The sequence below is a fragment of the Brevundimonas balnearis genome (genome assembly GCF_042434805.1).
GTDB lineage: Bacteria > Pseudomonadota > Alphaproteobacteria > Caulobacterales > Caulobacteraceae > Brevundimonas > Brevundimonas balnearis.
Genome location: NZ_JBHLSW010000015.1, coordinates 1 through 57283, shown reverse-complemented (window position 1 = coordinate 57283; position 57283 = coordinate 1). Strand labels below are relative to the sequence as shown.

The following is a 57283-nucleotide window of genomic DNA, read 5'->3' as shown; positions in this document are numbered from 1 at the left end:
CTCGCCTGCCCCGCCGGCTTGTCCAGCCGCGCCCGCACATGGCGCCCGCCGGGGGTGGTGAAGTCGAAGGGTTCGCTCTGCATCCCGGGCTCCGTCGCCGATCCAGCGGTTAAGGTAGGGAGTCTGTCCGGCCGCCGCGAGCCGTTCATCTTTTCGTTCGTCGGCCCGGAACCCGGGTCGCCCACGGGTGTTTCCTGATCGCGCGGCCGATGCCATCCCCCCGTCCGGCGGCGCGCGAAGCGGCCCGGCGCATACGCCCCCCCGACAGACCGCCGGGCCGCTTCCCCTCTCTATCGCCGCCCGCCGCGCTTGACCCCGCCCCCCATCGGCGTAGGGTCCGCCCGTTCTCCCGGGGGTCGCGCTCGAGCGGCTGAGATTGAGGTGATCCTCTGACCGGTCGAACCTGATCCGGGTCATGCCGGCGAAGGGATGAGACGCTGGTCCACGTCACCGGAGCCTCGCCCGACGTCGGCGCCCTCAACGCGAGAGGCCGCCATGAACGTCCACGTCACGCCCGAACAGCCGCATGAGCCGGAGAGCACCCTGCCGCTCGCCGAGGCTCGCAAGGCCGTGGAGAAACAGACCGGCCGCATCCCCACCGGCCCCCGCGCCGGCGGCGTCAAGGTCTATGCCTCCGGAGAGCTCTATCCCGACCTCCGCGTGCCCTTCCGCGAGGTCGCCGTCCACCCCAGCGCCAATGAGCCGCCGGTGACGATGTACGACTCCTCCGGCCCCTACACCGACCCGGCCGTCGCCATCGACATCACCAGAGGCCTGCCCAAGGTCATGTCCTCCTGGCGGCTCGACCGCGGCGACATCGCCCCCGTCGCCCATCCTCGTGAAGTGAAGCCCGAAGACAACGGCCACGCGTCCGGCAAGCACCTGGCCCCCCGCTTCGACGTCTCGAACCACCGGGTCTTCAAGGGCGTCCCCGGCCGTCCCGTGACCCAGCTGGAGTACGCCCGCGCCGGGATCATCACCCCCGAGATGGAATACGTCGCCATCCGCGAGAACCTGCGCCGTGCCGAAGCGCGCGATCTTTGGGGACGTAGCGAAGGGGCTCAAGCAGCGAGCGACCGCGTCGCGAGCGTTAGTCCCGAGCGGGATGGCGAACCCTATGGCGCCGTTATCCCCGACTATGTGACCCCGGCCTTCGTGAGAGACGAGATCGCGCGCGGCCGCGCCATCATCCCGATGAATATCAACCACCCCGAGGTCGAGCCGATGATCATCGGCCGCAACTTCCTGGTGAAGATCAACGCCAACATCGGCAACTCCGCCGTCCTGTCGACGGTGGACGACGAGGTCGACAAGCTGGTCTGGGCCACCCGCTGGGGCGCCGACACGGTCATGGACCTGTCGACGGGCCGCAACATCCACAACATCCGCGACTGGATCATCCGCAACTCGTCGGTCCCCATCGGCACCGTCCCGATCTATCAGGCGCTGGAAAAGGTCGGCGGCGTGGCCGAAGACCTGACGTTCGATGTCTTCGCCGACACCCTGATCGAACAGGCCGAGCAGGGCGTGGACTATTTCACCATCCACGCCGGCGTGCGCCTGCCCTTCGTGCCGCTGACGGCGAACCGCGTCACCGGCATCGTGTCGCGCGGCGGCTCCATCATGGCCAAGTGGTGCCTGGCCCACCACAAGGAGAACTTCCTCTACGAGCGCTTCGACGAGATCTGCGAGATCATGCGCGCCTACGACGTCTCGTTCAGCCTCGGCGACGGCCTGCGCCCCGGCTCCATCGCCGACGCCAACGACGCGGCCCAGTTCGCGGAGCTGCGCACGTTAGGGGAGCTCACCAAAATCGCCTGGGACCACGGCTGCCAGGTCATGATCGAGGGCCCCGGCCATGTGCCGATGCACAAGATCAAGGAGAACATGGACGAGCAGCTGAAGCACTGCCACGAGGCGCCCTTCTATACGCTCGGACCGCTGACCACCGACATCGCGCCGGGCTATGACCACATCACCAGCGCCATCGGCGCGGCCATGATCGGCTGGTTCGGCACGGCCATGCTCTGCTACGTCACGCCCAAGGAGCACCTGGGCCTGCCGGACCGTCAGGACGTCAAGGACGGCGTCATCACCTACAAGATCGCCGCCCACGCCGCCGACCTGGCCAAGGGCCACCCGGCCGCCCGCGCCCACGACGACGCCCTGTCGCGCGCCCGGTTCGAGTTCCGCTGGGAGGACCAGTTCAACCTCGGCCTCGACCCCGAGACGGCGCGGCAATACCACGACGAGACCCTGCCCAAGGAGGCCCACAAGACCGCCCACTTCTGCAGCATGTGCGGGCCGAAGTTCTGCTCGATGAAGATCAGCCAGGACATCCGCCGGGATGCGCAGGCGCAGAACGACGCGGGCGGCTCGCTGGCGGAGGCCGAGGCCGGGATGGCGGAGATGTCGGCGAAGTTCCGCGCGGGGGGCGGGGTGGTGGAGGTGAAGGTGTGAGGAGGAGCTGCGGAACAAATAAAGAACATGTAGATTTCTGTGGAGATCGGGGTCAGCGCGGTGCCGGGGTTTCGAGACTTTCGAGACGATAGAGACGCGGTTTCCGACCGTCTCAAAACTCCCATAACGGCCTTCTCCCCTCGGGGGAGAAGGTGGCATGCGGACCATGACGGATGAGGGGGGGGCCAAGCTCATCGTCCCGCATCGCGCGAGCTGAAACCTCCCCCTCATCCGAGCCGCGCTGCGGCCCACCTTCTCCCCCGAGGGGAGAAGGAAGGTTTCGCCGTTACCGCAGCCGGGCCGACAGGCGGGTCAGCAGGCCGTTCAGGGCCGCCTCGCGCGACCGGTCCGCCGGGCTGGTCGCCGCCGAGGCGCGGGCGGCGTTGGCCAGTCCCTCGGCCAGGGCCGCGTCGGTGCGGCCGGCGTCCAGCGCGGCCTCGGCCTGTTCCAGCGCCGCGTTCAGCGCCCGGGCCTGACCCTCGGCCATCACGCCGGAGCGGGCCAGCTGGTCCACATAGGCGCGGGCGACGACCGGGTGGTCGGGCCAGCGGACCGGGAACTGCTGCTGCGGGTTGAAGGTGCCGCCCTGGTCGGCCATCTCGGCCGCCGCGATTTCGTTCGCGGTCAGGTGCTCGCTGGGGGTCAGCTCGATGACGTCCAGCCCGCGCACGATCTCGGTGCCGTAGATGCGCCCGTCGTACCAGTAGGTCGACCAGTAGCCGCCCAGGATCGCGTGCTCCGCGTCGATCGGGCCCCGGTCGAAATAGGCGATCTCGGTCGGGTTCGCGCTGTCGGTGAAGTCGACCACCGACAGGCCGCCCTGGTACCAGGCCTGGGCGAAGATGTCCCGGCCCGGCACCGGCACGATCGAGCCGTTGTGCGCGACGCAGTTCTCCTTGTCCGACTGGGCCGCCGGGATCTTGTAGTAGCCGCGCCGCTCCAGCCGGCCGTTCTCGATGTCGTAGATGGCGTCGGCGCCCCAGGTCATGGGGTCCTGCACCCGGCAGCGCGGCCGCCCGCCGCCGCCCCACTCGTCGGTGAAGATCACCTTGGTGCCGTCGTTGTTGAACGTCGCCGAGTGCCAGTAGGCGAAGCCCGGGTCGTTGACGGCGTCGATCCGGCGCGGGGCCCTGGGGTTCGAGATGTCCAGCAGGATGCCGTTGCCCGAGCAGGCGCCCGCCGCCAGGTTCGCCGAGGGGAAGACGGTGATGTCGTGGCACTGGTCCGTGCGGCTGGTGGTCTGGGTGCCCTCGCCGTGGTCGCCGCCCTGCCACAGGCCGGCGATGCGGCCGGTCTCGTCGTCGGCGAAGACGCGGGGGCTGTCGACGATGCGGGCCGCGGCCGGGTTCGCCACCGGGATCTCGATCACGTCGATGCTGAACAGGGCCGTGCGGTCGTCGCCCAGAAGCGCGCCGACGCAGCCGGGCAGCTCCTCCTCGTCGCGCACGCCGGCGGTGCCGGAGTTGTAGACCACGATGGACCGCTCATCCGCCGACACCACCGAATGGGTGTGCGAGCCCCGGCAGGTCTGGACCTGACCCACCTGGGCCGGCGCGACCGGGTTCGAGATGTCGAAGATGCGCAGGCCCCGGAAGCGCTCGGCCGAGACCCGCTCGGCCACGCCCTGACGGCCGCAGTCGACGCGGCCGGTGTTCTGCTCCACGGACATGATCAAGAGGTCGCCGACGATCGAGACGTCGCCTTGGCCGCCGGGACAGACCACCGAGCTGATCAGCCGCGGCGCCTGGCCGTCGCTCAGCCGGTACAGGTTGAACCCGTGATAGTTGCCGACCGCCATCAGGTCGCCGGAGAAGGCGATGTCGGTGTTGGCGAAGCTGAGGAACGGCCCGCGCTGGCCGAAGCGGGCCTCGGCCTCGGGACCGCGCGCGTCCTCGCCCTCGGTCTCGGCCGGGATGGCGGGCGGCAGGCCGGCGGGATTGTTCGCGTCATAGAAGCCGACCGGCTTGGGCAGGGTGTGGACCAGCCGCAGGTTCGAGGCCGCCTCGCCCGCGTCGCGGAAGCCGGCCGCGAGCGTCGAGCGCGGGTCGTCCGACAGCTCGCGCCGGATCGCCGTCATGCGATTGATCTCGGCTTCCTGCTCGTTGGTGATGTCGTTGGCGAAGTCGTAGAGGACCGGGTCGTAGGCCGAGCCCGGCCGGCCGAAGAGGTCCGAGACCATCTCAACCGCGCCCTCGTGGTGCGCGATCATCAGATCCAGGAACATGCGGTCGAAGGCGGGGCCGGTGAGCGTCGCCAGCTCGGCCATCTGCGCCGGGGTGGCCATGCCGGGCATGGCGTGACCACCGCCGTGGCCCGCGTGGGCGCCGTGGTCCATGCCCTGATGGCCGGCGTGACCGGACATGGCGGCGGGGTCGGGCGCGTCCTCGCCGCGCTCGCGCAGCCAACCCTGCATGAAGGCGATCTCGTCCCCCTGGGAGGCGTCGATGCGCCCGGCGATCTCGATCAGCTCCTGGCGGTTGGTCCGCCCCTCGACCAGCGCCGCCATCTCCACCGCCTGGGCGTGGTGCTGTATCATGCCCTGCATGAAGGCCACGTCGTCGGCCGAGTAGCGGTTGTCGGCGATCCGCGCCGCCTCCTCGGCCGTGATCGTCCGGGCCGCCTGACCGGGCGCGCCCGGCTGGACGATCGGCGCCTCCTGGGCGACGGCGGCCCCGGCCATCAGACCGAGGAAGGAACAGCTGACGAGCAGGCGGACGGCGGTTCTGGACGACATAAGGCGCACTCCCCAAGGACTTTTCGCGGCGGGACCCTAGCACGCGAAAGCGCGGAGGCCAGACCATCGCCGGCGGGACGCGGGGCCGCGCGAAATAAGCTCACCCTATCAGCCTCATCAAAAAATAAGGATCGCCCTATTGAGCCGGCGCTGTTAGAACCGAAGCATCCAGCGTTTCGCCGACCGCCTCACCGCCTGCGACGGCGCACGCCCCAAAGCCACCGGGAGACCTCACATGGACGGAAGCGACACCAAAACCTCGGGCGGATGCCCGGTGACCGGCGCGGGCGCGCCGACGAAGCCGCCGTTCCGCCGCTCGCGGACGAACCGCGACTGGTGGCCGAACGCCCTGAACGTGAAGGTGCTTCACCAGAACGTCGAGCCGGCCAATCCGATGGGCCCCGACTTCAACTACCGCGAAGAGTTCAAGAAGCTGGACCTCGACGCGCTGAAGGCCGACCTCACCGCCCTGATGACCGACAGCCAGCCCTGGTGGCCGGCCGACTGGGGTCACTACGGCCCCTTCTTCATCCGCATGGCCTGGCACGCCGCGGGCACCTATCGCACGGCCGACGGCCGCGGCGGCGCCTCGTCGGGCACCCAGCGCTTCGCTCCGCTGAACAGCTGGCCGGACAACACCAACCTGGACAAGGCGCGCCGCCTGCTGTGGCCGATCAAGCAGAAGTACGGCAACCGCATCTCCTGGGCCGACCTGCTGGTCCTCACCGGCAACGTCGCGCTGGAGTCCATGGGCTTCAAGACCTTCGGCTTCGGCGGCGGCCGCGAGGACGTCTGGGAGCCGGAAGAGGACATCTACTGGGGTTCGGAGGACGTCTGGCTGGCCGATTCCAAGCACGCGTCGAGCCGCTACTCCGGCGAGCGTGAGCTGGAGAACCCGCTGGCGGCTGTCCAGATGGGCCTGATCTACGTCAACCCGGAAGGCCCGGACGGCGTGCCGGATCCGGCGGCGTCGGCCCGCGACATCCGCGAAACTTTCGCGCGCATGGCCATGAACGACGAGGAGACCGTCGCCCTGGTCGCCGGCGGCCACACCTTCGGCAAGTGCCACGGCGCGGGCGACGCCCGCCTGATCGGTCCGGAGCCGGAGGGCGCAGACATCGCCGCGCAGGGCCTGGGCTGGCACTCCACCCACGGGACGGGCATGGGCGGCCACACTATCACCTCGGGCATCGAGGGCGCCTGGACCCCCACGCCGACGACGTGGGACATGGGCTACTTCGACACCCTGTTCGGCCATGAGTGGGAGCTGGTGAAGAGCCCGGCCGGCGCGCACCAGTGGCAGCCGAAGGAGCCGGAGGCCCAGACGCTGGTTCCGGACGCCCATGAGCCGGGCAAGCGCAACCCGCCGATCATGACGACCGCCGACATGGCGATGCGGGTCGACCCGATCTACGAGAAGATCTCGCGCCGCTTCCATCAGAACCCGGACGAGTTCGCCGACGCCTTCGCCCGCGCCTGGTTCAAGCTGACCCACCGCGACATGGGCCCGCTGCCCCGCTACCTGGGCAAGGAGGTGCCGAGCGAGATCCTGATCTGGCAGGACCCGATCCCGGCCGCCGATTACGCCATGATCGACGCCGGCGACATCGACGTCCTGAAGAAGAAGATCCTGGGTTCGGGCCTGTCGACCGCCGAACTGGTCGGCGTCGCCTGGTCGTCGGCCTCGACCTTCCGCGGCTCGGACAAGCGCGGCGGCGCCAACGGCGCCCGAATCCGCCTGGCTCCGCAAAAGGACTGGGCGGCGCATGAGCCCCAGGTGCTGGCCAAGGTGCTGAAGGTGCTGGAAGGCATCCAGGCCGACTTCAACGCCACCGCCAACGGCGGCAAGAAGGTCTCGATCGCCGACCTGATCGTGCTGGGCGGCACCGCCGCGGTCGAAAAGGCCGCGATGGACGCCGGTCACCCGGTCGAGGTGGCGTTCACCCCGGGCCGCACCGACGCCACCCAGGACCAGACCGACGTCGACAGCTTCTCGGTGCTGGAGCCGATGGCCGACGGGTTCCGCAACTACCAGGGCAAGCGCTTCCGCCTGACCCCGGAGGAGCTGCTGGTCGACCGGGCGCAGCTGCTGACGCTGACCGCGCCGGAGATGACGGTGCTCGTGGGCGGCCTGCGGGCGCTTGGCGCGAACCACGGCGGCTCCAAGCACGGCGTGTTCACCGACCGTCCGGGCCAGCTGACCAACGACGTGTTCGTCAACCTGCTGGCCATGGATACGGTCTGGAAGGCCACCGACGAGACCGAGGAGGTCTTCGAAGGCCGCGACCGCGTCACCGGCGAGCTGAAGTGGACGGCCACCCGCGTGGACCTGATCTTCGGCTCCAACTCGCAGCTGCGGGCGATCGCCGAAGCCTACGCCGCCGCCGACGCGCAGAAGAAGTTCGCGCGCGACTTCGCCAAGGCCTGGACCAAGGTGATGAACCTGGACCGCTTCGACCTGGTCAAGTGATCCGGCCCACGACGGCCTGACACGGAACGCCGCCGCCCCGCGCCGGCGGCGTTTCCGTTTGCGCTCAGTCCGCCGGGGCCCAGCGCGACAGGACCGAGCGCACCCGCCCGTCGCGACCGACCTCGATCAACCCGGAGCGGCTGGCCTCGCCCCCGGCCCACGCCACCCGGGCGTCGAAGTCGAAGTAGCGGGTGACCACAGTGGCCTGCTCTCGTTCGGCCTGGGTCAGCGCCAGCGCCGCAAGCGCCGGACTGGCCCAGAAGGCGTCGATGTCGGCCCAGCCCCGGGCCGGCCGCGTGGCGATGGCGCTTCGCGCCGCGTCCACGCTCAGCTGGTCCGGCGCCAGCATGGCCAGCAGCGGCGCGTCGTCCGGCGTCAGGCTGTTGACGTTGAAGCGGCTGAGCTCGGCCACCGGTAAAGCGCAGACGAAGGGCCGCAGACGCCGGTAGGTCGCCTCGTCCATCGACGGCAGCGCACGAAGCTCCGAGGGCTCGACCAGCAGGGCGCCGGAGGCCGAAATCCGGTCGGCGATCGCCTGGCCCAGAGCGGCCGCAGGCACGCCGATCCCGCTGAGGAAGGCGGCGAACTGGGCCTGGCCGACCGGGTTCGGAACCCAGGCGCCGGGCGCGCCCTCGACCAGGCTGTTCAGGTTGAAACAGGACTGGCCGTCGCGGACCGTGAGGCTGAGCGCGCCGCCCTCGATCGGAAAGTCGAAGCGGCGGCCGTCCCACTGCTCGGGCGCCGGCGTGCGGGCGGCGTCGGCGTCGATCAGCTGGCGGATCCGGCGGCGGGCCAGCCGCTCGGCGCCCAGGGCGATCCACTGGCTCTGGGTTTGGACCTCGACATTCTGCGCCCGTCGGATGGAGAAGCGCACGTCGTCCAGCACCACCACCGCCACGATCGACAGGATGGCCACCAGGATCAGGACGACCAGCAGCGCCGCGCCCTCGCGGGATCTCCGCAGACGGTTCATCCGGGACCGCCCCCGACCAGGAACCACTGGGTCGTGCGGCCGAAGCGCGGCGCGGTCAGCTCCAGCGTCACCGCGTCCGGCAGGGCGCGAGGCTCCCCGGCGGGCCACGAGGGATAGGTGCGGCCGCTGGCGACGAAGGCGATCCGGACATCGCGGGCGTCCTCGAGCAGAACCTGCGCCAGAGGGGGTTCGGCCACGTCGACGCCACGCCAGACCCGCCGCTCCAGCCGTCCGTCCGTCACCACATAGGCCACCCGCTGAAGCGAGGCGCGCGGCGCGGCCTCGGGGTTCGACCAGCCGGTGCGAGTGAGCAGCAGCAGAACCTCCCCCTGGCCGCCCGCGAGCGCCGGTCCCGCGCCCGGCCCCGTGGCCACGGATCGGTCGGCGGCCTGGCCCAGGTCGGCGCGGATCAGCTGGCGCATCCGCTGGAAGTCGGCCCCCGCCTCGGTGGCCTCGCGCACCACCTCCCGGTTGCTGAGGGACAGGTTGAGCAGGGCGACGGCGGCGACGGCCAGCAGCCCGAAGATCACCAGCGCGATCAGCACCTCGACCAGGGTGAATCCGGTTCGCAGCCTCATGCGCCGCTGTCCCGGAAGACGGTCAGGCGCGCGGTCTCCTCGGCGCCCTCGTAGACGCGGACGTCGACGCGGACCATGCCTGGGTCCGGCGTGCCGGAGACGGTCTGGCGCCAGCGCCAGGCGCGGCCGCCCATCTCCGTCTCGCCCTCGGTCTCGCCGAGCGCGGGCGGGAACGGCAGGGACAGGGCCTGGACCGCGATGTTGTCGGCGACGATGCCCGACAGGACGCGCTGCTCGACCCGGGCGGCCGAACGGGTGTTCTCGCCGGCCAGATTGATCAGCGCCAGGGCCGCCAGGGCGAACACGGCGAAGGCCACCAGCGTCTCCAGCAGGCTGAAGCCAGGACGGCCTTCACGGGGACATGGGCGGAATGGGCGCAACGACGGGCGGGTCCGGGTTCAGACGGACCCGCTTACGACCTCAGTGTGACAGGACTGTCGCGATCAGCGACGCCAGCCGCCGCCCGACCACCGACGGTCGCCGTGGTAGCGGTCGTCGCGGATGTAGCGGCCGTCGCGATCGTACCAGCCGTAGCCCTGCTGGTAGCGGTCGTAGCCGTCCAGATAGTAGCCGCCGTCATCCTCGTAGCCGTAGCCGAAGTAGCCGTCCTCCTGACGCCACCAGTCCTGGGGATAGCTGTCGTAGGCGCAGCGCCAGCCCGGCCCGCCGGCCCCGAAATAGGGCTCGTAACGGTCGCGGTAGCGGGGGCGGAACTGCGCCCGACAGAGGGCGCGCGAATAGACGACGTTCTCCTCGGCGTCGACGACGGCGCGAGCCTCTTCATAATAGACCTGGCGCACCCGGGCGAAGACGTTGTTGGTGACGACGGCCCGTCCGGCCGCCGCCGCGACGCCAACGGTGTCGGCCCGGACGCGGGAGCGGTCCAGCGTCAGCTCCCCGTTGTAGAGCACAGCGCCCTTGTCGACGCGGGTGATGCGGGTGTCGCGCACCAGCACCGAGGCGCCCTCGACCGCCACACCCTCGGCGTAGTCGGAGATCAGGGTGTTCGTCACCTCGACCCGGCCGTAGTCCCGCTGGGCCCGGACGATCAGGCCGATCGCGCGCGGGCCGAAGTTGTTCGGTGCCTCGGTCCCGCGCATCGTGACGTTCTGGATCAGCGACGGCTCGCCCGGTCCCGGGGTCAGGTCGACGCCGGACAAGGCGCGCAGGATCGTCGTCTCATAGGCGGTCAGGGTCGCGCCGTCGCCGACGATGGCGGCGGTGACGGTGTCCGCCTCGATGACCGCGTTGCGAAGATCGACCAGCCCGCCGTCGCTGTAGATCGCCGCCTCGTCCCCGGCGTGGCGGAAGCCGACGCGGTTCAGGATCGCCTGGCCGCCGTAGTTGACCACGCAGGCCGCGTCGCCGGCGTTCGGCGAGGCGAACACAACATCGCGGATCTCGACCCGCACGCCCGGCGCGATGGTGAGGCAGGGCAGGCCGTCGGGCGCCTGCAGCGTCGGAGGTGGATTGCGGTTCCAGTCGCGGGGGTCGAAGCCCTGGCCGTCGCCGAGGATGGTCATCGGCTTGTCGACGTTCAGCCAGCCGACGCACGGGCCGCCGCGCGCGCGGATAATCAGGGTGCCGCCGGGTCGGACCCGATGGACCGCCGCCTCGACAGCGCCCGTCCCCGGATTGCCGCCGCAGTCGACCAGCACGACCTCTTCGAGGGTCGGGCGCGGCGGAGGGGGCGCGTAGCCGTGGCCGCGATGGGTTCCGTAGCTCCACCGGCGATGCCCGCGCGGCCGCGCCTGGACCGGCGGCTGCAGCAACAGGCCGAAGTTCGGTCGCGTTTGGCTCTCGATCTTGGCGGCGACCTGGGCCTGAGCGCCGTCATCGGCCAGCGCGAGCGCCCCGACGGCCCCGAGCACGGCGGCGGGCGCGGCCAGGGCCTTCATGGACTTCAGCAGGCGGCGGAGCGTCGGATGCGTCATCGGTCGCGCCCTCCTATCGGCGCTGCGAACGGGAGACCTGGGCGAGCACGGCCTGGAGCCGGGCGGCCGACGGGGCGAAGCCGGAGAGCGCGGATTCGATGCGGTAGACGACGGCCTGGGCCTTGTCCTGATCGGCCACGCCGGCGACGCCGAGCGCGAAATAGGTCGAGATGGCGAACTTGGCCTCGGGCGAGCCCTGGCGGTCGGCCTCCGAGTACCAGTAGAAGGCCTTGGCGTAGTCGGCCGGCACGCCGACGCCCTCGGAGTACATGACCGCCAGCACCAGCTGGGCCTCGGACGAGCCGTTGACGGCGGCGAGCTGAATGGCGCGCACCATCTCCAGGTACGACAGCCGTCCCTCCATCGCATGGCCGAGCATGGCCTCGAGCGTCTCCACCTGCCGCTTGGACAGGTCCGAGCTCCGCTGGGGTACGGCGTCGGTGACGCCCAGATAGCGCATCGCTCGCCCGACGTGGACGAACGGGAGCTCGGTCATGCGGCCGAGCGCATAGTCGAAGGCGTCGCCGCGCGGCCGGCTCTCGTCGGAGAAGGGCACGCCCGACTGCGGCGCGTCGTTGGGATAGAATTCGTAGGGGGCCACCCACTGGCGGGCCTTGGCCTCGACGAAGGCGGCGTAGCGCGCGCGGCGCGGCGAAGACCGCTCGAAGTCCTTCAGCAGAACATAGGCGCCCACGTCGCCGGTCTGGACCGCCAGATAGTTGTAGAGATAGGCGTCCACGTCGTTTCGCTGGAACAGCCCGACGGCGGCCGGGTAGCCGCCGCGGCCCGGCGCGGCCGAGCCGCGACCCCAGGCCTCGCGGGCCTCCCGGTTGTCCTGCGGCTCACCGAACGGACCGTAGAGCTGGTCGTGCAGGCGCGCCAAGGTGCGGTATCCTTCCGCGTCCTGGGTCGACAGGATGTAGATAACCCGGTCGCGCACGGCCTCCTGTTCGTCGCGGGTCATCCGCTCGAGGTGGCCGTCGAGGCGGCTGTAGGCGACGTGGCGCTCCCAAGCGCGGCAGTCGTCGTAGCGCGACAGGGGCCGCCAGCCGAACAGGCCGTCGCGCTGCACCCGGTTGATCGGCGCGTAACCCTCGCCGTTGGTCAGGGCCATGGCGTACCAGACCGCGCTCTCGATCGGGTCCTCGATGTTCTTGTCCGTCGCGCGGACCGCGGCGTAGCGCTGACCCAGCTCAAGCTGGGCGAAGAAGTCGCCCCGGAACGCCGCGCGGCGCAGGCGGCGCAGACCCGCTTCCTGGTCGTTGAACTCGCCCCCCGTCACCGAGGCCGGACGCGGGCAGGCGTTGGCCGCGGCGTCGCGGCGCCAGAAGGCCATCGGCCGGTCGCCGCAGCTGGACAGCACCAGGGCGATGACGATCAGGACGGCGACCACGGCGGCGCCGGCCGGGACGGCCAGGGCGGGCATGCGGCGCGCGCGCGTGTGGCCGTCGTGATCGGCGCTCATCCCCACTCCCTCCAGACCGATGGTCCGGCGTTCTCACCCGGCCGGATGCTCCGGTCGAGTTAACCTTCTGTCAAGGTTAACGCACATGGTTAATGAGCGTTGCTTTAGGGAGACGAAAATGTGTCGCCCTCAAGCCTCACCCGCTGGCGACCGGGTGTTTTCACCCTATATCGGCCGTCCTGAAGTCCACGGGAGAAGCTTGGCCATGGCCTACGTCGCACGCGAGCGCGCCGCCGACAAGGCGAGCCGCTACGAAGAGGTGGAGGCCGAGATCCTGGCGGTGCTCGAGGGCGAGCCCGACCGGGTCGCGCGCATGGCGACGGTCGCCTCCATGCTGGCGGACGCGTTCGACGACTACTTCTGGACCGGCTTCTATGTGGTCGATCCGGCCAAGGGCGACGAACTGGTGGTCGGCCCTTACCAGGGCACGCTGGGCTGTCTGCGGATCGCCTTCGGCCGGGGCGTGTGCGGAAGCGCGGCCGCCGAGCGACGCACCCAGATCGTCGAGGACGTCCACGCCTTCCCCGGCCACATCGCCTGCGACAGCCGCTCGCAGAGCGAGATCGTCGTCCCCGTGTTCGACGCCTCGGGCGACCTGATCGCCGTGTTCGACGTCGACGCCACAACCAGGGCCGCCTTCGACGAGACGGATCGCCTTGCGCTGGAACGCCTGATGGCCAAGGTCTTCGCGGCCTGAGGCGAGGCTGGTATGGCCGGTCCATGCGGATCGGAGTGGACTTCGGCGGGACCAAGATCGAGGCGGCGGCGATCGCCGACGACGGGCGGCTCCTGGCGCGCATCCGCGACCCCAACCCCGGCGATTACGACGCTGCGATCCAGATGGTGGCGAGGCTGATCGATCGGGTGGAGGCCGAGGCCGGCGCGACCGGGACCGTCGGCCTGGGCATCCCTGGATCGCCATCGCCGCGCACCGGCCTGATCCGCAACGCCAACTCCACCTACCTGAACGGCCGGCCGTTCGCGGCGGACCTCGAAGCGCGCCTCAACCGGCCCGTGCGGCTGGCGAACGACGCCAACTGCCTGGCCCTGTCGGAGGCGACGGACGGCGCGGGCGCCGGCGCCGACGTGGTGCTCGCGGTCATCATCGGCACCGGCTGCGGCGCGGGACTGGTGGTCGACGGGCGGTTGGTCGAGGGGGCCCATGGCGTGGCGGCCGAACTGGGGCACGTGTCCCTGCCCTGGCCGACGAAGGACGAGGCGCCCGGCCCGGCCTGCTGGTGCGGGCTGAACGGCTGCCTGGAGACCTGGGTCTCGGGCAGCGGCTTCCAGCGGGATCACCACGCCGCGACCGGCGAGACCCTCGCGGCGCCCGAAATCGTGGCCGCCGCCCGGGCCGGCGACGCCGCCGCGGCGGCGAGCCTGGACCGCTACGTCCACCGGCTGGGCCGGGCGCTGGCCTTGACCGTGAACCTCGTCGATCCGGACGTCATCGTGCTGGGCGGCGGCATGTCCAACGTGGAGGCGCTCTACACGGCGCTGCCGCCGGTGATCGGCCGTCACGTCTTCGCCGACGCCTGGGAGGGCCGGGTCGCGCGGGCGAAATGGGGCGACTCATCGGGCGTAAGAGGCGCGGCGTGGCTCTGGCCCGGTTGATCTCGCGGGCGCGAAGACTATGGTCGCGCGCCTGAACTCGCGCCCCTGACAGGAGACGGCGGATGACGGATCGGGTGGCGGCCATCACTGGCGCGCACGGCGCGCTCGGGCGCGCGGTGGTCGAGGCCGCGATGGCCCAGGGGCTGAAGGTCGCCCTGATCGACCACGCCACCGGTGAAACCGCGCCGGAAGGCGCGCTGGAGCTGTCGGGCGTGGACCTGACGGACGCCGACCAGGCCAGGGCCGCCATACAGAGGGTGGTGGATCGGTTCGGCCGCCTGGACATCGTGCTGAACATCGCCGGCGGCTTCGTCTGGAAGAAGGTCGAGGACGCCGAGCCCGCGTGGGACAAGATGTTCGCCCTGAACGTCAAGACCGCGCTGAACGCCGCACGCGCCGCCCTGCCCCATCTGAAAGCCTCGCCCGACGGTCGGATCGTCAACGTCGGCTCGGCGGCCGCTCTGAAATCCGGCGTCGGCATGGCCGCCTACGCCGCGTCCAAGTCGGGCGTGCACCGCCTGACCGAGAGCCTGGCCGAGGAGCTGAAGGACAGCTCCGTCACCGTCAACGCGGTCCTGCCCTCGATCATCGACACCCCGGCCAACCGCAAGGACATGCCCGACGCGGACCCGACGAAATGGGTGGCGCCCGCCGACCTGGCGGCGGTGATCCTGTTCATCGCCTCCCCCGCCAGCCGGGCCATGACCGGCGCCCTGGTGCCGGTGACCGGCCGGGTCTGAGGCTCTTGCCGCCCCGCGCCCGCACGGTCCTCTACCTGCCCGCGTCGAACGCGCGGGCGGTCGAGAAGGCGCGCGAGCTGGATGTCGATGCGGTCATTCTCGATCTCGAGGACGCCGTCGCGCCCGAGGCGAAGGACGCGGCGCGGCAGGCCGCGGTCGAGGCGGCGCGGACGGGCGGCTTCCTTGGGCGGCTGGGGGTCCGGGTCAACGCGCTGGACACGGAATGGGGCGAGACGGACCTCACGGCGGTCGCCGACGCGCCCTTCGCCTTCGTCGTCGTCCCCAAAATCGAGCGGCCCGACCACGTGGCCGCCGTCAGCGGGCGGCTGACGGCGAAACAGGCCCTGTGGCTGATGATCGAGACGCCGCACGCCCTGACCTGGCTGGACGGCATCGCGGCGACCGGCGGGCCGCTCGAGGCGCTGATGCTGGGCCTCAACGACCTGGCGCTGGCGCTCAGGACCGGTCCGTCGCCCGATCGGGAACCGTTCAAGCCGTGGCTGTCCGCGACCGTGGCGGCGGCGCGGGCGAACGGGCTTCTGGCCATCGACGGGGTGTTCAACCGGCTGGAGGACGAGGAAGGCCTGATCGCCGAGGCGCGCCAGGGGCGGCTGTACGGCTTCGACGGCAAGAGCCTGATCCATCCGAAGCAGATCAACCCCGTGCGCGTCGCCTTCGCCCCGACCGAGGCCGAGGCGGCGTGGGCCCGCGCCGTCGTCGCCGCCTTCGACGATCCCGCCAACGCCGGAAAGGGCGCGGTCAGGGCCGCCGGCGGCATGGTCGAGCGGCTGCACCTGGACCAGGCCCGCGCCATCCTGGCCGAGGTCGCATGACGGCGCCGATCCCGGCCTGGGTCTGCGCGCCCGGCGTGCGGCGCGTGCCCTTCCTGAAGACCTTCCTGCCCGAGTACGAGCTGCGCGCCGCCCCCGGGCCGGGGATCGGGGCGGTCATCGGCTGGGGTCTGAAGCGCACCGCCGCCATGGGCCGCTCTTGGGCGGAGACGCGCGGCCTGCCGTATGTGGCGCTGGAGGACGGCTTCCTGCGCTCCATCGGCCTGGGCGAGGCGGGGGCCGCGAGCCTCAGCCTGATCGCCGACGATCTGGGCGTCTATTACGACGCGCGCCGCCCGTCGCGGATGGAGGCGGAGATCCTCGGGGCCGACGCCTGGCTGGACGCGCCTCTGACCGCCCGCGCCGAGGCCGTGATCGCCCGACTGGTGGAGACGGGGCTGTCCAAGACCAATATGGGCGAGCCGCTGGACCGGTCGGTGCTCGACCGGGGCCGCTCACGGGTCCTGATCGTCGATCAGACGCTCGGCGACGCCGCCATCGCGTACGGGCTGGCGGGCCCGGACAGCTTCGCGCGCATGATGGCCGAGGCGCGCGCCGCGCACCCGGGGGCCCAGCTGATCGTCAAGCGCCACCCGGCGGTGGCGGCGGGGCGAAAGACGGGGTGCATCCCCGCGGCGCTGCTGGACGGCGTGACCCTGATCGACCGGGACGTCCGGCCGATCGACCTGCTGGCCGAGGTCGAGGCGGTTCACGTGGTCACCTCCGGCCTCGGGTTCGAGGCGCTGCTGCGGGGCCTGCCCGTCACCTGCCACGGCGCGCCCTTCTATGCGGGCTGGGGGCTGACCACGGACCGGCTGGAGATCGCGCGCAGGGGCGTCGCCCGTCCGCTTCAGGCGGTCGCCGCCGCGGCCCTGATCCGCCTGCCGCGCTATGTCGATCCGGTCACCGGCGAGCGATGCGAGGTCGAGCGGGCGCTCGAGCGGCTCGTCTCGTTCCGCGCGCGCGCCGAGCGGCTGAAGGGCGTGTGGCGCGGCGCCGGCTTCGCCCCGGCCAAGCGGCCGCAGGTGAAGCGGCTGCTGAACGCGCCGACCGCCTCGGTGCGCATCCACAACTTCGCCCGCAACGCCGCCACGGCCGCCGAGGCCGAGGGCGGGCGGTTGATCTATTGGGCGGGCAAGGAGACCGAGCCGATCCGCAAGGCCGTCGCGGCGACCTCGGCGCCGGTCGTGCGGATGGAGGACGGCTTCATCCGCTCGCGCGGTCTGGGCTCGGACTTCGTCGGCGCCCTGTCGGTCGCGCTGGACGACCTGGGCGTCTACTACGACCCGTCCGCCCCCTCTCGGCTGGAGACGCGGATCGAGGCGGGCGGCTTCACCGACGCCGAGCGGGCGCGCGCCGCGCGATTGCGGCGCCGGGTCGTGGAGGCGGGGCTCAGCAAGTACAATCTCGACGCCCCGACCGAGGGCCTGGACCGCTGGCCTAAAGACCGCGAACGGGTGCTGGTGGTCGGACAGGTCGAGAACGACAAGTCGATCCTGAAAGGGTGCGGCGCGCTGCGCACCAACTCCGGCCTGGTGCAGGCGGTCAGGCGCGACCGGCCCGACGCCTTCATCGTCTATCGCAACCATCCCGACGTGCTGGCGGGCAATCGGCCCGGCCGGCTGGACGTGTCCGCCCTGGTCGAGGTGGACGCCACCGCCGACGGGCTGGACATCGCCGCCTGCCTGGACGCCTGCGACCGGCTGGCGACCCTGACCTCGCTGGCGGGGTTCGAGGCCCTGATGCGCGGCAAGGCGGTCTCGACCTACGGCCGGCCCTTCTACGGCGGGTGGGGCCTGACGGAGGACGCGATGCGGTTCGAGCGGCGGACGCGGCGGGCGACGCTGGACGAGCTCGTCCATGCGGCGCTCATCGACTATCCGATCTACATCACCCCCGACGGCTGGCCCTGCGAGGCGGAGGACCTGGTCGAAGCCCTGATCGCGGCCCGCGACGCGCCGGGCGGGCCGGCGCCGCGCGGCCGCATCCTGCGCTGGTGGACCGGCGTCAGGGCCAGTCTCGACCGGACGCCGCCGCCGTCCTATTGACGCTTCAATCCGGGGGGACATCGTCCCTCAAGCAGCGAGGACCCGCGTGTCCGAGCGATAGGGACACGAAACACCTTGCCCAAAGCCGTCATCGCCGCCACCGGCCTGTTCACGCCGGACCAGTCGATCTCGAACGAAGAGCTGGTCGCCGCCTACAACGCCTACGCCGAGCGGTTCAACGCCGAGCAGGCCGAGGCGATCGCGGCCGGCGAGGTCGAGGCCCTGACCCCGTCGTCGGTCGAGTTCATCGAGAAGGCGTCCGGCATCAAGCGGCGCTTCGTGCTGGACAAGGCCGGCGTGCTGGACCCCGCCCGCATGGCCCCGAACCTTCCCGAACGCTCCAACGACGAGCTGTCGATCATGGCCGAGATGGCGGTGAAGGCGGCGCGTCAGGCCATCGAGGACTGGGGCAAGCCGGTCAGCGAGATCGGCGCGGTCCTGTGCGCCGCGTCGAACATGCCCCGCCCCTATCCGGCGCTGGCCATCGAGGTGCAGCAGGCGCTGGGAATCGAGGGCTTCGCCTTCGACATGAACGTGGCCTGCTCCTCGGCCACCTTCGGCATCAAGACGGCGGCGGACTATGTCGAGACCGGCTCGGTCAAGGCCGTGCTGATGGTCAATCCGGAGGTCTGCTCCGCCCACCTGAACTTCAAGGACCGCGACAGCCACTTCATCTTCGGCGACGTCGCCACCGCCGTGATCGTGGAGGCCGAGGACCAGGCCGGGCCCGGCGGGTGGGAGATCCTGGGCACGCGTCTGAAGACGGTGTTCTCGAACAACATCAGGAACAACTTCGGCTTCCTGAACCGATGGGCGCTGCCGACCGAGCAGGCGACGCCGCCGACCTCGGCCGCCAAGCCCGGCCCGCAGGACGACAAGCTGTTCATCCAGCAGGGCCGCAAGGTGTTCAAGGACGTGGTGCCGATGGTCTCGGAAATGATCGTCGAGCACGCCCGCGACCTCGGCCTGGATCCGACCGGGCTCAAGCGGCTGTGGCTTCACCAGGCCAACATCAACATGAACGAACTGATCGGCAAGCGCGTGCTGGGCCGCGACCCGGAGCCGCCGGAGAACGTCATCATCCTGGACGACTACGCCAACACCTCCTCGGCGGGGTCGATCATCGCATTCCACCTGCACAACCAAGGCTTCGCCGCCGGGGAGACGGGACTGATCTGCAGCTTCGGCGCCGGATACTCGGCCGGAACGGTGTTCGTGAGAAAGCGCGCCTGATCACATCTTCGCGGCAGAGCTTGCATCCGGCGCGGGAGTTTGCGACCGCTTGTCATGTCTCCAGCACGCAGGGCGCCCGCATGACCGAGACCGCCAAGGCCGTTCCCGACACCTTCCTCGAATCGCTCGCGCGCGATGTCGCCATGGTGCTCAGACGGATGGGCGGCTCGGCGCATCAGAAGGATGTCTGCGACTGGGTGGCGGCGCTGCGCCGCCAGCGTGGCGAGCAAGTCTCTCCCGAGCTGCCCGAGCTGGTCCGGGAGGTCTTCGAGCGTTACCGCGACTGGTTCTTCCGCCCGTTCGGCGAAGGCTCCAACCGCTGGGCGCTGGCTCCGGGCGCGGCCTGAGGCGCGAAAAAGGGCGGCCCCTGAGGACCGCCCTCCAGTCGTTGCGCTGACGCGAACCTTAGACCGAAATCGGTTCAGTTGGACGCACGTCCAACTGGGCTCAGATTTCGGTCCAGTTCGAGTGGGAGCCTGATTCACGCCTCAAGCGGAATCGCGAAGCGATTCCGCATAAGCCGATCAGGCTCTAGAAGCGGCGCACGTAGTTCAGCGAATAGGTGTCGACTTCCGCGTCGTCGCCGTCGAAGTCGCGACGGGTCCAGTCGGCGCGGATGCCGTTGCGCTCATCCAGGAAGAAATTCGCGCCGGCGCCGTAGTTGATGCTCTCGCCGTCCTCGGTCACCTCGAAGCCGGCCAGATCGGCGCTGACCTCGGTGGTGCCGTAGCCGAGACGGCCGAACAGCTCGACCCGCTCGCTGACCGGCACGAAGGCGACGCCATAGACCGCGGCGTCCCACTCGTGCTCGACGGAGCCGGTCACGCCGCCGAAGTCGACGTCGTCATCGCGCACGCCGATCGAGGCCTCGCCCTCGGCGCCGAACCAGGGGCTGACCTTGGCGCCGAAGCGGCCGGTGACGGCGCCGAGATCGCCGTCGCCGCCGTCCAGCTGGGTGTAGCCGATCGTGCCGTAAGTCTGGGGCGCCTGGAAGCTCTGCGCCGAGGCGGCCCCGGCGATCAGAGAAAGAGCGGCGGCGGTGAGAAGAATGTTCTTCATGTTTTTGTCCTTGCTAGTCCTGACGCCACAATCGGCGTCGCCCCACCAGCACGGAGGAAATGGGAAGCGCGGCGCGGCAGTTCCAAGGCCGACTGATTACAGCTCCGTAACTGTGGGCGAGCAGGCACATACGCCGGTCCGTCAATGACGGCGGCGATTGGACTTCAATGAGGCGGGAACGCGACTGACCTTTTTCAGCCTTCGCGCTGAGCGAGCGCGGCCTGCGCCGCCGCCAGCCGGGCGATCGGCACCCGGTACGGGCTGCAGCTCACATAGTCGAGGCCCGCCGCTTCGCAGAAGGCGATGGACGAGGGGTCGCCGCCGTGCTCGCCGCAGATGCCCAGCTTGACGTCGGCGCGCACCTTGCGCCCGCGCTCGGTCGCGATCCGGATCAGGTCGCCGACGCCGTCCTGGTCCAGGCGCACGAACGGGTCGTGCTCGAAGATGCCCTTGTCCAGATAGGCCTGCAGGAACCGACCGGAATCGTCGCGGCTGATGCCGAAGGTGGTCTGGGTCAGGTCGTTGGTGCCGAAGCTGAAGAAGGCTGCGTGCTCGGCCAGGTCGTCGGCGCGGATCGCCGCGCGCGGCAGCTCGATCATGGTGCCGACCAGATAGTCGACCCGGTCGCCGGCCGCCTCGAACACCGCCTCGGCCGTGCGGTCGGTCAGCTCGCGCAGGTATTTCATCTCCGCGCCCTTGGCGACCAGCGGATGCATGATCTCCGGCGTGGGCGCCCGTCCCGATGCGCGCTTGACCTCCAGCGCCGCCTCCAGGATCGCCCGGACCTGCATTTCGTAGATCTCGGGATAGGCCACGCCCAGGCGGCACCCCCGGTGGCCGAGCATGGGATTGGTCTCGTGCAGCTCGTTGGCGCGCCGCTTCAGCTTGGCGGCGTCCAGGCCCGAGCCGGCGGCCAGCGCGTCGATCTCCGCCTCGGAGTGCGGGATGAACTCGTGCAGCGGCGGATCGAGCAGGCGCACCGTCACCGGCAGACCGGCCATGATGGTGAACAGCTCCACGAAGTCCGCCTTCTGGAACGGCGCGATCTTGGCGAGCGCCGCGCGGCGACCGGCCTCGTCGTCGGCCAGGATCATCTCGCGCACAGCCGAGATGCGCTCGTCGTCGAAGAACATGTGCTCGGTGCGGCACAGGCCGATGCCTTCGGCGCCGAAGCCGCGGGCGGTCTTGGCGTCGAGCGGAGTCTCGGCGTTGGCGCGGACCTTCAGACGACGCGCGCCGTCGGCCCAGGCCATAAGGGTCTGGAAATCGCCGGTCAGCTCCGGCTCGATCATCTTGACCGCGCCCTCCATGACCTCGCCCTTGGAGCCGTCGATGGTGATGACGTCGCCCGCCTTGAAGGTCCGGCCGCGCACGGTGAAGGTTCCGGCCTTCTCGTCGATCCGGATCTCGCCGGCGCCGGAGACGCAGGGACGCCCCATGCCGCGGGCCACCACCGCCGCGTGGCTGGTCATGCCGCCACGCGCCGTGACGATGCCCCGCGCCGCGTGCATGCCGTGGATGTCCTCGGGGCTGGTCTCGTCGCGCACCAGGATCACCGCGTCGCCCAGCTGGTTCAGGCGCTCGGCCTCGTCGGCGTCGAACACGATCTTGCCGGTCGCCGCGCCGGGGCTGGCGGGCAACCCGTGCGCCACGACCGTCCGGGGCGCGTCCGGGTCGAGCGTGGGGTGCAGCAGTTGATCGAGTGCGGAGGGGTCGACCCTGAGCACCGCCTCGTCCCGGCTGATCACGCCGTCGGCGGCCATCTCGACCGCGATCTTCAGGGCCGCCTTGGCGGTGCGCTTGCCGTTGCGGGTCTGGAGCATCCACAGCCGGCCCTGCTCGACCGTGAACTCGATGTCCTGCATGTCGCGGTAGTGCCGCTCCAGCGTGCCGACGACATCGACGAACTGGGCGAACACCTCCGGCATCGCCTCTTCCATCGAAGGGGCCGTCTCGCCCATCTCCTCACGGCCGGCGCGAGTGAGGGACTGGGGCGTGCGGATGCCGGCGACCACGTCCTCGCCCTGGGCGTTGATCAGGAACTCGCCGTAGAGCCTGGCCTCGCCAGTCGACGGGTTGCGGGTGAAGGCCACGCCCGTGGCCGAGGTCTCGCCCATGTTGCCGAACACCATCGACTGGACGTTGACCGCCGTGCCCCAGCTCTCGGGGATGTCGTGCATGCGGCGATAGAACTTGGCCCGCTCGTTCATCCAGCTGGCGAACACGGCGCCGATCGCGCCCCACAGCTGGTCGTGCGGGTCCTGGGGGAACGGCCGGCCCAGCCGGTCCTCGACCACGGCCTTGTAGTCGGCGACGACCTTCTCCCAGTCCTCGGCCGCGAGCTCGGTGTCGACCGTGAGGCCCAGCCGGTCCTTGTGGTCGTCCAGCACCTCCTCGAAGTCGTCGTGGCTCAGGCCCAGGACGACGTTCGAGTACATGGTGATGAAGCGGCGGTAGCTGTCGAAGGCGAAGCGCCGGTCGCCGGACAGGGCCGCGAGCCCCTCGACCGTCTCGTCGTTGAGGCCGAGGTTCAGGACGGTGTCCATCATGCCCGGCATGGACGCCCTGGCCCCGGACCGGACCGAGACCAGCAGCGGGTTCGTGGGATCGCCGAAGGTCTTGCCGACCACGCCCTCGACGGCGGCGAGTCCCGCCTTCACCTGATCCGCCAGGTCGGCCGGGTAGCTCTGGCCGTTCGAATAGTAGTGGACGCAGGCCTCGGTGGTGATGGTGAAGCCCGGCGGCACCGGCAGGCCCAGCGACGACATCTCCGCCAGATTGGCGCCCTTGCCCCCCAGAAGGTTCTTCATCGACGCGTCGCCGTCGGCGGAGCCCCCGCCGAAGCCGTAGACCCACTTCGTCATCTCTACCCCTGAGTTGCCATCGGCCGCCGGCATCGTCCGGCTTGCCCCCCGCTTAGCGCGACCGGGAGGCCGACGCTATGGCGCCTGTAACATGTCGTGAGCTTGAGGGTTCCGGGCCCGCCCGAGCGGCGCGCGCGCGGTTGTGGTTAATCCGCCTTAATCTACAATATCTTGCGGTGAACAAACGGCGAATCGGACGGTGTCAGTGATTCGGTCGTGATTCGTTTCGCGCCTGTTCCGCTTGCGGCAGGATGCGCATTAACCGCCGCCCGGAGCCCGACATGGATCCCGCACGCCTTTTCGAGATCGCGAATCTGACCGCCCTCGCCGGGTGGCTGATGTTGGCGATCGCGCCGCTGCGTCGCACGCTGCTGGTCAACGCGGCGCGGGTGGTGGGCGTCGGCCTGGCCGTGACCTACACGGTGCTGCTGGCGGGCGTTCTGCTGACCCTCGGCGAGGGGGGGCGCGAGCTGGACTTCTCCAGCCTGGAGGGCGTCACCCGCGCCTTCGCCCAGCCGGAGGGCGTGCTGGTCGGCTGGGTGCATTATCTGGCCTTCGACCTGTGGGTCGGCGCCTGGGAGGTCGAGGACGCCGAGCGACGCGGCCTGCCGCACTGGGCGCTGCTGCCCTGCCTGTTCTTCACCCTGATGTTCGGGCCCTTCGGCCTGCTGCTCTATCTGGCGATCAGCCGCAGCCCGCTGGCGCGCCGCCGCGCTTGAGGAACCGAAGCGGCCACGCCACCTTAAGGCGGTCATGAGCGACCGTTCGACCGGACTCGGCCCTTCCCGCGTGGTCGCGGTGCTTGGACCCACCAACACCGGCAAGACCCACCTGGCGGTGGAGCGGATGCTCGGCCATGCGTCCGGCATGATCGGCCTGCCGCTCCGTCTGCTGGCGCGAGAGATCTACGACCGGATCGTCGCCCGGGTCGGCAAGGCCCGGGTGGCTCTGATCACCGGCGAGGAGAAGATCCTGCCGGACCGCCCCGCCTTCTTCGTCTGCACGGTCGAGGCCATGCCGCTGGAGCGGTCGGTCGATTTCCTGGCGGTGGACGAGATCCAGCTCGCCGCCGACCCGGAGCGCGGCCACGTCTTCACCCACCGGCTGCTGCATGCGCGCGGACGGCACGAGACCATGTTCCTGGGCGCCGGCACGATGGTGCCCCTGGTCCGGCGACTGGTTCCGGACGTCGAGTTCCAGGCGCGGGAGCGGTTCTCCGTCCTGACCTACGCGGGGTCCGAGAAGCTGACGCGCCTGCCCCGCCGGTCGGCGGTGGTCGCCTTCTCCACGGACCAGGTCTACGCCATCGCCGAGCTGATCCGGCGCCAGAAGGGCGGGGCCGCGGTCGTCATGGGCTCGCTGAGCCCGCGCACCCGCAACGCCCAGGTGGAGCTCTTCCAGTCGGGCGAGGTCGACTACCTGGTCGCCACCGACGCCGTCGGCATGGGGCTGAACATGGACGTCGACCATGTGGCCTTCGCCGGCATGCGCAAGTTCGATGGGCGCCGCACCCGCTGGCTTCACGCCCACGAGGTCGGCCAGATCGCCGGGCGCGCGGGTCGCCACCTGCGCGACGGGACCTGGGGCGTCACCGGCGAATGCCAGGAGCCGGACGAGGAGCTGGTCGAGCAGGTCGCCGAGCACCGCTTCGACCCCGTCGAACAGGCCGAGTGGCGCAACGGCAAGCTGGACTTCGACAGCCTGAAAGACCTTCTGCGGTCGCTCTCGGTGACCCCGGGACGGGCGGGTCTGCGCCTGACCGAGCCGGCGCTGGACGAGACCCTGCTGAGGCGCGCGGCGACGGATGAGGACGTGGCGCGCATCGCCCGTTCGCGCGGCGCCCTCATGCGCCTGTGGGACGCCTGCCAGCTGCCGGACTTCCAGAAGACGACGCTGGACGATCACGCGCGGCTGTCGAAGGAGATCTTCCACGCCCTGACCTCGGGGCGCGGTCGTCTGAGCGAGGACTGGATCGCGCCGCGCTTCGCCGCCGTCGATCGCGACGACGGACAGATCGACCAGCTGTCCGCGCGCCTGTCGGGGGTGCGCACCCTGGCCTACATCGCCCAGCGCCCAGACTGGCTGGAGCGGCCCAAGGCCTGGCGCGAACAGACCCGCGCGCTGGAGGACCGGCTGTCGGACGTGCTGCACGAGCGGCTGACCGCGCGCTTCGTCGACCGGCGCACGACCGCACTGATGCGGTCCCTGAACGACCGCCCCGACCTGGACGTCGAGGTGTCGGACGCGGGCGAGGTGTCGATCGAGGGCGCCGTGGTGGGGCGGCTCGACGGCGTGCGCTTCGACGCCGAGACGGGCGCGAGCGCGCTTGAGGACCGGACCCTGCGGGCCGCCGCGCGTCGCGCCGTGGGACCGGAAGTGGCGCGGCGGCTCGGCCGGCTGGCCGCCGACGGCGACGAGGCCTTCGCCGTGACGCCCGCCGGCGAAGTGCTCTGGCGCGGGGAGATCGCCGGGCGCGTCGTCAACGACGATCCCTTCCGGCCCCGGGTGCGTCTGCTCGGCGAGCTGGGGCCGGAGGCGGCGAGGCGTCGCGCGGAGCGCCGGCTGGAGGCCTGGCTGGCGGCCGAGACCGGCCGGGCGCTGCGCGACTTGCGACGGCTCAAGGACGCGGTCGAGCGCGGCGCGATCAAGGGCTTGCCGCGCGGGATCGCCTTCCGGCTGATCGAGGCCGGGGGAATGATCGACCGGCGCGAGGTCGAGCGGGACCTCGCCGCTCTCAGCCAGGCCGAGCGTCGCACGATCAGGGCCTTCGCCATCCGCGTGGGGGCGCATACGGTCTGGCTCCCCGGCGCCCTGAAGCCTCGCGCCCGCACCCTGGCGCAGGCCTTCGCCGCGAACGTGCGCATCCCCGCGGGCGCGGGCGGCGCCCTTCGCCCGCTGCCCGAACCCGCGCCCGGCGCCCGGGCGCTCTCAGCCTACGGCCTGCGCGCCGTCGGCGGCTTCGCCATTCCGGTGGAGGCCCTCGAACGCCTCGCCGAGCTGAAGCGGGAGGCGGGCAAGGCGGACCTGTCCGACGCGGCCCTGTCTGAACTCGGCTGGTCCGCCGCCGAGCTCAAGGCCGTGCTGGCGGCCCTTCGCACCCCTCGCGCCCAGCAGCCCGACCGCCCGGGCAAGGCTCCCCGTCCGGTCAAGGATTCCCCGTTCGCCGCGCTCGCCGCCTTGACCGCGCCGCCCGCTCCGGTCAGGCGAAAGCGCCCGCGCCGCAAGCCCGCCGAGCGCGCCTGAGACCGTCCATGGCCGCATCCAGCCCCGTGCGGGCCTTCTACAATCTGCTGGTCAACAACGCCGTCGCGGGCGTGACCAACTTCACCGTCTGGTTCGCCATCACCTTCTGGGTGTTCCTGGAGACCCGCTCGGTGTTCGCCACCGGCATGATCGCGGGCGTCTTCCTGGTGCTCACGGCGGGATTCGCCGTATGGTTCGGCAGCCTGGTCGACCACTATCCCAAGACCCGCGTCATGCTGGGATCGAGCCTAGCGTCCCTGGCCCTATACGGCCTCTCCCTCGGCCTGCTCCTGATCACGCCCGGGGCGGTCTTCCGCGACGTCGCGCAGCCCCAGCTCTGGATCCTGATCGGCCTCGTCATGCTGGGCGTCATCGCGGGCAACGTCCGCAACATCGCCCTGCCGACCCTCGTCACCCTGCTGGTCCCCGAGGACCGCCGCGACAGGGCCAACGGCCTGGTCGGCATGGCCACGGGCGTCGGCTTTCTGACCACCTCGGTCATCTCCGGCCTGCTGGTCGCCTGGGCCGGCATGATGGGGGCGCTCGGCGTGGCGCTGGGCCTGACGGTGCTGGTCATCCTCCATCTCCTGACCATCCGCATGCCCACGGCCGCCCAGACCGCCGCATCGGCCGCCGAAGCCCCCGCCGACCCGACCGCCAGGCCCGACCGCCGGGTCGACCTGAAGGGCACGCTGAAGGTCGTGGGCGCCGTGCCGGGCCTGTTCGCCCTGATCCTGTTCGCCGCCTTCAACAACTTCCTGGGCGGCGTCTTCATGGCGCTGATGGACGCCTATGGCCTGTCGCTGATGCCGGTCCAGGCGTGGGGCTTCCTGTGGGCGGCCATCTCGGTGTCCTTCATCGTTTCGGGTCTGGTGATCGCCAAGGTGGGCCTGGGACCCAAGCCGCTGCGGACGCTGCTGATCGTCAACCTGATCATGTGGAGCGTGGCCTCGGTCTTCACGATCCAGGCCTCCATCCCGCTGCTCGCCGTCGGCTGCGCGATCTGGATATTCCTCGGGCCCTGGGCCGAGGCCGCCGAACAGACCACGCTCCAGAAGGTGGTCCCCTATGAGCGCCAGGGCCGCGTCTTCGGCTTCGCCCAGTCGGTGGAGCAGTCGGCCTCGCCTTTGACGGCCTTCCTGATCGGACCGCTCACGCAGTTCATCGTCATCCCCTTCATGACCGACGGCTGGGGCGCGCGAGCGATCGGCGGCTGGTTCGGGACGGGACCCGACCGCGGCATGGCGCTGGTCTTCACCGTCGCCGGCCTGTGCGGCGTGGTCCTGACGCTTCTGGCCTTCAACTCCCGCGCCTATCGGAGGCTGTCGGCGGCCTACGCCGGGCCGCCGACGACGGCCGCCGAGGTCCTGGAGCCGGCCGGGTGAGCGAGTCCTGCCGCATCGATGTCTGGCTGTGGCGCGCCCGGTTCTTCAAGAGCCGGTCCCTCGCCGCCGCCTTCGTCGAAAGCGGCCGCGTGCGGCTGACCCACAACGGCGTGCAGAGCCGACTCGACAAGCCCAGTCGCTCGGTCCATCCCGGTGACGACCTGCTGTTTCCTCTGACGGGGCGGCTGATCGCCCTGCGCGTCGCGGCGCTCGGGGAGCGTCGCGGACCGGCGGAGGAGGCGCGAACCCTGTTCACCGTCGTGTCTCCGTCCGGGGACGTGGAGTCATGACGCCGACGACCGGTCCCGAGGCCTTGCTGCACTACGACACCCCGGAGTTCCAGGTGATCCGGCCGGGCGCCTATGTCACCTGCGCCGTGTCCGGCGTCCGCATTCCGCTGGAGCGGCTCAACTACTGGAGCGTGGAGCTCCAGGAAGCCTACGCCTCGGCCGAGTTCATGGTTCGCCGTTGGCGCGAGACGCGCTAGAGCGCTCGGCCATGCGCACCACCTTCGACGCCCAGATCACCGCCGCCCTGTTCGACGCCTCGGGCGCCGTGTTCGCGCTCGGCGACGGCTCCGTCCGCTTCGAGAGCGGCGAGCGGGTGGAGGCCCACGACGGGGCGGTGCTGTCCGCCGTGGTCCACCCGTCCGGCGACGGCGTCGTCACCGGCGGCGACGACGGCCGCATCGTCTGGGTCCGACGCGAGGAGGCCGCGACCCTGGCCACGGCCCAGGGCCGCTGGATCGACGCCCTGGCCGCCTCGCCCGAGTCCGGGCTGATCGCCGGAACCGCCGGCCGAAGCCTGATCGTGCTGGACGCCGCCGATCCCAATTTTCGTCGCGACCACGCCGCCGAGCGCACCCTGTCCGGCGTGGCCTTCGATCCTAAGGGCCGCCGCGTCGCGGCCTCGACCTACGGCGGGGCGCTGGTCTGGTTCGCGCGCATCGCCGACCAGCGACCGACCAGCTTCAAGTGGGCGGGATCGCACACAGGCGTCGCCTTCTCGCCGGACGGCGCCTTCCTGGTCACCACCATGCAGGACAACCAGCTGCACGGCTGGCGCATGAAGGACGCGCGCGACATGCGGATGGGCGGCTATCCGTCCAAGATCCGGAACCTCGCCTTCCTGTCCAAGGGGCAGCTCCTGGCCACGCCCGGGGCGCAGGGCGCGGTTCTGTGGCCCTTCATCGGCGCGAACGGGCCGATGGGGCGCGAAGCGACCGAGATCGGCTTTGATCAGTCCAGCCTCGTGGTGCTGGTGGCCGCTCAAATCCCGCACGGGCGGCTGGTCGCGGGGCTCGACGACGGCCGGGTCTGGGTCGCCGACCCGGCGGCGCAGGGGCTGAACTTCGTACGCGCGGACAAGGGCGCGGCCGTCACCGCCCTGGCGCTCAGCCCCGACGCGAAGCGGGTCGCCTGGGCCGACGAGGACGGCGAGGCGGGCGTGTCCGAAGCCGCGCCCTAGGCCTTCCGCCGCGCCAGGATCATGGCGGCCGTCACGGCGGCCGCGAACAGCGCCCCCTCCGCCGCGCCGGTCAGGGCCTGGGCCAGCCGGCCGAAGCCGTCATCGCCCAGCGCGCGGCCCAGCCCGTCGAGCGACAGCCGCGAGTTCGAGAACACCGCCTGAAGCGCGCTGAGGCTGCCGCCCATCAGACGGCCGTTCATCAGCGGAATGGCCGCGCCCGCCAGCGCGCCCAGGGCCGCGGCCGGCGCCGTCGCGCGCAGCCGTGATCCAGGGTCGGCGAGCTTCAGCCCCAGCCACGCCCCGAACCCGACCGCCCCGCCCAGCAGGGCGCCCTCCCCCGCGCCTGTGATGTCGGACGGGGCCTGCCCCAGCAGCAGGTTGAACGCGTCGAGCCCCAGAAGCTCGACCAGCCCTCCGACGACCAGGCCGCCCAGCGCCCCGCCGATCAGGCTCCAGCGCCAGCGCGGGCCCGGGGCGCGCGCCGTCAGCACGAGGCCCAGCCCCACGCCGCCGCCGCCTAGCAGGCCCACCAGCATCGTCAGGAGGACCAGCACCAGCGCCGCCGAGGCCGCGCCCATGCCGGGCGAGACCGCCGCCAGCCCATAGGCCAGGCCGCCGATCGCGCCCGCCGCGCCGCCGCCCAGCGCGCCCGCCCATGCCGGCCTGAACGACAGGGACGGCGCCGGCCCCGGCGACGCGACGCCGGGCCTCGCCGCCTCCACCCGCTCCACCCGTGCGACGAAGCGGTAGCCGTGCTTGGGCGACGTCTCGATGAAGCGGGGCCGCGCCGCATCGTCGCCCAGCTGGCGGCGGAGCGTGCGGATGCACTGGGTCAGCGCCTCCTCGGTCACGGGCACGCCGCGCCAGACCTCGTCCAGGAACCGGTCCTTCGTCACCAGTCGGCCCGCTTCGCGGACCAGCAGGAGCAGGGCGTCGAAATAGCGGGCGTTCAGCTCCACCACCTCCCCGTCGCGACGCAGACGGCGGTCGCCCGCATCCAGCACGAAGCGGTCGAAGCGATAGGCGTCGGTCATGCGAGGGCGGCCCGGGTCACGCGGGGCAGACTGGCGCCGCCAGGGTCGACGAGGCAACGGCGCCCGACGATTTCAGCGAAGCCTCACGTCGCGCTCATGCGGCTCATGCCCGACGCAGGGAGGATCGCCGGGTTCATCAGGGAGACCTCGCCATGTCCGCGACCGCTTCGCTCGCCCGTTTCGACCCCGTCCTTCGCGCCCTCGGCTGGGGCGGCGCCGTCGGCCTGTGGCTCCTGCCGCTTGTGGCCGGTCGCTTCCTGTCGGGGTTTGACTGGAGCGTGATGGACTATGTGGTCTGGGGCGTGATGCTGCTGACCGCCGCCAGCGTCTTCGAGGCCTCGCTGCGGCTCAGCCCGCGTCTCGACTATCGCCTCGCCAGCTGGATCGCGCTCAGCGCCGGCTTCCTGCTGGTCTGGGCCAACCTCGCCGTAGGAATCGTCGGCGACGAAGGCCATCCGCTGAACGCCCTGTTCTTCGCCGTGCTGATCGTGCCCGTCGTGGGGGCCTTCGTGTCCGGGTTCAGGGCGCGGGGCATGGCCATAAGCCTGCTACTGACCGCGCTGGCCCAGGGGCTCGCGGCGCTTCCGGCCCTCGCCCTCGGCGAGCGTGACGTCTTGCTGACCGGGGCCTGGATCGCCGGCTGGCTGGTGAGCGCGGCGCTGTTTAGGCGGGCCCCTCGCGTGAGTCATTGACTCCCGACAGCGTGTGCGGAGGATCGCCGCATGGGCGTTCAAGAGACCATCGCCGTCTGGACCGACCGGGAGCCCACCCTCGGCGAGGAGCTGGACGCGCTCGGAGAGGAGATCGCCGAGATGGCCAACCTGCCGCCCGAATGGACCGGCGTTCTGGCCGTCGTCTTCATCTCGACCGCCATGGGGCAGCACGGCCCGCGAGTGAAGCTGTACCTCAAGCCCGGTCGCGGCCAGCCCAGCGCCTCGATCTCAATCGGCCCCAATCCGCGCGTGCTGGCCTCCAGCCTGGACGACCGCGATCTGGCCCGCATCGCGCCCAAGGCGCTGGAATGGGTGGCGCTGAACCACGAAGCCCTGACCGCCTTCTGGTTCGAGGGCGAGACCTGGCTGGACGACCAGGTGAGCGAGTTCAAGCGCGGGCTGAAGCGCGTCTGATCTAGAGGTTCAACAGCGCCGGGTCCCCGCCCTGGGCGGCGATGTTGACGCTGATGGCCTTCTCCGACGCGTAGCGGATCAGGCTGTTGGGGCCGCCGGCCTTGGGGCCCGTCCCCGACAGGCCCTCGCCGCCGAAGGGCTGGACGCCGACCACCGCGCCGGTGATGCCCCGGTTCACATAGACGTTGCCGGCCGGGACCAGACGCATGACCTCCTCGGCGAAGGCCTCGATGCGGCTGTGCACCCCGAGCGTCAGGCCATAGCCGCGCGCCGCCAGCCTGCTCGCCACGGTCTTGAGCTCGGCCGGATCGTACCGGTGGATGTGCAGGATCGGACCGAACACCTCGCGCTCCAGGAAGTCCGGCGTGGGGATCTCGGCGATGGTCGGGGCGAAAAGGTCGCCCTTGTTCGCGCCCGTGGGCAGGGTCGCGCGGGCGACGACCCTGGCTTCCCGCTCCAGCCGGGCGACGTGGGCCTCCAGCGCCTGACGGCTCTCGGCGTCGATGACCGGGCCGATGTCGGTCGCGGGATCTGCGGGATCGCCCACCACCTGCACCGCCAGCGCCCCCTTCAACCCTTCGATCAGGCCGTCCGCGGAATCCTTGGGCACATACAGCACCCGCAGCGCCGAACAGCGCTGGCCCGCCGAGCCGAAGGCCGACAGGATCACGTCGTCGATGACCTGTTCCCGAAGCGCGGTGGTGTCGACGAACATGCCGTTCAGGCCGCCCGTCTCGGCGATGAAGGGGATGATCGGTCCCTGCCGGTTGGCGATGGCGCGGTTGATGGCCCAGGCCGTCTCGGTGCCGCCGGTGAACGCCACGCCATCGACGCCCGGGTGGCCGACCAGAGTCGCGCCGACCGTCTCGCCCCGCCCGGGGACCAGCGCCAGGAGGTCCGGGTTCAGGCCGGCCTTGTGATAGAGCCGCACGGCCTCCGCCGCGATCAGCGGCGTCTGCTCGGCGGGCTTGGCCAGGACCGCGTTGCCGGCGGCCAGCGCCGCCGCGATCTGGCCCGTGAAGATGGCCAGCGGGAAGTTCCAGGGGCTGATGCAGGCGAAGACGCCCCGCCCGTGCAGCACCAGGGCGTTGGTTTCCCCGACGGGCCCCGTCAGCGGCTGCTCGCCGCCGAAGTCGCGCTCCGCCAGCATGGCGTAGTAGCGACAGAAGTCCGCCGCCTCGCGCACCTCGGCCACGCCGTCGTTCAGGGTCTTGCCCGCCTCGCGCGACAACAGCGCCACCAGCCGGTCCAGGTCCGCCTCCAGGGCATCCGCCATGGCGCGCAGGACCGGCGCGCGGCCCGCGCCGCCCTTTCGGTCCCAGGCGATCTGGGCCGCCGCCGCACGCTCCGCCGCGTCATCGATGTCGGCGGGCGAGGCTTCGGACACATGCCCCAGCACCTGGGTGCGGTCGAACGGGTTGGTCACGTCCTGCGGCGCGATCCCGGCCATCAGCCTGCCGCCGACGATGGGGCCGGACGTCAGCTTCTCGGCGTCGACCCTGGCGAGCGCCGCCGCGTGGCGGGCGCGCTCGCTCGCCTGGCTGTAATCGCGGCCGAGGGAGTTGAGGCGATCGCCATACAGGTTTCTGGGCACGGGAATCCGGGGGTGGCGGTCGGGCTGGGCCTCGACCTGGGTGACGGGGTCGGCGGCGACCGCCGAGGCCGGGACACGCTCGTCCAGCAGCGCGTGGACGAAGGAGGAGTTGGCGCCGTTCTCCAGCAGGCGCCGCACCAGATAGGGCAGGAGCTCCTCGTGCCCGCCGACGGGCGCATAGGCCCGCACGGTGATGGAGCGGCCGTCCGGGAAGGCTTCGGCCACCGCGTCGTAGAGCGCCTCGCCCATGCCGTGCAGGCGTTGGAACTCGACCTTGACGCCCGAACGCCGGGCCATGTGCTGGACGGCCGCGAGCGTGTGGGCGTTGTGCGTGGCGAACTGGGAATAGACGTGCGGGGCCGCGCGGATCAGGGCGTCGGCGCAGACGAGGTAGTTCAGGTCCGTCGCCGCCTTGGTGGTGAAGACCGGATAGTCGGGCCGGCCCATCACCTGGGCCCGCTTGATCTCGCTGTCCCAATAGGCGCCCTTGACCAGCCGCACCATCAGGCGGCGGCCGCTGGACCTGGCCAGTTCGACGATCCGCGCCACGGCCTCGGGGGCGCGCTTCTGATAGGCCTGGACCGCCAGCCCCAGCCCGCTCCAGTCGCCCAGCTCCGGCTCGCGCGACAGCCGGTCCAGCAGCTTCAGCGACAGGGCCAGCCGGTCCGCCTCCTCCGCGTCCATGGTGAAGTTGATGTTGTGCCCCGCTGCGATGATCGCCAGCCGCTTCACCCGCGGATAGAGCTCGTCCCAGACGCGCGCCTCGTGCGTCGCCTCGTAGCGCGGCGACAGGGCCGACAGCTTGACCGAGACGCCGTGGCCGCCCTCGGGGCCGTAACCGTTGGCGACCTGGCCCACCGCCTCGATGGCCACCGCATAGATCCGCTCATAGCGTTCGGCGTCCGCCTCGGTGCGCGCGCCCTCGCCCAGCATGTCGAAGCTGCACAGCCAGCCCTCGCGCCCGGCGCGCTTCAGGGCGGCGTCGATGGTGCGGCCGACGACGAACTGCTCACCCATGATGCGCACGGCCTGGGCCACCGCCTGGCGGATCACCGGTTCGCCGATCCGGCCCGCGACGCGCTTCAGGAAGCCGGGCAGGTCGCGCTTGGCGTCCTCGTCCACCTCGACCAGCTTGCCGGTCAGCATCAGGCCCCAGGTCGAGGCGTTGACGAACAGACTGTCGGACCGGCCCAGATGGCTGGCCCAGTCGGCCGAGCCGATCTTCTCGGCGATCAGGCGGTCGCGGGTGTCGTCGTCGGGGGTGCGCAGGAGGGCCTCGGCCAGGCACATCAGGGCCAGCCCCTCGCGGGTGCCGAGGCTGAACTCCTGCAGGAAGCTCTCAACCACCCCCTGGCGCTGGGGGCTCTTCCTCGCCCGCTCGACCAGGTCGACGGCGGCTTCGACGACCGCCTGCCGCTCGGTCGGGTCCAGAGGCACGGCCGCGAGGTTGCGCGCCACGGCCGCGCGTTCGTCCTCGTGCTTGCCCTGATCCAGGGCGTCCCAGAACGCGAGGGCGGAGGGGGTGAAGGCGTCGCTCATGGCGGATCCGACCGGTGAATCTCGACGCTCGATAATCCCGCCATGACCGAAGGTGTTTCGTATGTTACGTCACTGAACCGACGATCGTTCGGGAACGGAGCCATTTTTTGATGATCGAGATCGACGCCGTCGATCGCCGCATCCTGCGGGTGCTGCAATCCGACGCCCGGATCTCCAACGCCGAGCTGGCGCGTCGCTGCAACCTGTCGCCCGCCGCCTGCTTCGAGCGCGTCCGGCGCCTGCGCGAGCGGGGCGTCATCACCGGCTATGCGGCGATGGTGGACCCCGCGCTGGTCGGGCGGGACCTGCTGATCTTCGTCGAGGTGCTGCTGGACCGCACCACCGGGGACCTGTTCGAGGCCTTCGCCGAGGCCGTGCGCCGCCAGCCAGAGGTCCTGGAGTGCCACATGGTGGCCGGCGGCTTCGACTATCTGATCAAGGCGCGGGTGGCCGACATGGACGCCTATCGCGCCTTCCTGGGCGACGTCCTCGTGCGCATGCCCGGCGTGCGCGAGACCCGGACCTATGCGGTGCTCGAGGAGGTGAAGTCGACCACCGTCCTGCCCCTGTGACAGCCGTCTCGCCATCGGCAAGCGGAGCGTCTAGAAGTTCAGGCCCCATGTAACCGCAAGGTTGTGCGACCGCATGCGCATCGTCCTGGCCACCGACGCCTGGGAGCCCCAGGTCAACGGCGTCGTCCGCACCCTGACCCGCACGGTCGCGGAGTGCCGCGCCATGGGTCACGAGGTCGAGGTCATCGAGCCCAGCCAGTTCAAGACCATCCCGGCCCCCACCTATCCCGAGATCAAGCTGGCGCTCGGCGCCGAGGAAGAGATTCGCGAGCGGCTGCGCGCCATCGAGCCGGAGGCGGTGCACATCGCCACCGAGGGCCCCATCGGCATAGCCACACGACGCATCTGCGTGGAATGGAAGCTGCCGTTCACGACCAGCTACCACACCAAGTTTCCTGAGTACGTCTCGGCCCGGTTCCCGATCCCGGTCCAGGTCGGCTACGCCTACATGAAGTGGTTCCACAAGCCGTCGGGCCGTCTGATGGTGGCGACGCCGACGCTGAAGAAGGAGCTGGAGGCGCACGGCTTCAAGAACATCTCGCCCTGGTCGCGCGGGGTCGACACCGAGTTGTTCCGGCCGGATCTGGAGCCGATCTACGCCGAACTCGGCGGCGCGGACTGGCCGCGCCCCTTCTGGCTGAACGTCGGCCGGGTGGCGGTGGAGAAGAACATCGAGGCCTTCCTCGAGCTGGATCTTCCGGGCACCAAGATCGTCGTCGGCGACGGGCCCGCCCGCGCCGACCTGGAGGCGCGGTTCCCCAAGGCGAAGTTCCTGGGAGCCCGCTTCGGCCAGGAGCTGGCGCGGTGCTTCCGTGACGCCGACGTCTTTGTCTTCCCAAGCTGGACCGACACCTTCGGCCTGGTGATCCTGGAGTCGATGGCGACCGGCACCCCCGTCGCCGCCTATCCGGCGCACGGCCCCATCGACCTGATCCCCGGCTCTGAAGCGGGGGCGATCGACGACGACCTGAAGGCCGCCTGCCTCAAGGCGCTGGAGTGCGATCGGCGCGCGACCCGCGCCTATGCCGAGAAGTTCAGCTGGCGCGCTTCGGCCGAGGAGTTCGTGCGCAACCTGCAGCCCTATCCCGAGCCCGAGCGCGGCCGGTTCTGGCGCCGGCTGCGGCGTCTAGCGCGGGTCCGGCGGCGCGCCGCCTAAGGCCACGCGAGACGGGACCGTCACACAACCCGGCTAGGCTATCGGCTCCCTTGAGCCCGGAGCCTCGCCCATGACCCGCTCGATCCGCGCCGGCCTGCGCCTGTCCGCCGCCTTCCTGGCCCTGACCCTCGCCGCCCCCGCCCTCGCCCAGACCCCGCCGCCGGCGGCGGGAGGGGGCGAGGACGCCTACTTCGCCGCGGGACGTGCGGCGCTGGCGCAGCGTCTGGCGGTGCGCCCGATCGAGGGCCGCGCCCGCAACGTCATCCTGTTCATCGGCGACGGCATGGGCATCTCGACCCTGACCGCCGCCCGTCTGCTGGGGGCCGAGCAGGCCGGCCGCGCCGGCGAGAACGTGCCGCTGGCCATGGACGGCCTGCCCCATGCCGCCCTCGTCCAGACCTACACCCACGACGCCATGGTGGCCGACTCCGCGGCCACGGCGACGGCCATGGTCACCGGCGCCAAGACCCGCAATGGCCTGCTGGGCGTGGCCGCGACCGCCCCGGCGCGGGACTGCGCCGCGGCCCTCGCCGCCCCGCTGGACAGCCTGTTCGGTCAGGCCGAGGACGCCGGCATGGCGACCGGCGTGGTCACCACCGCCCGCGTGACCCACGCCACCCCGGCGGCGGTCTACGCCCACAGCCCCGACCGCAACTGGGAGAGCGACCGGCAGCTGCCGGCGGCGGCCGTAGAGGCCGGCTGCCGCGACATCGCCCGGCAGATGATCGAGTGGCCCCACGGCGACGGCCTCGACGTCGTGCTGGGCGGCGGCCGGGCCTACTTCACCCCCGAAGGCCAGGCCGATCCGGAGGCGCCGTCGCGCAGCGGCCTGCGCCGCGACGGCCGCGACCTGATCGCGGAGTGGCGCGCCGCCAACCCGACCGGCGCCTTCGTCATGGACCAGGCCGGCTTCGACGCCGTGGACCCGGCGCGCACCCCGCGCCTGCTCGGCCTCTTCGAGCCGGACCACATGCGCTACGCCCACGACCGCGAGAACGAACCGTCGCTGGCGGAGATGACGCTCAAGGCCATCGCCCTGCTCGAGGCCCGCGGCCAGGGCTATGTGCTGATGGTCGAGGGGGCGCGCATCGACCACGCCCACCATGTCGGCCAGGCCGGCGCCGCCCTTAACGACACCCTCGCCTTTGACGCCGCCATCCGCGCCGCGCTCGAAGCGGTGGACCTGAACGACACCCTGGTGATCGTCACCGCCGACCACAGCCACAATCTGACGCTCACCGGCTATCCGCCGCGCGGCGCGCCGGTGCTGGGTCTGGTGACGGGCGCCGACGGCGCGCCGGTGCGGCTGCCCGACGGCAAGCCGGCGACGGTGCTGAGCTACGCCAACGGCCCCGGCGGCCCCATGGGCTCGCGCGCCGACCTGTCGGACGCCCATGTCGACGATCCGGAGTTCGTGCACCCCGCCCTCGCCCCCCTGCCTTCGGCGGCCCACGGGGGCGAGGACGTGGCGGTGCTGGCGGCGGGCCCCTGGGCCCATCTGTTCGGCGGGGTGATCGAGCAGCAGGTGATCTATCACGTCATGGCCCACGCCCTCGGCATGGGCCAGACCCGGGACTGAAACAGACCCCCGGGCGAACAGGCCCGCCCCGGTCCGGCCGGGGCGGGCGTCGCGCCTTACTCCGGGCGGGTCATCACGGTCTGAGCCTGGGCGATCTGGCGCTGCTGGGCCAGTTCCTCGGCGGGCAGCGGGGTCAGGCCGCGGTCTTCCAGATAGCCGCCGCGACCGGCCGAGGCGTCGGACATGAACTCGTTCACGAACTCGGCCAGGCCCGGGATCACGTCGATATGGGCCTTCTTCACATAGATGTAGAGGCTGCGCGCCAGCGGGTAGGATCCGTCTGCGATGGTGTCCACGGACGGGGCGACCCCGTCGATGGTTTCGGCCTTCACCGCGTCCATGTTCTCCTCCAGGAAGGAGAAGCCGAACACGCCCAGCGAACCCGGCGTGCGGGTCAGGGTCTGCAGGATGGCGTTGTCGTTCTCGCCGGAGTCGATCCACAGGCCGTCTTCGCGCAGCGTGTGGGCCACGGACTCGAACCGGTCCTCGTCCGAACCCTCGAGCGCCGCCATCTCGGGCAGGCGGGCGGCGCCCGGCGTCATGCCCAGCTCCAGGAAGGCGTCCCTGGTGCCCGAGGTCGGCGGCGGGCCGTACACCTGGATCCGCTGGGCCGGCAGGGCCGGATTGACCTGGCTCCACTGGGTGGCCGGGTTGGCGACGATCTCGCCGTTCACCGGAACCTCCTTGGCCAGCGCGAGGTAGAGATCCTGGAGGCGCAGGTCGAACGAGGCCCCTGTGCGCGCGGTCGCGACCACGATGCCGTCGTAGCCGATCTTCAGCTCGATGATGTCGGTCACGCCGTTGCGGGCGCAGGTGTCGAACTCGTTCGCCGTCATCTGGCGAGAGGCGTTGGCGATGTCCGGCGTGGCCGGGCCGATGCCCTGGCAGAAGGCCTGGATTCCGCCCCCGGTGCCCAGCGACTCCACGCGCGGCGTGGCCCCGCCCTGCGAGCGCGAGAAGGTCTCGGCCACGCGCGTCGAGAAGGGGAAGACGGTCGAGGAGCCGGCGGCCCAGATGCCGTTCCGCCCCTGACCGCCGGCGCCGCCGTCGCCGCAGGCGGAAAGGGCCAGCGCGCCGAGCGCGGCGAAGGTCGCGAGGGTGCGGGTCATGACGGTCTCCCGGGGGTTCAGCGTTGAAAGGCTTAGAGCAGACGTTTGCGCATCGCCTGTGACAGCAGGTCGATCAGCGTGACGGCGACGACGACGACGATCACCACCGCCGAAACGTCCCTGAAGGCGAAGGCGTTCATGCGGTCGAACAGCACCTGGCCGATGCCGCCGGCGCCGATCAGGCCGAGCACGGTCGCCGAGCGGCTGTTGGATTCGAAGCGATAGAGGGCGAAGCTGGTCCACAGGGGCGCGACCTGGGGGATGACGCCCCAGACGATCTCCTGAAGCCGCGAACCGCCGGTGGCGCGCACCCCTTCGACAGGCCCTTTGTCGATGGACTCCACCGCCTCGGAGAACAGCTTGGCCAGCACGCCCGCCGTGTTGAGGGTGATGGCCAGCACGCCCGCGAGCGGCCCGAGGCCCACGGCGACGACGAACAGCAGGCCGATCACCAGGTCCGGGATGGACCGCAGCATGTTCATGACCCAGCGGACCGGCTGGACGACCCAGCCCGGCGCGATGTTGCGCGCCGCCGCCAGGCCCATCGGCACGGCCAGGAAGACCGCCAGGAAGGTGCCCCACAGCGCGATCTGCACCGTCTCCCACATCTTTTCGACGAACAGCCGCCAGTCGGTGAAATTCGGCCGCAGCAGGTCGGCGGCGAAGTTCTGCAGGTTCGCCGAGTTGGTCACGAGACGCGACAGGTTCGCCAGATCGACGGCCTCGAAGCTGTAGATCAGGAGCGCGGCGACCCCGCCCCAGATCAGGATGTCGAGTCCCCAGGCGCCCAGCGAGCGGCTGGGCGGCGCCGGCACGACCGAGGCGTCGGCGACCGGGGGCGAGGCGGAGGTCAAGGCTGGACCTCGCGGCGGGCGCGCAGGCGGCTCAGTTCGGCCTCGGCCTCGGCCACGGCGGCCTGGTCGCCGCGCGCGCGAGCCTCCTGCAGGGCCTGGTCGGCGGCGAGCTCGCGCACCGGATCCAGGTAGGATCCGTCGGCGGCCCGGAACTGCGAATAGTTCAGCCCGCGCAGCACCTCGCGCTGGCGTTCGGCCTCCGCACCCTCGCCCTGGCCGTAGGAGAGGAAGAAGCTGCGGATGCGCTCCTTCAGCGCGGGATCCAGGTCCTCACGCAGCAGGATGCCGGACTCCGGGATCGGCGGCGACTGCCAGATCTCCTCGATCTGCTCGGCGACCTGGGGGTTCTGGCGCTCGAGGAAGACGGTGTTGACGGTGTTCGACGTCGCCACGTCGACCACCCCGGTCGCCACGGCGAAGGCGTTGGCCTGATGGTTCGCCGCCCGGACGGTGGAGAAGCACTGGTTCGGATCCACGCCGCGCGCGTTGAAGAGGAAGGTCATGGGCGCCAGCGTGCCCGAGGTCGACTGGGCGTCGCCGATGCCGAAGTCGTAGCGACGCCCGCAGGCCAGGACGTCGTCCAGCGTGATGCCCGAACCGGCTCTGACGATCAGGGTCGAGCGATAGCTGTCTCGGCCTTCGAGATCGACCGTGCGCGCGATCACCTCGGCCTCCGCGCGGTCGATGGCCTCGATCGCCGGCTTGGCCGAGAACCAGGCCACGTGCGTCTGGCCCCCGCGCATCGCCTCGACCAGCACGGTGTAGTTGGAGCCGAAGAACGGCTCGACCGGCACGCCGATGGCCTCGCTCATGTCCTCCAGCAGCGGCTGCCACAGCGGCCCGGCCGAGGCCTGGCCCTCCGCCGACAGGATGGAGAAGACAACGGTTTCCGGCGCCCCGGCCGGAGCCTCGCGCTCGCCGCCGCCGCAAGCGGCGACCGTCAGGACCAGGGCGGCCGCAGCCAACGCCCGGCGGGTGAGGTTTAGACGGCTCATGACTTCGTCTCCCAGAAGGCGTCCTCGAACTCGGGGCCGTAGATGTCGATCAGGGTCTTGGTGTCCAATTCGGTCGACGGGCCGTCGTAGACGACCTTGCCCGCCTTCAGCGCCACCACCCGGTCGCAATAGCGCAGGGCGTAGTCCACCTGGTGCAGGGTCACGATCACGCCCAGCCCGTCGCGCCGGTTCAGCTCGACCAGCAGCTCCATCACCTTGCGGGCGGAGACCGGGTCCAGCGACGCCACCGGCTCGTCGGCGAGAATCGCCTGGGCGCCCTGGACGATGGCGCGGGCGATGGCGCCTCGCTGCTGCTGGCCGCCAGACAGGGTGTTGGCCCGCTGGGCGGCGTAGTCGGACACGCCCACCCGGTCCAGCGCCGCCATGGCCCGCCGACGATCCTCCATCGGCCACAGGCCCAGAACCCCTCGCCAGCCCGGCAGGCGGCCGAGCGCGCCCAGCATGACGTTGGAGAACAACGACAGGCGGCCCACCAGGTTGAACTGCTGGAAGATCATCCCGATCCGGCGTCGCGCGTCGCGGGCCTGGCCGGTCAGGCGACCGTTCTTCTGGACGTTCAGCCCGAAGACGTCGATCGCGCCCTTTCCCGGGTCGATCGACTGAAGGCCGGTGATCGAGCGCAGGAGGGTCGACTTGCCCGATCCCGACGGTCCGATCAGGGCGACCATCTCCCCCGGGGCGACCTCGAGCGAGACGCCGTCGAGCGCCTTGCGGGCGCCGAAGGTCTTGGAGACGTCGCGGACGGACGTCACGGCGGCGGTGGAGGTCATCAAGTCGCGCGTTCGGTCGTTGACGGGGCGCGCCCGCATGGCCCGCTCGGGCCCCTGAGGCAAGCCCTAATCGCACGAGCGGCCGGGCGGCGTCCAGCGCGCCGCCCGGCCGTCGCGTCATGATGACGCCTGAGGTCGGGTCAGGACGTCAGCGGTTCGACCGCACCTCGACCGGCAGCCCGAGCTGCTCGAGCTGGGGACGCACCACCTCGGCGTCGCCGACCACCACCCAAACGAAGCGGCTGGGGTCGTAGGCCTGGCGGGCTGCGGCGTCCAGGGCCTCGGCGGTGAGACCGCGATAGCGGGCCCCGGCCTCCTCCCAGTAGGTGTCCGACCGGCCGTAGAGGTCGTTGCTGCGCAGCGTGCCCAGCACGGCCTGGGCCGTCGCGAACTGGCCCGCCAGACGACGCGAGCCGGCGTCGATGATCCGGGTCAGCTCCTCCGGCGTGACGCCCTGCGGACCGAGGAAGGCCTGGTGCACGGCGATGGTCGAGGCGATCGAGTCGCCCGTGCGGTCGGCCTGGACCGGCGCGTTGATCAGGTAGGGCATCGGGCCCTCGAGGCCGTTCACCGAACTGCGCGCGCCATAGGACCAGCCGCGGGTCTCGCGCAGGTCGCTGTTGATGCGCGAGGAGAAGCCCGTGCCCAGTACCTCGGTCGCGGCGTCCAGCACCAGCCGGTCGTCGTCGCCGTCGATGCCCAGCACCTGGCCGCCGAGGATCAGGGACTGCGGCGACTGCGGCCGGTCGATCAGGATGATGCGCGGCTGAGCCGGGGCCGCGCTCGCCTCCGCCTTCTGGCCGCGCGGCGCCGCCGGGGCGCGCCAGTCGCCGAACTCCGCCTCGAGCGCCGCCGTCACCTCCGCCAGGGGCCGGTCCGACACCACGAAGATCTTGGCGTTGTCGGGACGAATCCAGGCGTCGCGGAACGACTGGATCTCCGCCAGCGTCACCGCCTGGACGTGGTCGGTTTCGCCCAGGCCGCTGGTCGGCCGGCCGTAGGCGGAGCCCTCGCCGTACAGCGCGGGCCACAGGGCGCGGGACCCCAGGCCGCCGGGCGACGACAGCTCGGCGGCGATCTGCGACAGCTGCTGGGCCCGAAGGCGCTCGACCTCCGACGGGATGAAGTCCGGCTCACGGACGACCTTCGCCAGCAGGTCCAGGGACGGCGCCAGGTTCGGCGTCAGCGCCGAGAGGGTGACGAAGGTGCGGTCCAGGGACGCGTCGGCGCTGATCGAGGCGCCGAGGCGCTCGCGCGCCTCCGCCAGCTCGGCCGCGTCCAGGCCGCCGGCGTTCTCGCTCATCGCCTCCAGCATCAGCGCCTGCAGGCCCAGCCGGTCCGCCGGGTCCGCCGCCCAGCCGGCGTCGAACTCCACGGCCACGCGCGTCGTCGGCGTGGAGGCGGCCTGGCTGAAGATCACCGGGATGCCGTTCGACAGGGTCGTGCGCTGGACGTCGGGGAAGTCGAGGTCCGGAATCTCGCCCACGCCGGGCAGCGGCGGGCGTGCCGTCGGAGTATAGTCGGCCGGAGCGGCCGCGACCTGCTCGCCGCTCGGCACGGCCTGGGCCTCCACATAGGCCTCGCGCTCGCCGGGCTCCACCCGCAGGGAGAACACCGGCCGGCTCAGCCAGCGGTTCATGACCTCGCGCACCTGGTCCGGCGTCACCTCGGCGTAGGCGCGCAGCTGGGACTTGTAGAACTCGGGATCGTCCGCATAGAGGGCGCCCTCGGCCAGGACGGTCGCGCGCCCGCCGAAGCCGCCGATGCTCTCCAGGCCGTTGATGCGCTGCGCCACCTGCTGGGTCGCCACGCGCTGGACCTCGTCGGCGGTGGGGCCCTCGGCGAGGAACTGCGCCATGATCTCATCGACCCGCGCGGCCACCGCGTCGGGGTCCTCGCCCGGCTTCACATTGACGATCACGTCGAAGAAGCCGACGCGCTGGAACGGCTGATAGGAGCTGGACACCGACACGGCGGTCTGGTCGCCGCGCACCAGGGCGTTGTCCAGCCGCGAGCTGGCCAACCCGCCGAGGACGGCGGCGCCGACCGCCAGCGGAACGGCGTCGGCGTCCGTCAGGCCCGGACCGGTCCAGCTCCGGTAGATGCGGACGTTGGCGACGCGGTCCCGCATCACGCGGCTGACCGGGGCGTCGAGGGTGGGGACGGCCGCCTGCGCGGGCACGTTCGCCGGGCCGCGCGGGATCGAGCCGAAGTGGCGCTCGACGAGCTCGCGCGCCGTGGCGACGTCCACGTCGCCGGCCAGCACCAGAACCGCGTTGTTGGGACCATAGTTCTCGATGAACCACGAGCGCACGTCGTCCATCGACGCGGCGTCCAGGTCCGCCATCGAGCCGATGGTCGAGTGGCGGTAGGGGTGCCCTTCGGGGAACAGCGCCTCGAGCCGGGCGTACTGAACCAGGCCGTAGGGCTGGTTGTCCCCCTGACGCTTCTCGTTCTGGACGACCCCGCGCTGGGTATCGAGCTGTTCCTGGGTCAGCGCGCCCAGAAGATGCCCCATCCGGTCGCTTTCCAGGTACAGGACCTGCTCCAGGACGGGCGTCGCGACGGTCTGGAAGTAGTTCGTCCGGTCGAACCAGGTGGTGCCGTTCAGATCCGTCGCGCCCATGCCGACGAGGCGCGAGATGTAGCTGCCCGGCGCGTTCTCCGAGCCCGAGAACATCAGGTGTTCGAACAGGTGGGCGAAGCCGGTGCGGCCCGCCGGCTCATCCTTGGAGCCGACGTTGTACCAGATCGAGGTGGCCACGATGGGCGACGACCGGTCGGTGTGGACGATCACGCGCAGGCCGTTGTCGAGGGTGAAGGTCTCATAGGGGATGTCGACGCCGGCGATCAGGTCGGCCACGGCCGCGGCCTGGACCTGCGACGACGGCGCGGCGGTCTGGGCCCAGGCCGGCAGGCCGGCGGGCAAGGCGACCGACAGGGCGGCCGCGACAGCGATGGATTTGGCGGTCAGGCGCATGAGTACTCCCCTCGACATCGGCCGTCGGCTCCGGCGCGGCCTTCTGGCGGCGCACCCTAGCCGCGCCGCCCCGTTCGGCAAGCGGCGACGCGTCGCGGGCGCCACGAAATTACCACTTTACATGACGGTCCAATGACCTCATATCGCGCGCTCCGGCGGACCCCGTAGGTCCTACTGCGCCGCTAACGCCGGTCTGGGTTTAACAATCTGCAGGGGGTTACGTGAGTTGCGCACGTACCATTCTCCCCTGGACCTGGTCCGTGAGCGGTCTCCGGAGCGTCCCGTCGCCCTCGTGCGGCCGCGCTCTGTTTCCGTAGCGGCGCGCTGGTTCCAGGACAATCTGAAGGCTGACGTCTTCTACGCGGTGAAGGCGAACCCGTCCCGCTGGGTCATCGAGACCCTGGTGGAGGCGGGCGTGACCGGCTTCGACGCCGCCTCGATCGCCGAGATCGAGCTGGTGCGCTCGGTGCTGCCCGAGGCGCGCATCGCCTTCATGCACCCGGTCAAGAGCCGTGCGGCCATCACCAAGGCCTACTTCGACCATGGCGTCCGCACCTTCTCGCTCGACTGCGTCGAGGAGCTGGCCAAGATCATGGACGCGACCGGCCAGGCTTCCGACCTGAACCTGATCGTCCGCATGGCGGTCTCCGCCGACGGTGCGGCCTACACCCTGTCGGGCAAGTTCGGCGTCTCGCCGGATCAGTCCCCCGGGCTGCTGCTGGCCACCCGCCAGGCGGTTCAGGACGGGCTGATGGGCGTGTCGTTCCATGTCGGGTCTCAGTGCATGCGTCCGTCGGCCTATGAGGCGGCGATGGCCCAGGTCGGCCGCGCCATCCGCAAGGCGGGCGTGTTCGTCGACATCGTCGATGTGGGCGGCGGCTTCCCCTCGGTCTATCCGGGCATGGTCCCGCCGGACATGCAGGAGTACGCCGACGCGGTGCACCGCGGCTTCGCCGAGATGCCGGTGACCGAGACGACCGAGCTCTGGTGCGAGCCCGGCCGGGCGCTGGTGGCCGAGTCCTCCTCGGTGCTGGCGCGCGTGGATCTTCGCAAGGGCGACGCGCTGTATCTGAACGACGGCTCCTATGGCTCGCTGTTCGATGCGACGCACTCGCGCTGGCCGTTCCCGACCAAGCTGGTGCGTGACGGCGCGGCCTCGGCCGAGTTGAAGCCGTTCCGCTTCTACGGCCCGACCTGCGACTCGATCGACCACATGCCGGGGCCCTTCTACCTGCCGGCCGACATCCAGGAAGGCGACTTCATCGAGATCGGCATGCTCGGCGCCTACGGCGTGGCCATGACGACGGGCTTCAACGGCTATGGCGAGCACGAGATCGCCGGCGTCGAGGACGCTCCGATGGCCTCGCTCTACGGCCTGGCGCCGCGCTCGATCCCCACGGTCCGCACGACCGCCGAGGAAACGGCGCGCAAGGTCGTTCGTCTGTCGCGCCCGAAGGGCAAGGCGGGTCAGCGCAAGCAGCGTCGGCGCTAAAGCGTCACACGCGCGTTCTAATCAGCAGCGGCCCGTCGCTCCGTCCGGGCCGCTGCTTTCTTTGACGACGGGCGCTCACCAGTAAGGGAAACCAAACCGATGAACGCTCCCGTTCAGACCAACCAGAAGGCCGAACTGCTCCAGAACGTCGTGGAGCACATCGACATCACCAGCTTCGACGCCCGTCCGATCATCGACAGCATGCGCAAGATGTCGTTCTCGAGCCGCGACACCGCGCGTGCGTCCGACATCTTCAACATGGCCATCGAGGACGAGACCTGCTCGCCCTGGCTGATCCTGGCGGGCTCCACCTCGGCCGGCGGCTGCATGCACGTGTACCGCGACATGGTGAAGTTCGGCATGATCGACGCCGTGGTCGCCACCGGCGCCTCGATCGTCGACATGGATTTCTTCGAGGCCCTCGGCTTCAAGCACTATCAGGCGGCCGGCCCGGTCGACGACAATGTGCTGCGCGACAACTACATCGACCGCATTTACGACACCTACATCGACGAGGAAGAGCTCCAGGCGTGTGACCACACCATCCTGGAGATCGCCAACCGCCTGGAGCCGCGCGGCTATTCGTCCCGCGAGTTCATCTGGGAGATGGGCAAGTGGCTGTCGGAAGGGAACGCCAAGAAGGAAGGCAGCCTGATCCAGACCGCCTATGAAATGGGCGTGCCGATCTTCTGCCCGGCCTTCGTCGACTCCTCGGCCGGCTTCGGCCTGGTCAAGCATCAGAAGGAGCGGGCCGCCGCGGGCCAGCCCTATATGATGCTGGACGCCATCGCCGACTTCCGCGAGCTGACCGACATCAAGATCGCGGCGGGCACCACCGGCCTGTTCATGGTCGGCGGCGGGGTTCCCAAGAACTTCGCCCAGGACACCGTCGTCTGCGCCGAGATCCTCGGCGTCGAGGCCGACATGCACAAGTATGCGGTCCAGATCACGGTCGCCGACGTGCGCGACGGCGCCTGCTCGTCGTCCACGCTCAAGGAGGCCGCGTCCTGGGGTAAGGTCTCGACCACCTATGAACAGATGGTCTTCGCCGAGGCCACGACGGTCGTGCCGCTGATCGGCTCGGACGCCTACCACCGCGAAGGCTGGAAGAAGCGCCAGCCGCGCCGCTGGCAGAAGCTGTTCGAGAAGGCGGCGTAAGCCGTCGCTCAAGCAGCGAGCGTCCGCGACGCGAGCGGTAGCGACCAAGGCAAACGAGGGCCGGCGAGTTCGCCGGCCCTTTTTTCATATCCGATCAGTCGCGGGTACGGGTCCAGCCCTTGTCAGCCATGCAGGTGACAAAGGCGGTCGTGCCCTCGTCCGACCCGGCCTGACGCACGCAGTCCGCCTTGGCGCCGTCGAACGGCTGAGCGCCGGAGCCGGTCCAGCCGTAGCCGTTGTCGCTCGCGTCGATGACGGTGACGCAGCCGGCGAGCAGGAGAGCCGCGGCGGTGGCGGCGGCGGTGGCGAGAAGCTTGATCATTTGGGGTCCCCTTCGTTCAAGCTCGGCCTTTGCCACGGCGCCCGCTGGAGAGTCAGTGAATTCGTCGAAAGGTGCGGGAACCGCACCACCCGTTCAGCCGCTCTTCAGACGAAGGAGCGCCCATGACCGAGCAACCCAACACCGACGCCAGGGAGGCCGAACTCAGCGGCGAGCGGCCCGACCTCGGCCGGACCGAAGATCAGCTGAAGGCGGCCTTGACCGGCACGCCCGAGGGCTCGTTCACCCGGGCCGGCTCGCCCGCCGGCGGCTCGGCCAGCGGGTCGGAGCGCGCGCCGACGCAGGGGGCGATCAACGAGAGCCTGACCAGCGGAGGAACCCAACCCGCCGACGGGTCGGTCGATGCGCCGCACGCGGACGCCACCCCGGGCGAGGTGGTGAACAACACCGGGGCGGACCTCACCGGCCCCGACGGAGATCCGGCCGAGGGCAAGCGCGACGGGGGCCCCCGCGACGTCGATGCCGCCACCGGCTGACCGCCGGCGCCTTGTGAAGAACACAGGCCTGGTTCAACACTCCGTCGTCATCGGCCATCCAGGACGTCCATGCGTTTCCCGACCATCGCGTTCGCCTGCCTGACGCTCGCCGCCTGCGGACCGGCCGACCCGACGTCCGTGGAGGCGGCTCCGGACGCGGACGCCGCCGACATCGCCGAGGCCGCGCCCCCTCCCCACGCGGAGGTCGCTCCGGTCGCGGTCGCGGAGCCGGTTGACGGCGCGCCCGCCTTCGTCCCCACCTTCCCCGGCGCCGAGGTTGAGCAGCAGGCGGCCGACGCCACCGCCGCCTCCGAGGGCGGCATGGTGGTCTTCACCACCGACGCGTCGCCCGACGAGGTGGTCGAGTTCTACAAGGCCCGGGCGGAGGCCGAGGGCCTCGCCTCCACCATGAACATGAACCACGGCGACACCCGCGCCTATGGCGCCACCGACGCCGAGGGCGGCGAGACCCTGTCGGTGGTCGCTTCGCCCGACGGCGACCAGACGTCGGTCCAGCTGACCTGGAGCCAGGGCTCCCAGCCCTGACGGCGCTCGTCCTCGCTCTGGCCCTGGGGGCGACCCCCTGCCCCGCCGAGGTCCGAGAGGCGCTGTTCACCCCCGCGCCCACGCCCTTCCGGCTGACCTGCAGTCTCGCGCTTCGTCCCGGCGACGTGGTCGCACGGCCCCTCGTGATCGAAGGTCCCGGGGCGAGCGGCCTGACGCTCGACTGCCGCGGCGCGGCGCTTGGATTGGAGGGCCGCCACGTGGCGGCGGACCGGCCGACGGTCATGATCCGATCCAGCGCGGCCGGCCGGCCGAGCGACGTGACCTTGCGCGACTGCCGCGTCTTCGGCGCAGTCAGGATCTGGGGCCTCGGCGCGGGCGGCGATTACGAGGCGTTGCGGCGGGCGTCGCGCCGACCCGATTTCACGGCGCGCGCCCAGGCGGCGGGGCCGACCCGGGTGCGCCTGGAACGGCTGCACATCACCGCGAACGGGACCATCCCGCTGTACGTCGGTCCTGGGGTGACCGGGACGCTGCTGACCCGCTCCGTCCTCGACGGCCGCTCGGAGGCGACGGCGGTCTATCTGGACGCCGAGAGCGGGTTCAACCAGCTGATCGACAACGACATCCGCACACGGACGACGCGTGAGCTGGTCGCCGTCGACGGCTCGGCGGACAACCGGATCGAGGCGAACCGGTTCGAGCTGAACGGCCGTCCGGGCGTGCTGCTGTACCGCAACTGCGGCGAGCGCGGCGTGATCCGGCACCAGACCCCGTCCAGGAACCGCATCGTCGGCAACGTCTTCCGGCGCGCCGGCTGGTGGCGGCCCCGGCTGGTCGTCGAGAACGCCCGCCATGGCCGGCGGTCCTACTGCGGCGAGGACGCGGGCTTTCCCTTCGGGTCCAGCGCCGACGACCGGGACGGCGGCCGGGACAACGTCATCGAAGGCAACGTCCGGCGCTGATCAGACCGGGCGCGGCGCGATCAGGTCGCCGTAGAGGTCCGTCCTCCGATCCCGGAAGAAGCCCCAGGCGGCGCGGTGGCGGTCGATGTAGTCCAGGTCGAAGGTGTGGACCAGCACCCCCTCCTCGTCCCTGCCCAGCGCCTGGACCAGGTCGCCACGGTGGTCGGCGATGAAGGACGAGCCGTAGAAGGTCTGGCCCACCGCCGTCGCGTGCTCCGTGCCCGTGCGGTTGGCGCCGACGACCGGCACGACGTTGGACACGGCGTGGCCCTGCATCGCGCGCCGCCACGGGTCGGCGGTGTCCAGCTCCTTGTCGTGGGGCTCCGAGCCGATGGCGGTCGGATACATCAGCACCTCGGCCCCCTTCAGCATCATCGCCCGCGCCGTCTCGGGGTACCACTGGTCCCAGCAGATGCCGACGCCGATCCGGCCGAAGCGGGTCGACCAGACCTTGAAGCCCGTGTCGCCGGGCCGGAAATAGTATTTCTCCTGGTATCCCGGTCCGTCGGGGATATGGCTCTTCCGATAGACGCCGAGCGCCCGGCCGTCGGCGTCCAGCATGACCAGCGAGTTGAAGTAATGCGGCCCCTCGCGCTCGAAGATCGAGACGGGAATGGCCACGCCCAGTTCGGCGGCCACGGGCTGAAGCGCCGTGACGCACGGGTGCTCCGCCCACGGATAGGCCTCGCCGAACCACTTCTCTTCCTGGCTGACGCAGAAGTAGGGCCCCTGGAACAGTTCGGACGGCAGGATCACCTGCGCGCCCTTTGCGGCGGCCTCGCGCACGAGAGCGATCGTGCGCCGGATGTTGGCGTCCATGTCCTCGCCGTAGGACGTCTGGATCGCGGCGACGCTGATCGTGCGGGCCATCACGCGGGCTCCTGCTGGCTGATGCAGTGGAAGGATCCGCCGCCGGTGAGGATGGCGGTGGAGGGCAGAAGGACGATCTCCCGGTCGGGGAAGGCGGTCTGCAGCGCCTGGCCCGCCAGGTCGGCGGCGCGGTCGTCGCCGTAGGTGGGCATGATGACGGCCCCGTTGGCGATGAGGAAGTTCATGTGGCTGGCCGGGATGGGCCGTTCGTCCTCGTCGAGCACCAGGCCCGGCGACGGCACCCGCAGCACCTCAAAGCCCGCCGTGATCAGGTCGCGGGCGCAGGCGTCATAGACATCGGCGTTCGGGTCGTTCCGGCCCCAGGCGACGGGACAGGCCACCAGGTTCGGTCCGACGAAGCGGGCCAGATTGTCGACGTGGCCGTCGGTGTGGTCGTTCAGAAGACCGTCGCCCAGCCAGACGACGCGGCGGGCGGCGAGCGCTCGGGCCAGGGCGGCCTCGGCCGCCGCCTCGGTCCAGTCGGGGTTGCGGTTGGGGTTCAGCAGGCACTGGCGGGTGGTCAGGATCGCGCCCGCGCCGTCGTGGTCCAGCGCCCCGCCTTCCAGGATAAAGTCATGCCGGTCCAGCGGCGTGTCCGAAGCCTTCGCGATCTGGTCGGCGACCGTGTCGTCATGTTCGAGGGCGTACTTCCCGCCCCAGCCGTTGAAGCGGAAGGCGGCGGCGGAGTTGGAGCCCGCGCCGAAGATCGGGCCGGTGTCGCGCAGCCAGATGTCGCCAAAGCGGCCGTCGACCACCTCGACCCCCGCCACGTCGGCGAAGCGGGCGCGCGCGTCGGCCAGCGCCTCGGGTTTGCCGACCATCAGCCGGACCTGTTCGCGGCCGGGGCCGGCGAGCGCGCGCACCAGACCCTCCACCTCGGCCTGGGCGGGCGCGAGGTCCTCCTCCCAAAGCTCGGCATGGCTGGGCCAGCCGACCCACATGGCGCGGTGGGGGGCCCATTCGGCGGGGACGGGCGTGTCCATCGAAGGCGGTCCGGCGGGCGGCGCGCTCGTCAGGCGCGGATCAGACGAAGCGCGCGCAGATAGACACGATGGGGCGGCGGTTCAACCGGGACCGGTGGGACGAGGGTTTTGAGACGGAGAAAACACCGTCTCTATCGTCTCGAAACTCTCAAAACCCGAGGCTCGGCGCCGAGCGGCGCGCCGGATGTTGGAGAGTCTACCACCGCGTCGGCCGACGAAGGCGTGATCGCCTGCCGGGCCTCCTCTCACCTCGCCGCAAAGAGAAAGGGCGGCCCGTCGCCGGACCGCCCTTCCCGTCGTTCGCGATCGACGCGGCGCCTAGAAGCGGTAGCGCACGCCGAACTTGGCCTGCCAGACCGACTGGCTGTTGAAGCCCGAGGCGGAGTCCTGGCTGAGGCCGCGGTACTCGTAGAAGTTGCCGATGCCGGCGGCGCAGCCGGACACCTGGCAGTTCCGGGCGTCCACGTCCGTCGAATAGAACGGGAAGCCCAGCTGCTGGATCACGCCCCACTCGTCGTTCAGCAGGTTGCCGATGTTCTCCACATGGCCGTAGAGGGCCAGGCGGGCGCCGCCCGGGAAGAAGGCCGGCAGCTCCTGCTCGATGTAGAGGTCGAACTGGGTCCAGTCCGGCGACTTGAAGGCGTTCCGCGGCGAGATCTGGCCCGCGTACTCGATCAGGCCGGTGCGCTGCAGATACTCGTTGAAGGCCGTCAGGTTGAAGCCCGGCGCGAAGCGCACGATCGGGTCGCTGGTGGCCGTCACCTGACCCGAGCCGTCGACCTGCGGCACGTAGAACAGGGCCCGCTGCTGGCTGACGCTCTCGCCGAACATGTTGTTGGCGCCGTTGGCGAAGGCGTAGCTGAAGTTCAGACCCGAGCGGCGCTGGCCGAACAGGTTGATGCGGGTCATGTAGTCGCCGAAGAAGGCGCGGTTGTAGCTGATGTTCAGCTTGATCGCGTCCTCGACCTCATAGTTGGAGTCGGCGATTTCCGGGCTGTTCGGGTCGATGACCGCGACCTGCTGGAAGTTCGACAGAGCCACCGAAGAGGTGCCGGGGTTCTGTTCGGTCGAGTCCAGGTAGGTGTAGCTGAGGTTGAAGCCCAGGCCGTTGGCCCAGCCCTCATACCAGTCCTTGCTGATCGAGACCGCGAACTGGTCGGTTTCGCCGCCTTCGAAGTTGGTCAGCATCAGCACCGTCTGGGCGGCGGCCGCGGCGGCGGTCTGGCCCGGAGCCGGGGTCACGCTGCCGAAGAAGGTCGGACGGCCGTCCGGCGCCGCCCCGCTGCGCTGACGCTCATAGTTCAGATCGACCCAGCCCACGCCGTGATCGACTTCCGAGTGGATGTACTCGGCGGTCACGCGCCAGTCGGCGCCCAGGCCCCAGCGGCTGAAGTCGAAGTCCTTCACCGCGCCGATCGAGGTCTTCCAGATCGAGGGGGTCTCGAAGGTCGGGTCGATCACGTTGATCGTGCCGGTGCCGCGATTGGCGCTTTCGGTCACGCGCTGTTCCGCGATCGGGGCGACGTCGAAGCCGTCCACATTGTCCAGCGCCGCCAGTTCCTCGGCCGTGCAGGTCGGGAAGCTGCCGGTGAACTGCGAGGTGTACCCCGCGCGCTTGCACTGGAAGATGCCGACCAGGTTGCCGGTGTTGGTGTAGTTGTTCGAAACCCAGACGTTCGGCGAGCCGCCCTGGAAACGACCGACGCCGCCGTAGATCGTCAGGGTGTCGGTGGCCTGCCAGTTGAAGCCGAAGCGGGGCTGGATGACGGTGATGCCGTCCAGGTTGGCCGTGTTCGAGAAGCCGTAGGTGGCCTCGAACGCCGGGTTCTCCAGCGGCCGGTCGTCGGACTCGTACCAGTCGTAACGCAGACCGAAGTTCAGGGTCAGGTTCGGGGTGATGTCCCACTCGTCCTGGGCGAACAGGGTGTTGAGCGCGTAACCGAACTCGGCGCCGGCGTCGAACTTGTTGTTGGTCGCGGCGCTCTGATAGCCGATCGAGGAGGCGCGGCCGTTCTCGAAGTCGGTCAGGGAGGCGAACTCGTACTCGCCGTTGGCGAACTGCACGAAGAGGTTGAAGACCTCCAGCGCCTCACGCTCATAGCCGAAGCTGAAGCGGTGGCCGCCGTCGGCGCGATAGGTGCCGACGAAGCGGAACTGGTCCACGTCGTTGGTCAGCTGGTTGGCGTGGCGCGAGCGTTCCGGACCGAAGCGGATGGAGCGACGCGGCGCCGGGCCGCCCGGATCGTCCAGATAGACCTGGAAGGCGGCGAACTCATCGCCGGCCAGCGGGCTGGAGATGTTCTCGACTTCCTTGCGCGAGATCGACAGCTCGGTCGAGAAGCGGTCGGTCCAGTCCGAGAACAGTTGAGCCTTGTAGGTCGTCAGGTTCGATTCGAGCACATAGGCTTGCGACAGCAGGCCCAGGCTCGGGAAGGTGCTCGAGGTCGAGGAGCCGTTGAGGCGCAGATCGCCGCCTTCGGTCTGCTGGTACGAGAAGGCCGCGCGGTGACGGTCGTTGATGTTCCAGTCGATCTTGGCGAACCACTTCTCGTCCTCGATCAGCAGTTCGTCGGCCGCCCAGTCCAGCGGGTCGAAGCCATAGACGCTCTCGCTGAACTGACGGACCAGGTCCACGTCGGCCTGGGTGATGCCGGGCACCTCGACGGCGGCGCCGGAACCGTCAGCGCCGGTCAGGACCGGCTGGGTCGATTCGTAGCTTTCGTAGTTGACCAGGAAGAACAGACGGTCGCGGATGATCGGACCGCTGAGGGTCGCGCCCCAGGTGGTCTCTTCGAACTCAGACCCCGACAGATCGACGTTGCGGGTCTGACCGGTCTGGAAGTCTTCGTAGGTGAAGGTGTCGCCCTGCATGTCGGCGTCGGTCTGCTCGTAGAAGACCTCGCCCGAGAAGCGGTTGCCGCCCGACTTGGTCACCGAGTTGACCACGCCGCCGGTGAAGGTGCCGTACTGGACGTCGTAGGGCGCGACCTCGACCGACACCGCCTCGAGCGCGGAGATCGAGATCGGCGAGCGCTGGGTCGGATAGCCGTTCGAGTTCAGGCCGAAGTCGTCGCCCTGGCGGATGCCGTCGACGAGGAAGGCGTTGGTCCGGTTGCTCTGACCGCCGATCGACAGGGCGTCGTTGTTCGTCGGGTCGGTGGTGGCGAAGGGCGAGGTGCGCACGAAGTCGCGGATGTCGCGATTGATCGTCGGCAGCGTGTCGATCGCCGTCTCGTTGAAGGTCGAGCGCGGGCTGGTCTGCAGGCGGCCCTGGGCGATGCCCGTGACGACGATCTCATCGACCACGGTCGCGGCGCTGACGAGCTGGATGTCCAGCGAGGCCGGCGAACCGATGCCGATGGATCCCACGCCGGAGACGGCCGAGCCTTCGGCGGCCGAGACGCTGACCTCGTAGGGGCCGCCGACGCGCAGGCTGCGCGCGTCGTAGACGCCGGCGGCGTTCGTCACCGTGGTCGCGGTGGTGCCCGACGGCACGTGCACGACCGTGACGGCCGCGCCTGCGACCGGAGCGCCCGAGGCGTCGGTGACCTGACCGCGGATGCCGCCGGTGGTTTCCTGGGCGTACACGGCGGTGGCCGCCGTGAGCATGAGGGCGGCGGTCGAAGCGCCGTAGGCGAGCTTGCGTAGCATTCCAGTGATCCCCTGTTTCGACGCGTGCCCGACCCAATCCGGTCGCAATCGTGGCGCCGATGCAATGTCCGGGCTCTACTGCCGCTGTCGGAAAGGTCCGCGACAGTCATGTGACAGCGCCGTGACACCGCCCGTCGGTGGCGTCCGGGACACAGTGCGACAGGGCGTCGCGCGGATCAGGCGCCCCACACCTCGCGGAGGCGGTCCTGACGCCCGCAGAAGCGGCTGTAGCCGCCGTAGCGTATGGGGTTCCTGCGGGCGAAATCCTGGTGCTCGGCCTCGGCGGGCCAGAAGCGGGCGGCGTCGCGCACCGGGGTCACGAACCGCGCCGGGCCGATGACGGCCGCGGCGGCGCGGCGCGACGCCTCCGCGACCGGGCGCTGGGCCGCGGTGGCGAACACCGCCGTGCCGTAGGACGCGCCGCGATCGCAGAACTGGCCGCCCGCGTCGGTCGGATCGATCGAGCGCCAGAAGCCGTCGACCAGCTGGCGGTAGGTGACCCGGGCCGGATCGAAGGTGACCTGCACCGCCTCCAGATGGCCCGTGCCCCCCCGCACCACCTGATAGTAGCTGGGGTTGGCCGTGCGTCCGCCGGCGAAGCCGGAGACGGCGGAGATCACGCCGGGGATCCCCTCGAAGTGCGCCTCGACGGACCAGAAGCACCCGCCGGCGAAGACGGCCGTCTCGCGCCGGCCGCTGTCCTGGGCGGCCTCGGGCGGCGCGGCGGGGGCCGGAGCTCCCGGGGAGCAGCCGGCGAGCAGCAGCAGCGAGAAGACGAAACGGCGGGTGGCGGGCATGGGCGATCTCCTGCCCTGCATATACGCCGGATCGCCGCGCCCGGCTTCAGGCGCGATTCGCCGCCACGACGTTGAGTGGAACGGCGCCCGACGCCCGGCGTCGCGCGAAGACGTCGGCGAGCGCTTCGGCCGTGGCGGCCATCACGCCGGGTTCGTGGAAGCTGCCGTTGACCTGGGCCTGGTCGATGACCTGGGCGCGGAAGCGCTGGAACAGCGCCGCGTCCGGCGCCGTGGGCCGCGACCAGAAGGCGCCCAGCGGCTGCTGGTCCGTGAGGCCGGCGAAGTCGAAGAAGGCCTCGCCGAGCACCTTGACCGGCGTGCCGAAGCCGAGCGCGGAAAGGGCGGCGCTGGAGTTGTTCACGACCACGCCCCTGGACGCCCGGCAGAGCTGGGCCAGGTTGCCGCCGTCGATGAAGTCGACGCGGCTCTCCACCCCGTGTTCGATGGCGAGGAAGCGGACCACCTTGGACTGATCGATGAGGCCGGGATCGAGCGGATGGTTCTTGATCACCAGCCGGCAGTCGGCGGGCGCCGCGCGGGCGAAACTGGACATCACCTCCGCAAGGAAGGCGGTGTTGTCGGCGAACCGCGAATAGCGGATCAGCTGGACGTCGCCCTCGCGCTGGAGGCAGGCGAGGAAGAAGGGTCCGCGCGCGGCGAGGACGTCGGCGTCGGCGTGGGCGGCCGAGGTCAGCTTCAACCCGACCCAGCGCCGGATGTGCCCGACGGCCTGGGCCAGGGCCGGCTGGGTGTAGGGGCGGGTGTAGTGCGGAAAGAACGGCCGCGCGAGCATCTGGAGCACATGGTAGGCGACGATGTTGCGGACGTGGTGCGGCAGGGCCCGCCCGACCTTGTGCCGGAGCTCGGGCTGGGCCACGGCGCGACGGTAGGCGGAGGCGTTGCGGGGCAGGCCGCTGCGCGCATTGACGCCGTTCCGCTCGACGGTGATCCAGTCGGGACGGAAGTAGCCGTTCTCGAGAACCCAGACGGCGCAGGGCAGGTCCGCCGCCTGGCTCAGGACGCCCTGGTTGTAGGGTCCGCCCTCGCCGAAGACGATGATGTCGGTATGCCGCTCCGCCAGGCGCCGAAGACGGTTTGGCCAGGCGGCCGCGGGCAGGTTGAAGGCGACGCGGTCGCGGTCGCGCCAGTCGCACAGGTCGCCGGCGTTGAAGATCATCCGGGCGACCTCGGCGCCGCGGCGGCGCAGCGCCTTGGCGAGGCGTCGGGAAAAGCCCCCGAACGGCGCGGTCACGATGAGGAAACGGCGACCGGCCAAGTCGAGACCCGGAGGCGCGGAGACGTCGGCGATGTCGACCAGGCGAGGGCCGGAGCCCGCAGGATTCCCCATGGGAAAACTCCCAAGCCGCCCTTTCCGCGCACCTTATAGGGGCTGCCGGATCAGGCCGCAAACGCCGTCGCGCGCCCGGCTGGCCGGTCGCGCGAGGACGTGCTGAACGCCGGCGGGCCGGCGATCGGCCGGCCTCCTGACGGAGGCCGGCCAGTTTCGCATCAGAAGTTGATGTCGATGGTGGCGCGCCGGTTGAGGGGTTCGCGCACGCCGTCGGCGGTGGGACGGGCGAGTTGGGTTTCGCCGCGGCCGTCGAGGGAGATGACGCCGCC

Annotated in this window: 47 protein-coding genes and 1 riboswitch (1 of these 48 cut by a window edge); of the genes, 25 read left to right on the top strand and 22 right to left on the bottom strand. The window is 70.7% G+C overall.

Going from position 1 to position 57283, the window contains the following annotated elements; genetic code table 11:
* On the bottom strand, positions 1 to 83 hold the start of the coding sequence (locus tag ACFFGE_RS13175; protein ID WP_376836905.1) for a bifunctional alpha/beta hydrolase/OsmC family protein. 1168 nt of this gene lie to the left of the window's left edge; the window shows 83 of its 1251 coding nt (coding positions 1-83); the start codon lies at positions 81 to 83; its stop codon lies off the left edge, out of view.
* A 256-nt stretch (positions 84 to 339) separates the two neighbouring features.
* Positions 340 to 448: riboswitch (TPP riboswitch) on the top strand.
* Positions 449 to 495: 47 nt separating this feature from the next.
* Here ACFFGE_RS13175 and thiC point away from each other — a divergent pair.
* Complete coding sequence (gene thiC, locus ACFFGE_RS13170; protein WP_376836904.1) at positions 496 to 2460, top strand: phosphomethylpyrimidine synthase ThiC; 1965 nt, start codon at positions 496 to 498, stop codon at positions 2458 to 2460.
* A gap of 286 nt (positions 2461 to 2746) precedes the next feature.
* On the opposite strand, the gene ACFFGE_RS13165 is transcribed toward thiC, so the two are convergent.
* Positions 2747 to 5194 carry a DUF305 domain-containing protein gene (locus ACFFGE_RS13165; protein ID WP_376836903.1) on the bottom strand — a complete coding sequence of 816 codons (2448 nt, stop codon included), beginning with the start codon at positions 5192 to 5194 and terminating at the stop codon, positions 2747 to 2749.
* Positions 5195 to 5429: 235 nt separating this feature from the next.
* Between ACFFGE_RS13165 and katG the strand changes: the two genes are divergently transcribed.
* The gene (gene katG / locus ACFFGE_RS13160) at positions 5430 to 7664 is read left to right on the top strand and encodes a catalase/peroxidase HPI (protein WP_376836902.1); all 2235 of its coding nucleotides are present in this window, start codon (positions 5430 to 5432) and stop codon (positions 7662 to 7664) included.
* A 64-nt stretch (positions 7665 to 7728) separates the two neighbouring features.
* On the opposite strand, the gene gspK is transcribed toward katG, so the two are convergent.
* The 5 genes from gspK to ACFFGE_RS13135 form a co-directional block, all read right to left on the bottom strand.
* Positions 7729 to 8637 (bottom strand): type II secretion system minor pseudopilin GspK, encoded by a 909-nt coding sequence (gene gspK, locus ACFFGE_RS13155; protein WP_376836901.1) that lies wholly within the window; start codon positions 8635 to 8637, stop codon positions 7729 to 7731.
* Positions 8634 to 9215, bottom strand: a complete 582-nt coding sequence (gene gspJ / locus ACFFGE_RS13150) for a type II secretion system minor pseudopilin GspJ (protein ID WP_376836900.1) — start codon at positions 9213 to 9215, stop codon at positions 8634 to 8636. The genes gspK and gspJ overlap by 4 nt, the downstream gene beginning before the upstream one ends.
* Complete coding sequence (gspI, locus tag ACFFGE_RS13145; RefSeq protein ID WP_376836899.1) at positions 9212 to 9595, bottom strand: type II secretion system minor pseudopilin GspI; 384 nt, start codon at positions 9593 to 9595, stop codon at positions 9212 to 9214. The genes gspJ and gspI overlap by 4 nt, the downstream gene beginning before the upstream one ends.
* A 63-nt stretch (positions 9596 to 9658) precedes the next feature.
* Entirely contained in the window at positions 9659 to 11149 is a 1491-nt protein-coding gene (locus ACFFGE_RS13140; RefSeq protein WP_376836898.1) for a right-handed parallel beta-helix repeat-containing protein, read from the bottom strand.
* A gap of 13 nt (positions 11150 to 11162) precedes the next feature.
* Entirely contained in the window at positions 11163 to 12614 is a 1452-nt protein-coding gene (locus ACFFGE_RS13135; RefSeq protein WP_376836897.1) for a tetratricopeptide repeat protein, read from the bottom strand.
* Positions 12615 to 12819: 205 nt separating this feature from the next.
* On the opposite strand from ACFFGE_RS13135, the gene msrC reads away from it, so the two are divergent.
* The 7 genes from msrC to ACFFGE_RS13100 all read left to right on the top strand — a co-directional run bounded on the left by msrC (position 12820) and on the right by ACFFGE_RS13100 (position 19426).
* Complete coding sequence (gene msrC / locus ACFFGE_RS13130; RefSeq protein WP_376836896.1) at positions 12820 to 13311, top strand: free L-methionine (R)-S-oxide reductase MsrC; 492 nt, start codon at positions 12820 to 12822, stop codon at positions 13309 to 13311.
* 23 nt (positions 13312 to 13334) lie between these two features.
* The gene (locus tag ACFFGE_RS13125; RefSeq protein WP_376836895.1) at positions 13335 to 14228 is read left to right on the top strand and encodes an ROK family protein; all 894 of its coding nucleotides are present in this window, start codon (positions 13335 to 13337) and stop codon (positions 14226 to 14228) included.
* 62 nt (positions 14229 to 14290) lie between these two features.
* Positions 14291 to 14968, top strand: coding sequence for an SDR family NAD(P)-dependent oxidoreductase (locus ACFFGE_RS13120; protein ID WP_376836893.1), 678 nt, complete (start codon positions 14291 to 14293; stop codon positions 14966 to 14968).
* A 5-nt stretch (positions 14969 to 14973) separates the two neighbouring features.
* A complete protein-coding gene (locus ACFFGE_RS13115; protein ID WP_376836892.1) occupies positions 14974 to 15801 on the top strand; it encodes an HpcH/HpaI aldolase/citrate lyase family protein in 828 nt (275 codons plus the stop codon).
* Positions 15798 to 17846 (top strand): capsule polysaccharide biogenesis protein, encoded by a 2049-nt coding sequence (locus ACFFGE_RS13110; protein WP_376836890.1) that lies wholly within the window; start codon positions 15798 to 15800, stop codon positions 17844 to 17846. The genes ACFFGE_RS13115 and ACFFGE_RS13110 overlap by 4 nt, the downstream gene beginning before the upstream one ends.
* Positions 17847 to 17921: 75 nt before the next feature.
* Entirely contained in the window at positions 17922 to 19079 is a 1158-nt protein-coding gene (locus ACFFGE_RS13105) for a beta-ketoacyl-ACP synthase III (RefSeq protein ID WP_376836889.1), read from the top strand.
* 80 nt (positions 19080 to 19159) lie between these two features.
* Entirely contained in the window at positions 19160 to 19426 is a 267-nt protein-coding gene (locus ACFFGE_RS13100; protein WP_376836888.1) for a hypothetical protein, read from the top strand.
* Between the two features lie 184 nt (positions 19427 to 19610).
* Here ACFFGE_RS13100 and ACFFGE_RS13095 read toward each other — a convergent pair whose 3' ends face one another.
* Both ACFFGE_RS13095 and ppdK read right to left on the bottom strand, forming a co-directional pair.
* Positions 19611 to 20138, bottom strand: coding sequence for a porin family protein (locus ACFFGE_RS13095; RefSeq protein ID WP_376836887.1), 528 nt, complete (start codon positions 20136 to 20138; stop codon positions 19611 to 19613).
* 194 nt (positions 20139 to 20332) lie between these two features.
* Positions 20333 to 23002, bottom strand: coding sequence for a pyruvate, phosphate dikinase (ppdK, locus tag ACFFGE_RS13090; RefSeq protein WP_376836886.1), 2670 nt, complete (start codon positions 23000 to 23002; stop codon positions 20333 to 20335).
* 281 nt (positions 23003 to 23283) lie between these two features.
* Between ppdK and ACFFGE_RS13085 the strand changes: the two genes are divergently transcribed.
* Genes ACFFGE_RS13085 through ACFFGE_RS13060 form a run of 6 tightly spaced genes read left to right on the top strand, consistent with a single transcriptional unit; the run spans position 23284 to position 29097 of the window.
* The gene (locus tag ACFFGE_RS13085) at positions 23284 to 23721 is read left to right on the top strand and encodes an ABA4-like family protein (RefSeq protein ID WP_376836885.1); all 438 of its coding nucleotides are present in this window, start codon (positions 23284 to 23286) and stop codon (positions 23719 to 23721) included.
* Positions 23722 to 23755: 34 nt separating this feature from the next.
* On the top strand, positions 23756 to 26245 hold the full coding sequence (locus tag ACFFGE_RS13080) for a helicase-related protein (protein WP_376836884.1): 2490 nt from the start codon (positions 23756 to 23758) through the stop codon (positions 26243 to 26245).
* Between the two features lie 8 nt (positions 26246 to 26253).
* Positions 26254 to 27630, top strand: coding sequence for an MFS transporter (locus ACFFGE_RS13075; RefSeq protein ID WP_376836883.1), 1377 nt, complete (start codon positions 26254 to 26256; stop codon positions 27628 to 27630).
* Complete coding sequence (locus ACFFGE_RS13070) at positions 27627 to 27920, top strand: RNA-binding S4 domain-containing protein (RefSeq protein ID WP_376836882.1); 294 nt, start codon at positions 27627 to 27629, stop codon at positions 27918 to 27920. Before ACFFGE_RS13075 ends, ACFFGE_RS13070 begins: the two co-directional genes overlap by 4 nt.
* On the top strand, positions 27917 to 28117 hold the full coding sequence (locus ACFFGE_RS13065) for a DUF2093 domain-containing protein (RefSeq protein ID WP_376836881.1): 201 nt from the start codon (positions 27917 to 27919) through the stop codon (positions 28115 to 28117). Before ACFFGE_RS13070 ends, ACFFGE_RS13065 begins: the two co-directional genes overlap by 4 nt.
* Before the next feature lie 11 nt (positions 28118 to 28128).
* Entirely contained in the window at positions 28129 to 29097 is a 969-nt protein-coding gene (locus ACFFGE_RS13060) for a WD40 repeat domain-containing protein (RefSeq protein ID WP_376836880.1), read from the top strand.
* Here the strand turns inward: ACFFGE_RS13060 and ACFFGE_RS13055 are convergent.
* Positions 29094 to 30131 carry a winged helix-turn-helix domain-containing protein gene (locus ACFFGE_RS13055; RefSeq protein ID WP_376836878.1) on the bottom strand — a complete coding sequence of 346 codons (1038 nt, stop codon included), beginning with the start codon at positions 30129 to 30131 and terminating at the stop codon, positions 29094 to 29096. The genes ACFFGE_RS13060 and ACFFGE_RS13055 overlap by 4 nt on opposite strands.
* A 152-nt stretch (positions 30132 to 30283) precedes the next feature.
* Here ACFFGE_RS13055 and ACFFGE_RS13050 point away from each other — a divergent pair, with 152 nt between their 5' ends.
* Both ACFFGE_RS13050 and ACFFGE_RS13045 read left to right on the top strand, forming a co-directional pair.
* The gene (locus tag ACFFGE_RS13050) at positions 30284 to 30823 is read left to right on the top strand and encodes a hypothetical protein (protein ID WP_376836877.1); all 540 of its coding nucleotides are present in this window, start codon (positions 30284 to 30286) and stop codon (positions 30821 to 30823) included.
* Between the two features lie 30 nt (positions 30824 to 30853).
* Positions 30854 to 31258, top strand: coding sequence for a hypothetical protein (locus ACFFGE_RS13045; protein WP_376836876.1), 405 nt, complete (start codon positions 30854 to 30856; stop codon positions 31256 to 31258).
* 1 nt (position 31259) lies between these two features.
* Here the strand turns inward: ACFFGE_RS13045 and putA are convergent, their stop codons facing one another.
* Positions 31260 to 34391: a bifunctional proline dehydrogenase/L-glutamate gamma-semialdehyde dehydrogenase PutA gene (putA, locus tag ACFFGE_RS13040; RefSeq protein ID WP_376836875.1), complete on the bottom strand. Its 3132-nt coding sequence runs from the start codon at positions 34389 to 34391 to the stop codon at positions 31260 to 31262.
* Positions 34392 to 34501: 110 nt separating this feature from the next.
* Here putA and ACFFGE_RS13035 point away from each other — a divergent pair, with 110 nt between their 5' ends.
* The 3 genes from ACFFGE_RS13035 (at position 34502) to ACFFGE_RS13025 (ending at position 37698) form a co-directional block, all read left to right on the top strand.
* Positions 34502 to 34963 carry an Lrp/AsnC ligand binding domain-containing protein gene (locus ACFFGE_RS13035; protein ID WP_376836874.1) on the top strand — a complete coding sequence of 154 codons (462 nt, stop codon included), beginning with the start codon at positions 34502 to 34504 and terminating at the stop codon, positions 34961 to 34963.
* A gap of 73 nt (positions 34964 to 35036) precedes the next feature.
* Positions 35037 to 36119, top strand: a complete 1083-nt coding sequence (locus tag ACFFGE_RS13030; protein ID WP_376836873.1) for a glycosyltransferase family 4 protein — start codon at positions 35037 to 35039, stop codon at positions 36117 to 36119.
* Between the two features lie 70 nt (positions 36120 to 36189).
* Positions 36190 to 37698 (top strand): alkaline phosphatase, encoded by a 1509-nt coding sequence (locus ACFFGE_RS13025; protein ID WP_376836872.1) that lies wholly within the window; start codon positions 36190 to 36192, stop codon positions 37696 to 37698.
* 56 nt (positions 37699 to 37754) lie between these two features.
* Here the strand turns inward: ACFFGE_RS13025 and ACFFGE_RS13020 are convergent, their stop codons facing one another.
* The 5 genes from ACFFGE_RS13020 to ACFFGE_RS13000 all read right to left on the bottom strand — a co-directional run bounded on the left by ACFFGE_RS13020 (position 37755) and on the right by ACFFGE_RS13000 (position 44427).
* The gene (locus ACFFGE_RS13020) at positions 37755 to 38807 is read right to left on the bottom strand and encodes a substrate-binding domain-containing protein (RefSeq protein ID WP_376836871.1); all 1053 of its coding nucleotides are present in this window, start codon (positions 38805 to 38807) and stop codon (positions 37755 to 37757) included.
* 32 nt (positions 38808 to 38839) lie between these two features.
* Positions 38840 to 39661, bottom strand: coding sequence for a phosphonate ABC transporter, permease protein PhnE (gene phnE / locus ACFFGE_RS13015; protein ID WP_376836870.1), 822 nt, complete (start codon positions 39659 to 39661; stop codon positions 38840 to 38842).
* Positions 39658 to 40656 (bottom strand): phosphate/phosphite/phosphonate ABC transporter substrate-binding protein, encoded by a 999-nt coding sequence (phnD, locus tag ACFFGE_RS13010; protein WP_376836869.1) that lies wholly within the window; start codon positions 40654 to 40656, stop codon positions 39658 to 39660. The genes phnE and phnD overlap by 4 nt, the downstream gene beginning before the upstream one ends.
* Positions 40653 to 41447, bottom strand: a complete 795-nt coding sequence (gene phnC, locus ACFFGE_RS13005; RefSeq protein ID WP_376836868.1) for a phosphonate ABC transporter ATP-binding protein — start codon at positions 41445 to 41447, stop codon at positions 40653 to 40655. The genes phnD and phnC overlap by 4 nt, the downstream gene beginning before the upstream one ends.
* A gap of 148 nt (positions 41448 to 41595) precedes the next feature.
* Complete coding sequence (locus tag ACFFGE_RS13000) at positions 41596 to 44427, bottom strand: M16 family metallopeptidase (protein ID WP_376836867.1); 2832 nt, start codon at positions 44425 to 44427, stop codon at positions 41596 to 41598.
* A 226-nt stretch (positions 44428 to 44653) separates the two neighbouring features.
* Here ACFFGE_RS13000 and ACFFGE_RS12995 point away from each other — a divergent pair, with 226 nt between their 5' ends.
* Complete coding sequence (locus ACFFGE_RS12995; RefSeq protein ID WP_376836866.1) at positions 44654 to 45919, top strand: type III PLP-dependent enzyme; 1266 nt, start codon at positions 44654 to 44656, stop codon at positions 45917 to 45919.
* Between the two features lie 99 nt (positions 45920 to 46018).
* A complete protein-coding gene (locus tag ACFFGE_RS12990) occupies positions 46019 to 47077 on the top strand; it encodes a 1,9-bis(guanidino)-5-aza-nonane synthase (protein ID WP_376836865.1) in 1059 nt (352 codons plus the stop codon).
* Between the two features lie 94 nt (positions 47078 to 47171).
* Here ACFFGE_RS12990 and ACFFGE_RS12985 read toward each other — a convergent pair whose 3' ends face one another.
* Entirely contained in the window at positions 47172 to 47399 is a 228-nt protein-coding gene (locus ACFFGE_RS12985) for a hypothetical protein (RefSeq protein WP_376836864.1), read from the bottom strand.
* A 122-nt stretch (positions 47400 to 47521) separates the two neighbouring features.
* Here ACFFGE_RS12985 and ACFFGE_RS12980 point away from each other — a divergent pair, with 122 nt between their 5' ends.
* The 3 genes from ACFFGE_RS12980 (at position 47522) to ACFFGE_RS12970 (ending at position 49362) form a co-directional block, all read left to right on the top strand.
* Positions 47522 to 47893, top strand: a complete 372-nt coding sequence (locus ACFFGE_RS12980; RefSeq protein WP_376836862.1) for a ribonuclease — start codon at positions 47522 to 47524, stop codon at positions 47891 to 47893.
* Positions 47894 to 47962: 69 nt separating this feature from the next.
* Entirely contained in the window at positions 47963 to 48439 is a 477-nt protein-coding gene (locus tag ACFFGE_RS12975) for a hypothetical protein (protein ID WP_376836861.1), read from the top strand.
* Between the two features lie 143 nt (positions 48440 to 48582).
* Positions 48583 to 49362 (top strand): right-handed parallel beta-helix repeat-containing protein, encoded by a 780-nt coding sequence (locus ACFFGE_RS12970; protein ID WP_376836860.1) that lies wholly within the window; start codon positions 48583 to 48585, stop codon positions 49360 to 49362.
* Here ACFFGE_RS12970 and aguB read toward each other — a convergent pair whose 3' ends face one another.
* From aguB to ACFFGE_RS12945, 5 genes are all read right to left on the bottom strand, one after another.
* Positions 49363 to 50232, bottom strand: a complete 870-nt coding sequence (gene aguB / locus ACFFGE_RS12965; protein ID WP_376836858.1) for an N-carbamoylputrescine amidase — start codon at positions 50230 to 50232, stop codon at positions 49363 to 49365.
* Positions 50232 to 51215 (bottom strand): agmatine deiminase family protein, encoded by a 984-nt coding sequence (locus ACFFGE_RS12960; protein ID WP_376836857.1) that lies wholly within the window; start codon positions 51213 to 51215, stop codon positions 50232 to 50234. The genes aguB and ACFFGE_RS12960 overlap by 1 nt, the downstream gene beginning before the upstream one ends.
* 318 nt (positions 51216 to 51533) lie before the next feature.
* The gene (locus tag ACFFGE_RS12955; RefSeq protein WP_376836856.1) at positions 51534 to 54866 is read right to left on the bottom strand and encodes a TonB-dependent receptor; all 3333 of its coding nucleotides are present in this window, start codon (positions 54864 to 54866) and stop codon (positions 51534 to 51536) included.
* 176 nt (positions 54867 to 55042) lie between these two features.
* Positions 55043 to 55663: a peptide-methionine (S)-S-oxide reductase MsrA gene (msrA, locus tag ACFFGE_RS12950; RefSeq protein WP_376836855.1), complete on the bottom strand. Its 621-nt coding sequence runs from the start codon at positions 55661 to 55663 to the stop codon at positions 55043 to 55045.
* 46 nt (positions 55664 to 55709) lie between these two features.
* Positions 55710 to 57011 (bottom strand): capsular polysaccharide export protein, LipB/KpsS family, encoded by a 1302-nt coding sequence (locus ACFFGE_RS12945; protein WP_376836854.1) that lies wholly within the window; start codon positions 57009 to 57011, stop codon positions 55710 to 55712.
* Positions 57012 to 57283: the final 272 nt, after the last annotated feature.

Coding starts and splice junctions, on each gene's coding strand:
- katG (WP_376836902.1), top strand. CDS start 5,430: ATGGACGGAAGCGACACCAAAACCTCGGGCGGATGCCCGGTGACCGGC.
- msrA (WP_376836855.1), bottom strand. CDS start 55,663: ATGCCCGCCACCCGCCGTTTCGTCTTCTCGCTGCTGCTGCTCGCCGGC.
- ACFFGE_RS12955 (WP_376836856.1), bottom strand. CDS start 54,866: ATGCTACGCAAGCTCGCCTACGGCGCTTCGACCGCCGCCCTCATGCTC.
- gspK (WP_376836901.1), bottom strand. CDS start 8,637: ATGAACCGTCTGCGGAGATCCCGCGAGGGCGCGGCGCTGCTGGTCGTC.
- ACFFGE_RS12980 (WP_376836862.1), top strand. CDS start 47,522: ATGACCGAGCAACCCAACACCGACGCCAGGGAGGCCGAACTCAGCGGC.
- phnD (WP_376836869.1), bottom strand. CDS start 40,656: ATGAGCCGTCTAAACCTCACCCGCCGGGCGTTGGCTGCGGCCGCCCTG.
- ACFFGE_RS13085 (WP_376836885.1), top strand. CDS start 23,284: ATGGATCCCGCACGCCTTTTCGAGATCGCGAATCTGACCGCCCTCGCC.
- ACFFGE_RS12945 (WP_376836854.1), bottom strand. CDS start 57,011: ATGGGGAATCCTGCGGGCTCCGGCCCTCGCCTGGTCGACATCGCCGAC.
- ACFFGE_RS13080 (WP_376836884.1), top strand. CDS start 23,756: ATGAGCGACCGTTCGACCGGACTCGGCCCTTCCCGCGTGGTCGCGGTG.
- ACFFGE_RS13110 (WP_376836890.1), top strand. CDS start 15,798: ATGACGGCGCCGATCCCGGCCTGGGTCTGCGCGCCCGGCGTGCGGCGC.
- ACFFGE_RS13035 (WP_376836874.1), top strand. CDS start 34,502: ATGATCGAGATCGACGCCGTCGATCGCCGCATCCTGCGGGTGCTGCAA.
- putA (WP_376836875.1), bottom strand. CDS start 34,391: ATGAGCGACGCCTTCACCCCCTCCGCCCTCGCGTTCTGGGACGCCCTG.
- ACFFGE_RS13020 (WP_376836871.1), bottom strand. CDS start 38,807: ATGACCCGCACCCTCGCGACCTTCGCCGCGCTCGGCGCGCTGGCCCTT.
- aguB (WP_376836858.1), bottom strand. CDS start 50,232: ATGGCCCGCACGATCAGCGTCGCCGCGATCCAGACGTCCTACGGCGAG.
- ACFFGE_RS13055 (WP_376836878.1), bottom strand. CDS start 30,131: ATGACCGACGCCTATCGCTTCGACCGCTTCGTGCTGGATGCGGGCGAC.
- ACFFGE_RS13045 (WP_376836876.1), top strand. CDS start 30,854: ATGGGCGTTCAAGAGACCATCGCCGTCTGGACCGACCGGGAGCCCACC.
- ACFFGE_RS12985 (WP_376836864.1), bottom strand. CDS start 47,399: ATGATCAAGCTTCTCGCCACCGCCGCCGCCACCGCCGCGGCTCTCCTG.
- ACFFGE_RS13135 (WP_376836897.1), bottom strand. CDS start 12,614: ATGAGCGCCGATCACGACGGCCACACGCGCGCGCGCCGCATGCCCGCC.
- ACFFGE_RS13120 (WP_376836893.1), top strand. CDS start 14,291: ATGACGGATCGGGTGGCGGCCATCACTGGCGCGCACGGCGCGCTCGGG.
- ppdK (WP_376836886.1), bottom strand. CDS start 23,002: ATGACGAAGTGGGTCTACGGCTTCGGCGGGGGCTCCGCCGACGGCGAC.
- ACFFGE_RS13000 (WP_376836867.1), bottom strand. CDS start 44,427: ATGCGCCTGACCGCCAAATCCATCGCTGTCGCGGCCGCCCTGTCGGTC.
- ACFFGE_RS12990 (WP_376836865.1), top strand. CDS start 46,019: ATGAACGCTCCCGTTCAGACCAACCAGAAGGCCGAACTGCTCCAGAAC.
- ACFFGE_RS13025 (WP_376836872.1), top strand. CDS start 36,190: ATGACCCGCTCGATCCGCGCCGGCCTGCGCCTGTCCGCCGCCTTCCTG.
- msrC (WP_376836896.1), top strand. CDS start 12,820: ATGGCCTACGTCGCACGCGAGCGCGCCGCCGACAAGGCGAGCCGCTAC.
- ACFFGE_RS13075 (WP_376836883.1), top strand. CDS start 26,254: ATGGCCGCATCCAGCCCCGTGCGGGCCTTCTACAATCTGCTGGTCAAC.
- ACFFGE_RS13030 (WP_376836873.1), top strand. CDS start 35,037: ATGCGCATCGTCCTGGCCACCGACGCCTGGGAGCCCCAGGTCAACGGC.
- ACFFGE_RS13095 (WP_376836887.1), bottom strand. CDS start 20,138: ATGAAGAACATTCTTCTCACCGCCGCCGCTCTTTCTCTGATCGCCGGG.
- ACFFGE_RS12975 (WP_376836861.1), top strand. CDS start 47,963: ATGCGTTTCCCGACCATCGCGTTCGCCTGCCTGACGCTCGCCGCCTGC.
- ACFFGE_RS13100 (WP_376836888.1), top strand. CDS start 19,160: ATGACCGAGACCGCCAAGGCCGTTCCCGACACCTTCCTCGAATCGCTC.
- ACFFGE_RS13065 (WP_376836881.1), top strand. CDS start 27,917: ATGACGCCGACGACCGGTCCCGAGGCCTTGCTGCACTACGACACCCCG.
- gspJ (WP_376836900.1), bottom strand. CDS start 9,215: ATGAGGCTGCGAACCGGATTCACCCTGGTCGAGGTGCTGATCGCGCTG.
- ACFFGE_RS13060 (WP_376836880.1), top strand. CDS start 28,129: ATGCGCACCACCTTCGACGCCCAGATCACCGCCGCCCTGTTCGACGCC.
- ACFFGE_RS13140 (WP_376836898.1), bottom strand. CDS start 11,149: ATGACGCATCCGACGCTCCGCCGCCTGCTGAAGTCCATGAAGGCCCTG.
- thiC (WP_376836904.1), top strand. CDS start 496: ATGAACGTCCACGTCACGCCCGAACAGCCGCATGAGCCGGAGAGCACC.
- ACFFGE_RS13050 (WP_376836877.1), top strand. CDS start 30,284: ATGTCCGCGACCGCTTCGCTCGCCCGTTTCGACCCCGTCCTTCGCGCC.
- phnC (WP_376836868.1), bottom strand. CDS start 41,447: ATGACCTCCACCGCCGCCGTGACGTCCGTCCGCGACGTCTCCAAGACC.
- ACFFGE_RS13125 (WP_376836895.1), top strand. CDS start 13,335: ATGCGGATCGGAGTGGACTTCGGCGGGACCAAGATCGAGGCGGCGGCG.
- ACFFGE_RS13165 (WP_376836903.1), bottom strand. CDS start 5,194: ATGTCGTCCAGAACCGCCGTCCGCCTGCTCGTCAGCTGTTCCTTCCTC.
- ACFFGE_RS12960 (WP_376836857.1), bottom strand. CDS start 51,215: ATGGACACGCCCGTCCCCGCCGAATGGGCCCCCCACCGCGCCATGTGG.